Source organism: Herbiconiux daphne (assembly GCF_024979295.1).
Taxonomy (GTDB): domain Bacteria; phylum Actinomycetota; class Actinomycetes; order Actinomycetales; family Microbacteriaceae; genus Herbiconiux; species Herbiconiux daphnes.
Genome location: NZ_JANLCJ010000005.1, coordinates 340407 through 394573 on the forward strand (window position 1 = coordinate 340407; position 54167 = coordinate 394573).

At 70.5% G+C, this 54167-nt stretch carries 61 protein-coding genes (2 of these 61 cut by a window edge); 28 read left to right on the top strand and 33 right to left on the bottom strand.

Translation table 11 applies throughout. From position 1 onward, the window contains the following. Positions 1-661, top strand: the end of a protein-coding gene (locus N1032_RS15260) for an HNH endonuclease signature motif containing protein (RefSeq protein ID WP_259540011.1). 731 nt of this gene lie to the left of the window's left edge; the window shows 661 of its 1392 coding nt (coding positions 732-1392); its start codon lies off the left edge, out of view; its stop codon occupies positions 659-661. Between the two features lie 210 nt (positions 662-871). Here the strand turns inward: N1032_RS15260 and N1032_RS15265 are convergent, their stop codons facing one another. Both N1032_RS15265 and N1032_RS15270 read right to left on the bottom strand, forming a co-directional pair. After that, complete coding sequence (locus N1032_RS15265; protein ID WP_259540012.1) at positions 872-1555, bottom strand: DUF998 domain-containing protein; 684 nt, start codon at positions 1553-1555, stop codon at positions 872-874. A gap of 86 nt (positions 1556-1641) precedes the next feature. Beyond that, positions 1642-2289 (bottom strand): GntR family transcriptional regulator, encoded by a 648-nt coding sequence (locus tag N1032_RS15270; RefSeq protein ID WP_259540013.1) that lies wholly within the window; start codon positions 2287-2289, stop codon positions 1642-1644. A gap of 164 nt (positions 2290-2453) precedes the next feature. Between N1032_RS15270 and N1032_RS15275 the strand changes: the two genes are divergently transcribed. The 3 genes from N1032_RS15275 (at position 2454) to N1032_RS15285 (ending at position 4230) form a co-directional block, all read left to right on the top strand. After that, on the top strand, positions 2454-3224 hold the full coding sequence (locus tag N1032_RS15275; RefSeq protein WP_259540014.1) for an alpha/beta fold hydrolase: 771 nt from the start codon (positions 2454-2456) through the stop codon (positions 3222-3224). Positions 3225-3277: 53 nt separating this feature from the next. Beyond that, complete coding sequence (locus N1032_RS15280) at positions 3278-3961, top strand: trimeric intracellular cation channel family protein (RefSeq protein WP_259540015.1); 684 nt, start codon at positions 3278-3280, stop codon at positions 3959-3961. Between the two features lie 107 nt (positions 3962-4068). After that, positions 4069-4230 (top strand): hypothetical protein, encoded by a 162-nt coding sequence (locus N1032_RS15285; protein WP_259540016.1) that lies wholly within the window; start codon positions 4069-4071, stop codon positions 4228-4230. On the opposite strand, the gene N1032_RS15290 is transcribed toward N1032_RS15285, so the two are convergent. Together N1032_RS15290 and N1032_RS15295 are read right to left on the bottom strand one after the other, a co-directional pair. After that, positions 4182-4646 (bottom strand): hypothetical protein, encoded by a 465-nt coding sequence (locus tag N1032_RS15290; protein WP_259540017.1) that lies wholly within the window; start codon positions 4644-4646, stop codon positions 4182-4184. The genes N1032_RS15285 and N1032_RS15290 overlap by 49 nt on opposite strands. A gap of 149 nt (positions 4647-4795) precedes the next feature. Then, on the bottom strand, positions 4796-5305 hold the full coding sequence (locus N1032_RS15295) for a MarR family winged helix-turn-helix transcriptional regulator (protein ID WP_259540018.1): 510 nt from the start codon (positions 5303-5305) through the stop codon (positions 4796-4798). Between the two features lie 74 nt (positions 5306-5379). Between N1032_RS15295 and N1032_RS15300 the strand changes: the two genes are divergently transcribed. Next, a complete protein-coding gene (locus N1032_RS15300) occupies positions 5380-5748 on the top strand; it encodes a VOC family protein (protein ID WP_259540019.1) in 369 nt (122 codons plus the stop codon). Between the two features lie 82 nt (positions 5749-5830). Here N1032_RS15300 and N1032_RS15305 read toward each other — a convergent pair whose 3' ends face one another. From N1032_RS15305 to N1032_RS15315, 3 genes are all read right to left on the bottom strand, one after another. After that, the gene (locus N1032_RS15305; protein WP_259540020.1) at positions 5831-6847 is read right to left on the bottom strand and encodes an aldo/keto reductase; all 1017 of its coding nucleotides are present in this window, start codon (positions 6845-6847) and stop codon (positions 5831-5833) included. A 5-nt stretch (positions 6848-6852) separates the two neighbouring features. Further along, positions 6853-7737 (bottom strand): aldo/keto reductase, encoded by an 885-nt coding sequence (locus N1032_RS15310; RefSeq protein WP_259540021.1) that lies wholly within the window; start codon positions 7735-7737, stop codon positions 6853-6855. Positions 7738-7819: 82 nt separating this feature from the next. After that, positions 7820-8428: a TetR family transcriptional regulator gene (locus N1032_RS15315; protein WP_259540022.1), complete on the bottom strand. Its 609-nt coding sequence runs from the start codon at positions 8426-8428 to the stop codon at positions 7820-7822. Positions 8429-8524: 96 nt separating this feature from the next. Here N1032_RS15315 and N1032_RS15320 point away from each other — a divergent pair, with 96 nt between their 5' ends. Together N1032_RS15320 and N1032_RS15325 are read left to right on the top strand one after the other, a co-directional pair. Then, complete coding sequence (locus tag N1032_RS15320; RefSeq protein WP_259540023.1) at positions 8525-9487, top strand: aldo/keto reductase; 963 nt, start codon at positions 8525-8527, stop codon at positions 9485-9487. A 50-nt stretch (positions 9488-9537) separates the two neighbouring features. Further along, entirely contained in the window at positions 9538-9900 is a 363-nt protein-coding gene (locus N1032_RS15325; protein ID WP_259540024.1) for a DUF2255 family protein, read from the top strand. Here the strand turns inward: N1032_RS15325 and N1032_RS15330 are convergent. Then, the gene (locus N1032_RS15330; RefSeq protein WP_259540025.1) at positions 9897-10778 is read right to left on the bottom strand and encodes a helix-turn-helix transcriptional regulator; all 882 of its coding nucleotides are present in this window, start codon (positions 10776-10778) and stop codon (positions 9897-9899) included. The two genes, N1032_RS15325 and N1032_RS15330, sit on opposite strands and share 4 nt — an antisense overlap. A 158-nt stretch (positions 10779-10936) precedes the next feature. On the opposite strand from N1032_RS15330, the gene N1032_RS15335 reads away from it, so the two are divergent. The 4 genes from N1032_RS15335 (at position 10937) to N1032_RS15350 (ending at position 13504) form a co-directional block, all read left to right on the top strand. Further along, positions 10937-11686 carry an SDR family NAD(P)-dependent oxidoreductase gene (locus tag N1032_RS15335; protein WP_259540026.1) on the top strand — a complete coding sequence of 250 codons (750 nt, stop codon included), beginning with the start codon at positions 10937-10939 and terminating at the stop codon, positions 11684-11686. Between the two features lie 74 nt (positions 11687-11760). Continuing rightward, positions 11761-12675: a quinone oxidoreductase family protein gene (locus tag N1032_RS15340; protein ID WP_259540027.1), complete on the top strand. Its 915-nt coding sequence runs from the start codon at positions 11761-11763 to the stop codon at positions 12673-12675. 25 nt (positions 12676-12700) lie between these two features. Then, entirely contained in the window at positions 12701-13327 is a 627-nt protein-coding gene (locus N1032_RS15345; RefSeq protein WP_259540028.1) for a TetR/AcrR family transcriptional regulator, read from the top strand. A 9-nt stretch (positions 13328-13336) separates the two neighbouring features. Then, positions 13337-13504 (top strand): hypothetical protein, encoded by a 168-nt coding sequence (locus N1032_RS15350; RefSeq protein WP_259540029.1) that lies wholly within the window; start codon positions 13337-13339, stop codon positions 13502-13504. A gap of 53 nt (positions 13505-13557) precedes the next feature. Here the strand turns inward: N1032_RS15350 and N1032_RS15355 are convergent, their stop codons facing one another. The 3 genes from N1032_RS15355 to N1032_RS15365 all read right to left on the bottom strand — a co-directional run bounded on the left by N1032_RS15355 (position 13558) and on the right by N1032_RS15365 (position 16038). Then, positions 13558-14364 (bottom strand): alpha/beta hydrolase, encoded by an 807-nt coding sequence (locus N1032_RS15355; protein ID WP_259540030.1) that lies wholly within the window; start codon positions 14362-14364, stop codon positions 13558-13560. Between the two features lie 52 nt (positions 14365-14416). Continuing rightward, positions 14417-14911, bottom strand: a complete 495-nt coding sequence (locus N1032_RS15360; RefSeq protein WP_259540031.1) for a winged helix-turn-helix transcriptional regulator — start codon at positions 14909-14911, stop codon at positions 14417-14419. 65 nt (positions 14912-14976) lie between these two features. Then, the gene (locus tag N1032_RS15365; protein WP_259540032.1) at positions 14977-16038 is read right to left on the bottom strand and encodes an aldo/keto reductase; all 1062 of its coding nucleotides are present in this window, start codon (positions 16036-16038) and stop codon (positions 14977-14979) included. A gap of 92 nt (positions 16039-16130) precedes the next feature. Between N1032_RS15365 and N1032_RS15370 the strand changes: the two genes are divergently transcribed. Genes N1032_RS15370 through N1032_RS15380 form a run of 3 tightly spaced genes read left to right on the top strand, consistent with a single transcriptional unit; the run spans position 16131 to position 19494 of the window. Continuing rightward, positions 16131-16994 (top strand): enoyl-CoA hydratase/isomerase family protein, encoded by an 864-nt coding sequence (locus N1032_RS15370; RefSeq protein ID WP_259540033.1) that lies wholly within the window; start codon positions 16131-16133, stop codon positions 16992-16994. Beyond that, positions 16991-18280, top strand: a complete 1290-nt coding sequence (locus N1032_RS15375) for an MFS transporter (RefSeq protein WP_259540034.1) — start codon at positions 16991-16993, stop codon at positions 18278-18280. Before N1032_RS15370 ends, N1032_RS15375 begins: the two co-directional genes overlap by 4 nt. Further along, a complete protein-coding gene (locus N1032_RS15380; RefSeq protein WP_259540035.1) occupies positions 18277-19494 on the top strand; it encodes a low temperature requirement protein A in 1218 nt (405 codons plus the stop codon). The genes N1032_RS15375 and N1032_RS15380 overlap by 4 nt, the downstream gene beginning before the upstream one ends. A 59-nt stretch (positions 19495-19553) precedes the next feature. On the opposite strand, the gene N1032_RS15385 is transcribed toward N1032_RS15380, so the two are convergent. From N1032_RS15385 to N1032_RS15420, 8 genes are all read right to left on the bottom strand, one after another. Continuing rightward, positions 19554-20042 carry a winged helix-turn-helix transcriptional regulator gene (locus N1032_RS15385; protein WP_259540036.1) on the bottom strand — a complete coding sequence of 163 codons (489 nt, stop codon included), beginning with the start codon at positions 20040-20042 and terminating at the stop codon, positions 19554-19556. 34 nt (positions 20043-20076) lie between these two features. Further along, entirely contained in the window at positions 20077-20421 is a 345-nt protein-coding gene (locus N1032_RS15390) for a winged helix-turn-helix transcriptional regulator (RefSeq protein ID WP_259540037.1), read from the bottom strand. A gap of 2 nt (positions 20422-20423) precedes the next feature. Next, complete coding sequence (locus N1032_RS15395; RefSeq protein WP_259540038.1) at positions 20424-21278, bottom strand: enoyl-CoA hydratase/isomerase family protein; 855 nt, start codon at positions 21276-21278, stop codon at positions 20424-20426. A 76-nt stretch (positions 21279-21354) separates the two neighbouring features. Beyond that, positions 21355-21582, bottom strand: coding sequence for a hypothetical protein (locus N1032_RS15400; protein WP_259540039.1), 228 nt, complete (start codon positions 21580-21582; stop codon positions 21355-21357). After that, positions 21579-21908 (bottom strand): DUF7882 family protein, encoded by a 330-nt coding sequence (locus N1032_RS15405; RefSeq protein ID WP_259540040.1) that lies wholly within the window; start codon positions 21906-21908, stop codon positions 21579-21581. Before N1032_RS15405 ends, N1032_RS15400 begins: the two co-directional genes overlap by 4 nt. Positions 21909-21921: 13 nt before the next feature. Continuing rightward, the gene (locus tag N1032_RS15410) at positions 21922-22257 is read right to left on the bottom strand and encodes a hypothetical protein (RefSeq protein ID WP_259540041.1); all 336 of its coding nucleotides are present in this window, start codon (positions 22255-22257) and stop codon (positions 21922-21924) included. Between the two features lie 3 nt (positions 22258-22260). Beyond that, entirely contained in the window at positions 22261-23322 is a 1062-nt protein-coding gene (locus N1032_RS15415; RefSeq protein WP_259540042.1) for a diacylglycerol/lipid kinase family protein, read from the bottom strand. A 155-nt stretch (positions 23323-23477) separates the two neighbouring features. Next, a complete protein-coding gene (locus tag N1032_RS15420) occupies positions 23478-24434 on the bottom strand; it encodes a patatin-like phospholipase family protein (protein ID WP_259540043.1) in 957 nt (318 codons plus the stop codon). A 180-nt stretch (positions 24435-24614) separates the two neighbouring features. Between N1032_RS15420 and N1032_RS15425 the strand changes: the two genes are divergently transcribed. Next, positions 24615-25136, top strand: coding sequence for a glycine zipper domain-containing protein (locus N1032_RS15425; RefSeq protein ID WP_259540044.1), 522 nt, complete (start codon positions 24615-24617; stop codon positions 25134-25136). A 21-nt stretch (positions 25137-25157) separates the two neighbouring features. Here N1032_RS15425 and N1032_RS15430 read toward each other — a convergent pair whose 3' ends face one another. Next, entirely contained in the window at positions 25158-26177 is a 1020-nt protein-coding gene (locus tag N1032_RS15430) for a hypothetical protein (protein WP_259540045.1), read from the bottom strand. A gap of 107 nt (positions 26178-26284) precedes the next feature. On the opposite strand from N1032_RS15430, the gene N1032_RS15435 reads away from it, so the two are divergent. Continuing rightward, on the top strand, positions 26285-26971 hold the full coding sequence (locus tag N1032_RS15435; RefSeq protein WP_259540046.1) for a DUF998 domain-containing protein: 687 nt from the start codon (positions 26285-26287) through the stop codon (positions 26969-26971). 27 nt (positions 26972-26998) lie between these two features. Here the strand turns inward: N1032_RS15435 and N1032_RS15440 are convergent, their stop codons facing one another. From N1032_RS15440 to N1032_RS15460, 5 genes are read right to left on the bottom strand one after another with little or no spacing between them, the layout of a single operon-like run. Beyond that, entirely contained in the window at positions 26999-27820 is an 822-nt protein-coding gene (locus N1032_RS15440) for an alpha/beta fold hydrolase (RefSeq protein WP_259540047.1), read from the bottom strand. 7 nt (positions 27821-27827) lie between these two features. Then, a complete protein-coding gene (locus N1032_RS15445) occupies positions 27828-28841 on the bottom strand; it encodes an ABC transporter substrate-binding protein (protein WP_259540048.1) in 1014 nt (337 codons plus the stop codon). Between the two features lie 20 nt (positions 28842-28861). Then, positions 28862-29776 carry an ABC transporter ATP-binding protein gene (locus N1032_RS15450; RefSeq protein WP_259540049.1) on the bottom strand — a complete coding sequence of 305 codons (915 nt, stop codon included), beginning with the start codon at positions 29774-29776 and terminating at the stop codon, positions 28862-28864. Then, positions 29773-30849 (bottom strand): FecCD family ABC transporter permease, encoded by a 1077-nt coding sequence (locus N1032_RS15455; protein WP_259540050.1) that lies wholly within the window; start codon positions 30847-30849, stop codon positions 29773-29775. Before N1032_RS15455 ends, N1032_RS15450 begins: the two co-directional genes overlap by 4 nt. Continuing rightward, on the bottom strand, positions 30846-31856 hold the full coding sequence (locus N1032_RS15460) for a FecCD family ABC transporter permease (protein WP_259540051.1): 1011 nt from the start codon (positions 31854-31856) through the stop codon (positions 30846-30848). Before N1032_RS15460 ends, N1032_RS15455 begins: the two co-directional genes overlap by 4 nt. 36 nt (positions 31857-31892) lie before the next feature. Here N1032_RS15460 and N1032_RS15465 point away from each other — a divergent pair, with 36 nt between their 5' ends. The 4 genes from N1032_RS15465 to N1032_RS15480 all read left to right on the top strand — a co-directional run bounded on the left by N1032_RS15465 (position 31893) and on the right by N1032_RS15480 (position 35860). Next, on the top strand, positions 31893-32717 hold the full coding sequence (locus N1032_RS15465) for a siderophore-interacting protein (protein WP_259540052.1): 825 nt from the start codon (positions 31893-31895) through the stop codon (positions 32715-32717). 64 nt (positions 32718-32781) lie between these two features. Continuing rightward, a complete protein-coding gene (locus N1032_RS15470; protein ID WP_259540053.1) occupies positions 32782-33411 on the top strand; it encodes a 13E12 repeat family protein in 630 nt (209 codons plus the stop codon). Then, entirely contained in the window at positions 33299-34156 is an 858-nt protein-coding gene (locus N1032_RS15475; RefSeq protein WP_310795953.1) for an HNH endonuclease signature motif containing protein, read from the top strand. Before N1032_RS15470 ends, N1032_RS15475 begins: the two co-directional genes overlap by 113 nt. Before the next feature lie 174 nt (positions 34157-34330). Continuing rightward, the gene (locus N1032_RS15480; RefSeq protein ID WP_310795954.1) at positions 34331-35860 is read left to right on the top strand and encodes an MFS transporter; all 1530 of its coding nucleotides are present in this window, start codon (positions 34331-34333) and stop codon (positions 35858-35860) included. Here N1032_RS15480 and N1032_RS15485 read toward each other — a convergent pair. Next, the gene (locus tag N1032_RS15485) at positions 35844-37055 is read right to left on the bottom strand and encodes a cupin domain-containing protein (RefSeq protein ID WP_259540055.1); all 1212 of its coding nucleotides are present in this window, start codon (positions 37053-37055) and stop codon (positions 35844-35846) included. The genes N1032_RS15480 and N1032_RS15485 overlap by 17 nt on opposite strands. A gap of 98 nt (positions 37056-37153) precedes the next feature. Between N1032_RS15485 and N1032_RS15490 the strand changes: the two genes are divergently transcribed. Continuing rightward, the gene (locus N1032_RS15490) at positions 37154-38365 is read left to right on the top strand and encodes an MFS transporter (RefSeq protein ID WP_259540056.1); all 1212 of its coding nucleotides are present in this window, start codon (positions 37154-37156) and stop codon (positions 38363-38365) included. 75 nt (positions 38366-38440) lie between these two features. Here the strand turns inward: N1032_RS15490 and N1032_RS15495 are convergent, their stop codons facing one another. Genes N1032_RS15495 through N1032_RS15510 form a run of 4 tightly spaced genes read right to left on the bottom strand, consistent with a single transcriptional unit; the run spans position 38441 to position 41219 of the window. Next, complete coding sequence (locus tag N1032_RS15495) at positions 38441-39175, bottom strand: GntR family transcriptional regulator (RefSeq protein WP_259540057.1); 735 nt, start codon at positions 39173-39175, stop codon at positions 38441-38443. A 54-nt stretch (positions 39176-39229) separates the two neighbouring features. Further along, the gene (locus N1032_RS15500; RefSeq protein ID WP_259540058.1) at positions 39230-40345 is read right to left on the bottom strand and encodes a ketopantoate reductase family protein; all 1116 of its coding nucleotides are present in this window, start codon (positions 40343-40345) and stop codon (positions 39230-39232) included. Beyond that, complete coding sequence (locus N1032_RS15505) at positions 40273-40680, bottom strand: nuclear transport factor 2 family protein (protein WP_259540059.1); 408 nt, start codon at positions 40678-40680, stop codon at positions 40273-40275. Before N1032_RS15505 ends, N1032_RS15500 begins: the two co-directional genes overlap by 73 nt. Positions 40681-40688: 8 nt before the next feature. Continuing rightward, positions 40689-41219, bottom strand: a complete 531-nt coding sequence (locus N1032_RS15510; RefSeq protein ID WP_259540060.1) for a VOC family protein — start codon at positions 41217-41219, stop codon at positions 40689-40691. A gap of 170 nt (positions 41220-41389) precedes the next feature. Here N1032_RS15510 and N1032_RS15515 point away from each other — a divergent pair, with 170 nt between their 5' ends. From N1032_RS15515 to N1032_RS15525, 3 genes are read left to right on the top strand one after another with little or no spacing between them, the layout of a single operon-like run. Beyond that, complete coding sequence (locus N1032_RS15515; protein WP_259540061.1) at positions 41390-43582, top strand: alpha-ketoacid dehydrogenase subunit alpha/beta; 2193 nt, start codon at positions 41390-41392, stop codon at positions 43580-43582. A 2-nt stretch (positions 43583-43584) separates the two neighbouring features. Then, positions 43585-45243, top strand: coding sequence for a 2-oxo acid dehydrogenase subunit E2 (locus N1032_RS15520; protein ID WP_259540062.1), 1659 nt, complete (start codon positions 43585-43587; stop codon positions 45241-45243). A gap of 28 nt (positions 45244-45271) precedes the next feature. Continuing rightward, positions 45272-46756, top strand: a complete 1485-nt coding sequence (locus N1032_RS15525; RefSeq protein ID WP_259540063.1) for an NAD-dependent succinate-semialdehyde dehydrogenase — start codon at positions 45272-45274, stop codon at positions 46754-46756. Between the two features lie 34 nt (positions 46757-46790). On the opposite strand, the gene N1032_RS15530 is transcribed toward N1032_RS15525, so the two are convergent. Then, positions 46791-47666: a helix-turn-helix domain-containing protein gene (locus tag N1032_RS15530; protein WP_456319119.1), complete on the bottom strand. Its 876-nt coding sequence runs from the start codon at positions 47664-47666 to the stop codon at positions 46791-46793. A gap of 161 nt (positions 47667-47827) precedes the next feature. Between N1032_RS15530 and N1032_RS15535 the strand changes: the two genes are divergently transcribed. From N1032_RS15535 to N1032_RS15550, 4 genes are all read left to right on the top strand, one after another. Beyond that, on the top strand, positions 47828-49213 hold the full coding sequence (locus N1032_RS15535; protein WP_259540065.1) for a M24 family metallopeptidase: 1386 nt from the start codon (positions 47828-47830) through the stop codon (positions 49211-49213). Position 49214: 1 nt separating this feature from the next. Further along, a complete protein-coding gene (locus N1032_RS15540) occupies positions 49215-50099 on the top strand; it encodes an NAD(P)-dependent oxidoreductase (RefSeq protein ID WP_259540066.1) in 885 nt (294 codons plus the stop codon). 48 nt (positions 50100-50147) lie between these two features. Beyond that, on the top strand, positions 50148-51128 hold the full coding sequence (locus N1032_RS15545) for a zinc-dependent alcohol dehydrogenase (protein ID WP_259540067.1): 981 nt from the start codon (positions 50148-50150) through the stop codon (positions 51126-51128). A 95-nt stretch (positions 51129-51223) separates the two neighbouring features. Further along, positions 51224-52321 (top strand): zinc-dependent alcohol dehydrogenase, encoded by a 1098-nt coding sequence (locus tag N1032_RS15550; RefSeq protein ID WP_259540068.1) that lies wholly within the window; start codon positions 51224-51226, stop codon positions 52319-52321. Between the two features lie 212 nt (positions 52322-52533). On the opposite strand, the gene N1032_RS15555 is transcribed toward N1032_RS15550, so the two are convergent. Both N1032_RS15555 and N1032_RS15560 read right to left on the bottom strand, forming a co-directional pair. Beyond that, positions 52534-54117: an AMP-binding protein gene (locus N1032_RS15555; protein WP_259540069.1), complete on the bottom strand. Its 1584-nt coding sequence runs from the start codon at positions 54115-54117 to the stop codon at positions 52534-52536. Next, positions 54110-54167 carry the 3' portion of a TetR/AcrR family transcriptional regulator gene (locus tag N1032_RS15560; protein ID WP_259540070.1) on the bottom strand. Its footprint extends 653 nt past the window's final position, so 58 of the gene's 711 nt are visible here — the last part of the coding sequence; the start codon falls outside the window, past its right edge; it ends in the stop codon at positions 54110-54112. The genes N1032_RS15555 and N1032_RS15560 overlap by 8 nt, the downstream gene beginning before the upstream one ends.

Below are 54167 nucleotides of genomic sequence, written 5' to 3' on the forward strand. Positions count from 1 at the left end.
CGACGGACTCGTCGACCTGATGCTCGATCGCGAGGGCGGCAGCTCGGTGCGCGCCCGCGGCATCACCGCGAACGTGGCCGTCACCGTGCCTGTCATGACCCTGCTCGGCCACTCGGATGAACCGGGGGAGCTTCTCGGCTACGGTCCCATCGATCTCGACACCACGCGCCGTCTCGCGGCGGCGGCGCCGTCGTTCCTGCGCATCCTGACCGATCCGATCACGGGTGCGAGGCTCAGCGTGGGTCGTGACCGCTACAAGGTTCCCGCCGACCTCCGGGCCGCCGTCATCCTCGACGACGAGACCTGCCGATTCCCCGGCTGCACCCGCCGCGCCGATCGCTGCGACCTCGACCACACCACCGACTGGGCCCACGCGGGCGAGACCAGTCTGGCGAACCTCGCGGCGCTGTGCCGGCGGCACCACACCGTGAAGCACCACACGGAGTGGACGGTTCGCTCGGGCGAGGGCCGGGCTCTGCACTGGACGTCGCCGAGCGGCGCCGAATACACCACGCGGCCTCCCGATCATGCTCCCCGAAGCCTCGGTCTCGATCCGCGACCACCCAGTTCACAGGCGGCGAATCCTCAGCGACCGGAGCGACCGGTGCGACCGGTGCGACCGCGATCGACGGGGTCGCTGCCCGACGATCCGCCGTTCTGAGTTCCTGGCAGAGGCGCGCCTCGGCGGTGAAGCGTGGCGCGCGAGTAGGGTGCCTGGCTCGAACGGCGCGTGCCGGCATCCGGGGTTCGTCACTCGGTGAAGATCACCCTGTAAACCTTCGCGATCAGACCGTCGCAAACGAAGCGCTGTCGGCGCCCGGCACGACCGGCGGCTGCCGCTCGCCCGCGTCGCGTCACTCGACGATCGTGCTCAGCGGAGAGGCGTTCCAAGGCGTCGACCTGCGCGATGTGCCTCGATCTGGTCGACGCGGGACGATGTCTGTTGGCGCAAGGTCTGGGCAGCAATCGCGGCGACGAACCCGAGTTCGATCGCGGAACTGAAGACCAGTCTGATGGCCATCGTCTCGGGCGATCCCACGACAGCGACGACCAGCGCACCCACGACGGCGAGGATGCTGGCGATCAGCCATCCGCGTTGCCGCGCGCGGCCGAAACGAACGGCCAGCACGATCGTCAAGGCGACGAACGAGAGTTGCGTCAGCACGAACCCGAGCTCATGCACAGCACCGTGCCAGCTCATGACCGGAGCGCCCGCTGGAGCGCCGGCCGGGAAGCCCGCCCCGGCATCGGTGACGAAGATGCCGGCGATGACGAGTCCGCTGCCCATGAGTCCGACCAGCACCGCCGTCGACCTCGAACCGGCACCAGCACCGCCAGCGCGACGAAGCCCGATCGCGGCACCGACGAGCAGCAGCCCGGTGAGGATGAAGTTCGTGATCTGTACCCACCCCGCTTCGCCGAGGCTCAGAAGGCTGAGGGGGTGATACGTGGGCCGGAACCCGTCTCGGGTCACCGCCTGCAGCGCCCACAGGGTGATGAAGAGCGGTGCGGCGACGACTCCGCCGACCAAGGCATATCGAGTGAAGTGGGCCATGGTGACCTCCATTACTGAACCATTTTGTTCACTATATGACAGTGAACCATATGGTTCAACAGAGGATTTACTGCACGTCAGGCGCGTCAGTCGCTCGCCACGGGAAGGCTGTGCCAGGTCTCGAAAGCCACCGCGGCCGCGGCCTCGGCATCGCCGGCGGCGCACAAGTCGATCAACCGTTCGTGCGCCTCAACGGATGACCGGCCGCCCGACATGAACCGCAGGCGTTCGGCACGCCGCACGACCGGGCCGAACTGGTTCAGCACCGAGATCAGTGCCGTGTTGCCGAGCACCGTGACGGGCACATCGTGCAGCTCCTCGTCGGCATCCAGGGCCGTATCCACGTTCCCGGCATCGATGGCGGCCGCGAAGGCCCGATTCGCAGCGCGCATGCGGTCGAGATCGCCGTCGCTCAGAATGCCGACCGACTCACGCACCGCCAGCTGATGCATCGCAGCGAGAACATCGCGGGCGTCGCGCACCGCGCTCTCATCGATGGTGCTGACGGTTGTCGACCGGCCGGGCTGGGTCACGACCAGACCGCTCGCCGCGAGACGCAGCAGCGCCTCGCGCACCGGAGTTCGGCTCACCCCCAGCCACGCTGCGAGATCCCCGTCTCTCAGTTGCTCCCCGGGCGCGAACGTGCCGTCGACCACGGCGTCTCGCAGGCGGCGATAGACGTCGTTGCGGAGCAGGGTGCGGCTGAGAGGAGGACTGTCGGCGGGAATCGGCATGCAACATATTGCACACAATCGGGTCGGCATCCGCAATTCGGCGGCGCGAGATCCGGCACCCGACGGGAAGAAAAGGGCGGAACGGGAATACGTCACCCCTCTTGACGTTGAAATTCCACATGCAATATATTGCGTATCACAAAATACAACCCACTGGAGGAATCATGTCCGCATCTGTCTTCGCCCCTCCGCCGGAGTCGCCCACCGTGGTGCTCGTGCACGGAGCCTTCGCCGAGTCGTCGAGCTGGAACGGTGTCGTCAGCCGTCTTCGGGCGCGAGGGCTGCCCGTTCTCGCCATTGCCAACCCATTGCGCGGTCTGGCTCCGGATGCCGCCTACCTGCGGAGCATCATCGATCAGGTCGACGGCCCGGTCGTCGTCGCCGGCCATTCCTACGGCGGCTCGGTGATGAGCGAGGCCACCGAAGGTGCGACCAACGTGCGGGCGCTCGTGTTCGTCGCAAGCTTCGCCTTGGAGGCCGGTGAGAGCACCGGCGAACTCGCCAACAAGTTCCCCGGGGGCGAACTCGGTGCCGCGCTCGTGGCCAAGCCGTTCGTTGCGGGCTCGCAGAGCGGTGACGACCTCTACATCGACCAAGACGCGTTCCCGGCGGTGTTCGCCGCCGACGTTGCCGATGAGACCGCTGCGCTGATGGCCGCTACCCAGCGGCCGATCGCCGCTGCGGGGCTCGAAGACAAGGCGACGAAGGCCGGCTGGCACAGCATCCCCTCGTGGACGATGGTCACCCTGCGCGACCTCGCGATTCCGGCCGAGTCGATGCGGTTCATGGCCGCTCGAGCGAATTCCCGCACGGTGGAGATCGAGGCATCTCACGCCGTGACGGTCTCGCAGCCGGACGCCGTTGCCGACCTCATCCTCGACGCCGTGGTGGCCACCTCGCCGGTGCTCGAGGCGGCGAGCGACGGCGGCCGCTGACCGCCGACCCCGCTCGCCGACCCCCGCGCCGACCGCGAGGCACCGCCGACACCATGACCGCCGACACGATGACCGACGTCATGACCTTCACCTCCTTCGGCATCCCGCTCTGGGCCGAGCTGGTCGCCGCCGGCCTCGGCGGTCTGCAGGGCGCGATGTTCGCGGCGGGGCTCAAGGAGCGCCGAGTCGACGTGCTGGGCGTGGTGGTGATCGGCATCGGCGTCGCGCTCGGCGGCAGCCTGCTGCGGGACGTGCTGCTCGACGAGCGGCCGGTCGTCGTGTGGAGCAGCTGGTATTTGGTGGTCGCTGCGGCATCCGCTCTGCTCGGCATGGCGGTGCAGCCCCTGCTGCGGCGGGTGGACTGGGTGGTGATCGTGCTCGACGCGGTGGTGATCGGCACGTTCGGCGCGATCGCCACCTCCAAGGCGCTGGCGTTAGGGGTCGGTGCGGCCGGTGCCGTGCTGATCGGCGTCATCGGGGGAGTCGGTGGGTCGATCATCCGTGACCTGCTGCTCGGGCTGCCGGTGGCCTTCCTGCACGTGGGGTCGCTCTATGCCGTCGCCGCTGCGGCAGGGGCCGCGAGCTTCGTGCTGCTCGAAGCGCTCGGGGTGGGGGTCGTCGTGGACGGGATCGTCTGCGTCGTGGTCGCTGCAGGCGTGCGACTGGCCGCCGTTCGGTTCACCTGGACATTCCCCGAGCAGCGGGCGATCGGGCGGCTCCGATCGCACGGCTCCTGACCTGCTGTGGCCAGTGGCCGCGGGAGGCCGCGTGGGCTGGGGGCGGGTTGCGCATACTGGGATCCGCCGCCACGTTCGCGCGCATACCCGACCGCAAGGTGCCAGAGATGACCGCAGATCAGTCCCGCTCCCAGGCCGACACCCATTCGTCCCCGGCCGCCGACGACGGCCTCGAGTCGGCCGAGAGCCCGTCGCCCGGCTGGATGACGACGCTCTACCGTCATTCGCGATATCCGCTGTCGGCCTCCGGAGCCCGGCCGCGCGGCTGAGCAAGCACCGGCCGGTCAGCTGGGCGGTGATGGTCAGCTGGGCTGGGTAGGTCAGCTGGGCCGGGATGGCGGGCTCGGGAACAGGGGCACGTGCGTGCGCCAGACCGCGCGGTAATTGCGCTCGCCGAGCACGGTCGACGCGACGAGCCAGAGCAGGCCCACGACCGCTCCGGCCACGATCGCGCCTGCCGGTGGCCGCCGACCGACATCGTGATCGCGCCCGCGAAGAGTCCCACCAGCGCCGCCTCGACGACCGTGACGAAGATCATGCTGCTCGCGAGCACCTGCGCGAGATCGCTGCGCCGGGGCAGGAAGAAGAAGTAGGCCACCAGGCACACGAAGCCGATGATGCCGAGCGAGAAGCACGAGAACGAGTCGGTGAAGTCGGTGACCTGCCCGATCAGGGCCAGGCTCACCAGGCCCGCCGACACGAGGGTGAAGAAGATCGCGATGCGGGTGAGCCGGTCGCCTGCGATGCCGACGGGGCGCCTGCGGGGTCATGCGAGCGCGAGCCCATGAGTCACTGTGCTCCGGGTGGTCGAGCCAGGGCAACGCCGGTCGTGCGTCAGCCGCCGGCGGTGTCGGTGTCGGTGCCGGCACCGGAGTCGGGGTGGGTGTCGGTGTCGCGCAACGAGTGGATCATGCTGCGCAGGGCCGTGAAGGCGACGGCCTGCTCGTCGGCGGTCATGCCGGCGAGCATGCGGAGCTCGACGGATCTGACGGCGACGGTCGCCTTCGTGAGACTGCGGCGACCGCTCGCCGTCAGGCGGGTGGGCAGCACCTTGCCGGCGACCGGCTGCGACGGCCTGGTCACGAAGCCGTCGCGCTCGAGGCTCTGCAGCAGCACGTTCATCGACTGCCGGGTCACGAACGCCCCGCGCGCGAGTTCGGAGTTCGACAGGCCCGGGCGCTGCGCCAGCAGTTCGAGGCAGGAGTAGTGCGTCACCGTCATGCCGAGCGGCTTCAGCACGGCCTCCATGGCGGCCCGGAGGGCGCTCGACGCTTCTTTCAGCAGGTAGCCCAGGGAGGTCTGCAGGTCGATTCCGTCTGCGGGGCGGTCCGGGGTTTGACTCATGTCAGTATTCTGACATAGATTGATGGATGTCAGATAACTGACACGCAACTGACACACGACGAAGGAGAATCCCCATGCCCGTGACCGGCCCCGATTTCATCTCATTGCAGGTTCGCGACCTCGACGCCTCGCAGGCGTTCTACGAGCACTACCTCGGGCTCGTGCGCTCCCCGGCCGGCCCGCCGCACGCGGTCGTGTTCGAGACCGCGCCGATCGCGTTCGCCCTGCGCGACATCGTGCCCGGCACCGACCTGGCCTCCGTCGCCCAGCCCGGCATCGGGGCCGCGATCTGGCTGCACGCCACCGACGTGCAGTCCATCCACGACACGCTCGCCGCCGATGGCCGCACCATCGTCTCGGGCCCGATCGACGGCCCGTTCGGGCGCACGTTCACCTTCGCCGACCTCGATGGCTACCAGATCACGCTGCACGACCGCGCCTGAGCCGGCCGCTGGGCGAGGCTAGGTGGGGCGGGCGAGGTAGGCGAAGCGAAGCGCGCCACGCGCCGCCCCCGATCACAGCCCGTCAGCGACGCCGCGCCGACACCGCCAGCTCCGCCTGCCCATAGCTGTTGTCGTCGGGGTTGAGGGTGACGCCCGGCGGCACGAGGGCATCGATGCGATCGAGCACGTCGGTGCTCAGCACGAGGTCGGCGGCGGGCAGTTGCGACTCGAGCTGCTCCAGCGTGCGCGGACCGATGATGGCCGAGGTGACGGCGGGGTGCCTGATCACGAAGGCGATCGCGAGCTGCAGCAGCGGGATGCCGGCGGACTCCGCCAGCTGGGCGAGCTGCTCGACGACGTCGAGCTTGCGCTGGTTCGCCGGGTTCGACATGTCGAAACGCGCGGGCGGACGGGCCGACGAGGTGGGCGCGGCATCCGCGTCTCGACGCCAACGGCCCGAGAGCCAGCCGCCCGCGAGGGGGCTGTAGCTCAGGATGCCCATGCCGTGACGGCGGGCCGTCGGCAGCACGTCTTCTTCGATGCCGCGCACGAGGATGGAGTAGGGCGGCTGCTCGGTGACGAAGCGTGAGAGGGTGCGGTCGCGCGCGACCACCTGCGCCTCGACGATCTGGCTCGCGGCATAGGACGACGAGCCGATGTAGCGCACCTTGCCCTGGTGCACGAGGTCGGTCAGCGCCGACAGGGTCTCGTCGACATCGGTATCGGGCGACGGCCGGTGCACCTGGTAGAGGTCGATGTAGTCGGTGCCGAGGCGGCGCAGCGAGTCGTCGACCGAGCGCATGATCCACTTGCGTGAACCGCCGCCCTGGTTGGGGCCGTCGCCCATCGGCATGAAGAACTTCGTGGCCAGCACGACGTCGTCGCGACGGCCCGTGAGGGCGGCGCCCACGATCTGCTCCGATTCACCGGCGGAGTAGACATCCGCGGTGTCGACGAAATTGATGCCCGCGTCGAGGGCCGTGCGGATGACGCGGATCGAGTCGTCGTGATCGGCATTGCCCCACGCGCCGAACATCATGGTGCCGAGGCAGAGCGGGCTGACCTTGACGCCGGTGCGCCCGAGGGTGCGGTACTCCATGCGTCTCAGGCCTCCGGGATGGCGCGGCCGAACGCCTCGAGCGTGACCTGCTCGGGCGCGGGGCCACCGCGCTTGCCGGTGTCGAGGGCGTCGATCTGCGCGACCTCGTCGTCGGTCAGCGAGAAGTCGAACACGTCGAAGTTCTCGGCGATGCGGGCGGGCTTGACCGACTTCGGAATGACCGACCGGCCCTCCTGGATGCCCCAGCGCAGCATCACCTGCGCCGGCGACTTGCCGTGGGCGCGGGCGATCGCGCCGATGGTCGCATCCTCGAGCGCGCTCGTGTGGCCGCTGTCACGGTAGAAGGTGATGCCGCCGATGGGCGACCAGGCCTGGTTCAGGATGCCGTGCTCGGTGTCGTAGGCGAGCAGCGGCCTCTGCTGGAAATAGGGATGCACCTCGATCTGGTTCACGGCCGGCACGACCTTCGCCACGGTCAGCAGCGAGTCGAGGTGCTCGGGCATGAAGTTGCTCACGCCGATGGCGCGAACTTTGCCGTCGGCGTAGAGCTGCTCGAGCGCCCGGTAGGCCTCGAGGGTGCGGGGGAACGCGCCGGGCAGGGCCTGGTGCAGAATCAGCAGGTCGATCTGCTCGAGGCCCAGCTTGCCGGCCGACTTGTCGAATGCGTGCAGCGTCTCGTCGTAGCCGTAGTCGCTGATCCACACCTTGGTCTCGATGAACAGCTCGTCGCGGTCGACGGATGACGCGGCGATCGCCTGCCCCACCTCGCGCTCGTTGCCGTAGGCGGCGGCCGTGTCGATGTGCCGGTAACCGACTCTCAGGGCCTCGGCCACGGCATCCGTGGTCTCGTCGGGTGCGGACTGGAAGACACCGAATCCCAGCGTGGGGATCTCGATGCCGTTGTTCAACGTCAGGTTCGGAATGCTCATGCGGGCGACGCTACGCCGGTCGCGGCCGAGGAGGGAGGGTCTGCTGGTACCTGTGCCGGCGGGCACTCCCGTGGGTGCGCGGTCAGGTGCTTTTGGGGAAGAGGCGTTCCACGGCCGTGACGACGGCGGCGCGCCGCGCAGCGGTCGAGGCATCGGTCGCGAGCTGGGCCGCCGCCTCCGCCAGCTCGGGCTGGGTCATCCAGGTGGTCGCGATCTGGCCCACCAGGGCGAGAACGTCGATCGGATCGAGCGACGGTTCCAGAGTTCCCTCGCGCTGCGCCCGCCGCACCTCGTCGAGCTTCGCGACGATGGCGGCGGATCGGCTCTGCTCGTCGATCCTGGTCGAGGGTGCGAGCTCGAGCCGCCCCCAGCTGACCAGACGGTAGTGGTCGGGATGCGCCTGGTAGTAGTCGAAGAGCCGGCCGGCATACCCGGGCAGATCGTCGGCGTCGAGCGCGGTCGCCTCCAGGATCACTCCGAGCTGCACCGCCGCGGTCTGAGCGTAGAGCGCCTCTTTGCTGCTGAAGTAGGCGTAGACGCGCTCTTTGCTGGTCTTCGCGCCCTTCGCGATGCGGTCGACCCGGGCGCCGGCGATGCCGTAGAGCGAGAACTCCTTCATCGCGGCGTCGACGATGCGATCGCGCACCCCGTCGCCCTTCGCCGAGGCGGGGTCGCTCTGCCCGGAAACCATGTCGCCAGCGTACAACCGAACTGTTCGGTTTGACGCTGTACGCCAGCTGATCTAGGGTGAACCGAACCGTTTGGTTTGATACTTCCAGGAGGCATCATGCAGCAGCGCACACTGGGCCGGCACGGCCTCATCACGTCGGCCCTGGGCTACGGGGCGATGGGCATCTCGCTCGCCTACGGGCCTGGAGACGAAGCGGAGGGAGTCGCGGCCATCCGCCAGGCCCACGACGACGGCGTGACACTCTTCGACACCGCGGAGTCGTATGGGTGGGGCGCCAACGAGCAGATCGTCGGGCGCGCCGTCAAAGGCTTCCGCGACGAGGTGGTGATCGCGACGAAGTTCGGGCTCACCCCGACCGGCGGCGTCGACAGCCGGCCCGAGCACATCCGGCGGGTCGTCGAGCAGAGTCTCCGGCGCCTCGACGTCGACCACATCGACGTGCTCTACCAGCACCGCATCGATCCCGCGGTGCCGATCGACGACGTCGCCGGAGCGATGAAAGGCCTCGTCGACGCCGGCGTCGTGCGCTGGTTCGGTCTCAGCGAGGTCGGCGCCACGACCCTGCGCAGAGCCCACGCCGTGCATCCGGTGTCGGTGCTGCAGACCGAGTACTCCCTTTTCGAACGGGATGTCGAGGCCCTCACGCCGACCCTCGACGAGCTCGGCATCGGCCTCGTGGCCTACTCCCCGTTGGGGCGTGGATTCCTCACCGGGGCGGTGAAACCGGCTACCGAGTACGACGAGAGCGATTATCGACGCACCGACCCGCGCTGGCAGCCGGGCGCCTTCGAGAAGAACGTGCGGGCTGCAAAGGAGCTCGAGCGTCTTGCGGCGTCGCGCGGAGCGACCGTCGCCCAGCTCGCACTCGCCTGGCTGCTCACCCGAGGCGAGCACATCGTGCCCATCCCCGGCACGCGCAGTGTGCGCCGGGTGATCGAGAACGACGCTGCCGCGACCTTGACCCTGACGGAAGACGACCTTCGGCGCATCCAGGAGGTGCTTCCCGACGGAGGCTTCGGCGCCCGATATCCCGAGGGCCACGTGCCCGAATGGGAGTGACGTCGGCATCGATCGAGGGAATGCCCACACCACCCGAAAGGACCTGAACGATGACACCCCAGAACCACCTCGCCGCCTTCGCTGGGGCCGACGAAATCCGCATCAGCTCACGCCGAGGCGACGGCAGCCTGCGCCCATTCGTGCCGATCTGGGGTGTGGTGGTCGGTGACGCGCTGTACGTGCGGTCGCAGGCCGGGCCACAGAACGGCTGGTATCGGCGCGCGCTCGCGAGCGGAAGCGGTCGCATCCGCGCCGGCGGCACCGAACTCGACGTGACCTTCGCCGAGGCTCACGACGCCGACCAGCTGGCGATCGACGCGGCCTACCGCACCAAGTACGGCTACTTCGGCGACATCGGGGGCATTGTCGGCCCCGCGCTCTGGCCCGTGACCTTGAGAGTGTCGCCCGTCTAGAGCGTGGTTCTCGCCTCGACGGATTCGTGCGGCTCGTGGGTGGCCGCCCACGAGGCCAGCACTTGCAGGGCGTCGGCGGTCGGGGAGCCGGCGGGTGCCGTGTAGACGTTCATCACGAGGCCCGGCTCGCTCGGCAGCTCCATCGACTCGAAGTTCAGGTCGAGGTCGCCGACCACCGGATGGCGCAGCCGCTTCACGCCGCTGCGGTGGTGCATCACGTCGCGCGACGCCCAGCGCTCGCGGAAGAGTTCGCTCTGCGTCGACAACTCGCCGACGAGTTTGATCAGTTCGGGATCGTGCGGGTTGCGCCCGGCCTCCATGCGGAGCATCGCCGCCGCATCGTTGGCGATCTGGTCGTAGTCGCGCCAGAAGATGCGCGCGGCGGGGTTCAGGTAGGTGAAGCGGGTGGTGTTCACCGGGCGCCGAGGGTCGTCGAAGACGGGGGAGTAGAGCGCGCGTCCCAGGCGGTTCGCGGCCAGGATGTCGTGGCGGCCGTTGCGCACCCAGGCCGGTGCATCCGACACCGCGTCGAGGATCTGCTGCACCGCGGGCCGGATCGTCGTCGATGCGCGCGCCCGGGGCTTTCGCGCGGGCCCGGCGGCGCGGGCGAGGTCGAACAAGTACTCCTGCTCGGCGGCGTCGAGTTTGAGCGTGCGGGCGAGCGCGTCGAGCACGCTCTCCGAGACGCCGGCGAGATTGCCGCGCTCGAGGCGCACGTAGTAGTCGACCGAGACGCCCGCGAGCATCGCCACCTCCTCGCGGCGCAGCCCCGCCACCCGGCGGTTGCCGCCGTAGACCGGCAGCCCCGCTGCATCCGGCGTGATGCGGGCTCGCCGGGAGCTGAGGAACTCCTTGATCTCTGCACGCGTGTCGGCCATGCCCCCACGGTAGGCCGAACCCGCGGCCGGCGGGAGGCACTGCGACTAACTGCCAACCCGGATGAGTATTTTTTATCGATCGGTACAGAAATTTGACAACGCGCGATGAGGGGTCTACTTTCTGTACCAAGCGATACAGAACAATGGAAGGATGAATCGTGGCTGAACTGACGGGTAAGACGGCGGTCGTGACAGGCGGAACGTCGGGCATCGGGCTGGCGGTGGTGCGCCGGTTCGTGGCCGAGGGCGCGCACGTGGTGGTGACCGGTCGCGACGCGCAGAAACTCGAGGCGGTCGCCGACGAACTCGGGGCGGCCGTGACCCCGGTGCGCGCCGACGTGGCGGTGCTCGACGAGCTGGATGCGGTGTTCGCCGTGGTCGCGGAGCGCGGCGCCGGTATCGACGTGCTGTTCGCCAACGCGGGCGGCGGCGAGTTCGCGGCTCTGGAGGACATCACCTGGAAGCACTTCACCGACACCTTCGAAGCGAACGTCGGCGGCACGGTGTTCACGGTGCAGAAGGCTCTGCCGCTCCTCAACGAAGGTGCGTCGATCGTGCTCACGAGCTCGAACATCGACGTCAAGGGCAACCCGTCGTTCAGCGTCTACGGCGCGTCGAAGGCTGCGATCCGCAGCTTCGCGCGCAGCTGGGCGGCCGAACTCGTGGGCCGCGGCATCCGGGTGAACTCGGTCGCACCGGGCCCGGTCGCCACTCCCGGGCTCAGCGGACTCGCCCCGGCGCCCGAGCAGGCCGAGGCGCTGCTCGGTGCCCTCGCGGCCGGCGTGCCGATGAAGCGGCTGGGCGCGCCCGGTGAGATCGCCGAGGCGGTGCTCTTTCTCGCGAGCCCGAGAAGTTCCTATGTGACCGGCGCGGAGCTTTACGTCGACGGCGGAGCAAGCCAGATTTAGTCAGAGCGACGCACGAGCGACGACGAGCGACGCACGAGCGACGCACGAGCGACGCACGAGAGAGAAGAGAACCGATGTCTTACGCCATGGTGCTGACCGCTTTCGGTGAGCCCGAAGTTCTGCAATGGCAAGAGGTGACGCCGCCCGTCGCCGGGCCGGGCGAGGTGCTCGTGCGCGTGAAGGCGGCGGGGGTCGGCCCGACCGACCTGAACATCCGCGCCGGTCACCTGGCGCACGTCTTCCCGCAGGGGCCCGGATCGGTGCTCGGCTTCGAGGCCGCAGGCGTGGTGGAGCGGCTCGGCGACGGCGTCGACGGGGTGGCTATCGGCGACGAGGTCGCGGTCTACCTGCCGAAGCAGGGCGGCTACGGCGAGCTCGTCGCCACCGACGTGTGGTTCGCCAAACCGCCGGAGGTCTCCTGGGCGGTCGCCGCGGCGCTCCCGGCGTCGGCCAAGGCCGCGCTCGGCACCCTGCGCGAGGTGGCGGCTACCGCCGGCGAGACCGTCGTCGTGCTGGGCGCGGGCGGCTCGGTCGGAGTGATCGCGGTGCAATTGGCACGGTCGTTCGGCCTGCGCGTGATCGCAGCCGCGTCGGAGCGCGACGAGCAGTTCGTGCGTGACATCGGCGGCGAGTTCGTCGTCTACGGCGACGGTGTGTTCGACCGGGTCGCGGCGCTCACCGATCGGGTCGACGCGGTCGTCGACGCGGCCGGCCACGGGGGCCTCACCGAGGCGGTGGCGGCGACCGGCGACGGATCGCGCGTGGTGACGCTCGCCGACCCGGCCGGTGCCGCGGCCGCGGGAGCGCGCATGTCCGACCCGGGGCCCGGCCGCGCGCCCGACGCCCTGGCGGTGACCCTGCCGATGCTCGCCGACGGGTCGCTGCGGCTGAAGACGCACCAGGAGCTGCCACTGACGGATGCCGCCGAGGCGCACCGGCAGCTGGCATCCGGAGCCTCGCACGACAAGTTCGTGCTGACGGTCGACTGACCCGGCGTACGCAGAGAGGATCCGCATGACGGTGACGAGGGGGCGACCCCGGGGTTTCGACCCGGAGCAGGCGCTGGACCAGGCGATCGACGTGTTCTGGCGGCAGGGCTACGAGGGCACGAGCCTCAGCGACCTGACGACGGCGATGGGCATCAATCGGCCGAGTCTCTACGCGGCTTTCGGCAACAAGGAGCAGACCTTCAAGCTCGCCGTCGACCGCTACGCCCGCATCGACATGGCCTACGCGGCCCGCGCACTCGCCGCGCCAACTGCGTTCGAGGTGGCACGCCGCTACCTCACCGACAACGTCGACGCGGTCACCGCGCCGGGCCGGCCGCCGGGGTGCCTGTCGATCCAGGGCGGGCTCTCGTCGGCCCCCGACGACGATCCCATCGTGCGCTACCTGGCCGCCCGGCGGGCCGAGGCGGAGAGGGAGTTCGCGCGCCGCTTCCAGCGCGCGATCGACGAGGGCGATCTGCCCGCGAACGAGGATGCCGCCGAGCTGGCGCGCTTTCTCAGCACCGTCTCGGCGGGCATCGCCGTTCAGGCCGCGGCCGGCGCCCGCCGCGACGACCTGCAGCGTGTCGTCGACCGCGCGCTCGCCGCGTTCCCGGCCGGCGCAGGCGATGGCGAGGGCGCCCGGCGCGTGTAGGTTGAGACCATGCTGATCCTCGTCATCGTCCTGCTCGCGCTGTGGGTCATCCTCGCCATCGTCGGGTTCGCCATTAAGGGTCTGGTGTGGCTGGCGATCATCGCGATCGTGCTCTTCGTCGCCACCGCGATCATCGCGTTCGTGCGCCGGTCGATCGTCAACAAGCGCAAGGTCTGACGAACCCGGCCAGACTGACTGGCGCTATGGCTCCGGGCCTGGCGCGGGGCCGCTCAGGCGTTCACGCGATGCGCCGCCACCCAGCTGAGGGTGTAGTCGGCGATCTGCTTCCAGTTCGAGTCGAACACGAGCGAGTGCCCGCGATCGGCGAAGACCTTGTAGTCGGTGATCGCCGGGGTGTCGTAGAGCTCGAACTCCTGACGCGTGACGACCTCGGGAACCGTGTGGTCCTTGCCGCCTCCGATGATGAGCAGTGGGCCGCGATCGGCGAGCCGGGTGTCGATCTGGGCCGGCGACTTGTCGGTCTTCTTGGCCTCGGTGGCTTCGAACAGCGGGCGGCCGGGGCCGGGGATGGCCCAGCGCGAGAACAGCGCATCCGATTCGCTCTTCGGGAGGGCGTTGCCGAAGCCGAAGCGGAACTGCTTGCGGGTGAGGGCGACAGTCGTCGACCGGTTCTTCTTGCTCTTCACGACCGGCAGCGCCGACCGGATCTGGGCGAACGGCAGTTTGGTGACGCCCTTGATGGGCCCGGGGTCGACCGCCACGGCCCTCGACGCGAGACCGCGGGCGAGCAGCTTCTGAGCCACGACACCGCCGAACGAGTGCCCGATCACCACCGGCACGGCCGGCAGCTGCAGGATGAGCCGGGCGTAGTGCTCGGTGATCGCCTCGAGGCCCACGCCGTCGAGGGGTGCCGGGTTGCGCCGGGTCTCGGCGGGCGTGGCGGCTTGGCCGGGCCAGCCCTCGACGATGGCCGTGTAGCCGGCCTTCTCGTAGAGCGCGGCCCAGGGCGCCCAGGAATCGCTGTGGATCCAGAGGCCGGGGATGAACAGGACGGTGTCTGCGTCTGCAGCTGACATGGGGGTTCCTTAATCGAATCGGGGAAGGAGGGGCTGACTAGCAAAATGCAAGCTAAACCCGATCGGGCCCGGATGTCCAGGCGGGGGCCGGTTCGATCACGATCCGGTCGGCGTCGAGCGGTCGGTCGTCGCCGCCCCGTGGCTCGACGACGACCCGCGCGCCGCTCGCCGAGTCGTTCGCCCGCACCGGGCCGCCATCCGGTGCCTGGTCCGACCCCCACTGCATGAGCGCGAGCACCAGGGGGAGCAGCGCCTCGCCCCGCGCGGTGAGCAGATATTCGCGGTGCGCGCGCTTTCCGGCGTCGCGATAGGGGCGCCGCTCGAGCACGTGGTGCTCGACGAGTGTCTTCAGGCGCGACGACACCACCGCGGTGGTGAGGCGCGTGTGCGTGACGAAGTCGTCGAAGCGCGTGGTGCCGTAGAACGCCTCGCGGATCACCAGAAGCGTGGCCCGGGAGCCGATGATGCTCGCGGCCGTGTCGACCGGGCACTCCCGGCCGCGCCACTCGCCCTCGTCGCCGAGTGCGCTGCTGAGATGCATCGCCATGCATCGACACTACCTCCTGGCTTGCGTGTAAATAGTCAGGCGGTCCGAAGTCGGCAAGCACAGAATCAGGGCGCGACGAGGTGCTCGTCGGGGCGCACGAACGAGTCGGCCGTTCCGCCGAGCACGCGGTTCCGCGACGCGGTCGCGGAGTCGTGCGGGATTCCGAGCACCGGAGCACTAGCCGCGTCGAGCCGGTCGTACTGCTCGGCCGAGAGCTCCACGTCGAGCGCGGCGAGATACGACCCGAGCTGGTCGAGCGTGCGCGGGCCGATGATGGTGACCAGCGCGGTGCGCGAGCGGGCGTTGCGCGCTCGCAGCCACGCGATCGCCACGACCGCCGCCGGCATCGAGGTCTCGGCGCTGATCGCCAGCACCGCGTCGACGACCGCCGTCTTCTGGGCCGTGTCCTCGCGCTGGATGATCGAGTTCAGCGTGGTCAGCCGGCCCTCGGCGCTGGTGCGGTACTTGCCCGTCAGCAGGCCGCCACCGAGCGGCGAGTAGAGCAGCCCGCCGATGCTGAGCGACTCCGCCATCGGAATGAGGTCGCGCTCGCCGTCGCGAGCGGCCAGGCTGTACTCGAACTGGGTCGCGATCACCGGATTGCGGCCGCCGGCGCGAGCGGATGCCACGGCCTGCGCCACCTGCCAGGCCGCGAAGTTCGACAGGCCGCCGTGCAGGATCTTGCCCCCGCGCACGAGGTCGTCGAGGGTGTCGGTGATCTCGGCGAGCGGGGTGACGCCATCCGGGCTGTGCGCCCAGTAGAGGTCGAGGTAATCGGTGCCGAGGCGCGTCAGGGTCGCCTCGAGCGAGCGCACGATCGTCTTGCGGCTGTTGCCGGTCTTGCTGATGCCCGTCTGACCGGCCGTGCCGAAGGTGAACTTGCTCGCTACGACGAAGTGGTCGCGATCGACGGCCAAGAAGTCGGCCAGGTAGTGCTCCGAGTCGCCCTGCTGGTAGGTGTCGGCGGTGTCGACGAACGTGCCGCCCGCCTCGGCGAAGCTGTCGAAGATCTGCTTCGAGGCGGCCTGGTCGGCCCCCGTGGCCCATTTCGTGCCGAAGTTCGATGTGCCGAGAGCGAACTCCGACACCCGCAATCCGGTCTCGGTGCCCAGTGTCGTGTAGCGCATGGTGTGTCCTCTGTTCCTGTCGAGCGTTCGTGTCGTGAAGAAGTCGGTGGATCTAACTTGCATAACTATAGTCAGAGGTCTAGCCTGCCACCATGACCTTCCTCGACGAATTCCAGCCCACCCAGTTCACGCTCACCGCCGAATCCGACACGTTCTGGCGAGTGACTTTCTCCAACCCGCCGGTCAACGTGATCGGCCCCGCCATGATCCGCGAGCTCAAGCTGCTGCTCACCGAACTCGAGACCGATCCGGGGGTGAACGTGGTGGTCTTCGACAGCGCGAACCCCGACTTCTTCCTCGCGCACTACGACCTGCTGGCCGATCCGGCCGAGGCCGAGTCGCTGCCGAGCCCGACCGGGTTCGCCGCGTGGCCCGATGTGCTGGTGCGGCTCAGCAAGCTGCCGGCCGTCACCATCAGCGCCATCCGCGGCATCGCCCGGGGAGCGGGCAGCGAGTTCGCGCTCGCCACCGACATCCGCTTCGCCAGCCGGCAGAAGGCCGTGGTCGGGCAGATGGAGGTGGGCTTCACCGCTCTTCCCGGCGGCGGCGCAGAGGCCAGGCTCAGCCCGCTGGTCGGTCGCGCCCGCAGCTTCGAGATCCTGCTCAGCGGCTCCGACTTCGACGGCGACCTCGCCGAGCGTTACGGCTACGTGAACCGTGCCATCGACGACGCCGAGTTCGAGACGTTCGTCTCGGCGTGGGCCACCCGGGTCTCGCAGTGGGATGCCCGCATCATCCGCGAGATCAAGGCCGCCGTGAACGCCGACACCCTGCCAGCCGACGCGAAGTTCCCGCCGCAGTCCGACGCCTTCTGGGCGGCCGCCGCGCTGGCGCCGTTCCAGGCCGTCAAGAACGCGCTGGTGGAGCACGGCCTGCAGCAGGACACGGATGTCGAGCACCGGCTCGGCGAGCAGATCGCACCGATCGCGCGCACAGCCACCGCCGCTCTCGCGTGAGCCGTGGCGACGAGGGCGCTGCCGGGAACGCCGCCGTGCGCACGTCGGGGAGGGCCGGCGAGCGGGGCGCCGGGCGTCCGGCCGGCATCCCCGGGGGTCGCCGCCGTGTGGCGTTCTTCGGCCTGGCGTGGGTGTCGGTGGCGTTCATCGCGGCATCCGCGGCCCCGTCGCCGATCTACGTGCTGTTTCAGGCGGCCTGGCACGTCGACTCCTGGCTGCTCGGGTTGGCCTTCTCGATCTATGCCTTCACCCTGCTGCTCGCGCTGCTGACGGTCGGCTCGCTCTCGGACCACCTCGGACGGCGGCCGGTGCTGATCGGCGCCGTGCTGGCCGAGCTCGCCGCGCTCGCCCTGCTGCTCGTCGCGACCGACATCACGCACGTGCTGATCGCCCGCGCCCTGCAGGGGTTCGCCACCGGCGTGGCCACGGCCACGGTGTCGGCCGCCCTGGCCGACCTCTCGCCGGCCCGCAACCGCCAGCTCGGCGCGACCGTCGGCAGCGTCACGCCGCTCGCCGGCCTGGCCGTCGGCTCGCTCGCCTCGGGGCTGATCATCCAGACCGTCGACACGCCCATCCCGGTGGTGTTCACGGCGCTGCTCGGTGTGCTGGCGGTGGCGCTCGTCTTCGTGCTCGCCGCCCCCGAGACCATCGCGCGCCGCCCCGTGGCGGCGCGGTCGCTCGCGCCCCGGCTGCACGTGCCCGCGGGCTCGCGTCCGGCCTTCCTGGCCAGCTCGTTCCTCAACGTCGGCGTGTGGCTCACGACGTCGCTCGTGCTCGGGCTGCTGCCGCAGATCGACCGCGACGTGTTCGGCATCCGCAGCGGCATCGCCAACGGCGGCATCATCGCCCTGCTGACGGGCGTCGGGGCCGTGTCGGTGGTGCTGAGCCGGCGGTTCTCGGCTCGGCAGAGCGCCCTCGTGTCGGCGATCGCCCTCGTGGCCGGCGCCGCCGTCGAGGCCGCCGCGATCGTCACGCTCGACGTCGGGTTGTTCTCCACCGGCGCCGCGATCGCGGGAGTGGGAGCGGGCGTCGGCTTCTCCGGCTACATCCGTCTCGTCATCCAGACCGCCCAGCCCGACGACCGGGCCGGCGTGTTCTCGGCCATGTACGTCGTGAGCTACCTAACGTTCGGCCTGCCGGTGATCGTGGCCGGCATCGTCATGCCGGTGTTCGGCACCGCGCCCGTGGCCGTCGCCTTCTGCGCGCTCACCATCGCGGCGTCGGCCATCGGCTTCGTGGTGATCGACCGCTACACGCGCTCGCTCGCCGGTGGTGGCCGGTCATGACCGCGAACACCCGATCGCGCGCCCGGGGGTTTCTGCGCGGCGAGGGCGCGGAAGCCGAACGCGTCACCTACGTCGAGCTGTTCTTCGACCTCGTGTTCGCCTTCGCCATCACGCAGATCTCGGGCGTGCTCGGCGACGAACCCACCCTGCTGAGCGTGCTCGAGGGCGTGATCGTCACCTTCGCCGTCTGGTGGATCTGGGTCTACACGGCCTGGGCGACCAACTGGCTCGATCCGGGCCGGCGCCGCGTGCTCTGGCTGCTGTTCGCCCTCACCGCCGTCGGCCTCGTCATCAGCGAGGCCATCCCGGCCGCGTTCACGACGCGCGCCGCCGTGTTCGCCGTGGCCTATCTCGGCTACGGCGTCATCCGAACGCTCGGGGTGATCGCGGGCACCCGCCGCGACGCTCCCGAGATCGCGGGCGGCCAGGCGCGCATCCTGGTGTGGACGGCCGTTGCCGGCGTGTTCTGGATCGGCGGTGTCGTCGCCGAGAGCCCCTGGGTGCGCCTCGGTGCCTGGGCGGTGGCGATCGCGATCGAATACGCCGGGCCGTGGGCGCTGTTCTGGATTCCGGGCCGTGGGCGCTCGAGCTGGTCGGCCTGGCGCATCCGGGCCGGGCATTTCTCAGAGCGCGCGGCGCTGTTCATCATCATAGTGCTCGGCGAGTCGATTCTCGTGGTCGGCCGCGGACTCACCACGCACGAGCTCAGCGCCCCGGTCGTGGCCGCGGCAGTCGCGGCCTTCGTCGACGCGGTGGCGATGTGGTTCCTCTACTTCGCGCACGGCCAGGACCGCGGCCGGCACTACTTCGCCGGCCGGTCGTCGCCGGGCGCGGTCGCCCGGGTCTCGTACACATACCTGCACGTCGTGCTGGTGCTCGGCCTCGTGCTCTCGACCCACGGATCGGAACTGGCGCTCGAGCATCCGGATGCCGCGGCCGACCTGGTGGCGCAGGCGCTCGTGTTCGGAGGCACCGCGCTCTATCTCGCGGGCCTCGTGACCTTCAAGATGTCGATCGGGGTGCGCCCGAGCTGGATTCCCGCCCACGTCGCAGGCGTCGGAGCACTCGCCGCGCTGTTCGCCCTCGGCGCCGCCCGGGCGGTCGAGCCCTCGCGGCTGGAGTCGGCGCTCCTGGCGACTGGGGTGCTCGTGCTGGTCGTCGTGCTCGACGAGGTGCTGTGGCGGCGCCGGGCGCGCGCGGACGCGGCCGGCTGACCGGCTGCGCTGTCGTGCCTTCGGCCGACCCAGCGCTCGGCCGACTCAGCTCCGGCGGCTCAGCTCTCGGCGTAGCGGGGGTGTGACGGCGTGCGCACGAACTCGATGTCGTCGACGTCTTTCAGCACGGCCGGGTCTTCGACGAAGCCCACCCGCAGCCGCTTGCGGCCGCTCGCCGTCTCGCGGGTTTGGGTGACGCCTGCCGCCGGTGGGATGTAGTCGTCGCCCCACTGCCCGAGCGCGCCCAGCACCACCAGCAACTGACGGCCGGCCTCGGTGGGGTGGTAGCTCATTCGCGGGCGCGAACCCTCTTCGCGATATTCGCGTTTCTTGAAGACCCCGGCCTCGACCAGGGTCTTCAGGCGTGCGGTCAAGATGTTGGGGGCGATTCCCAGCACCTCGATGAAATCGGCGAACCGGGTGGCGCCGTTGGTGAGCGCCTCGCGCAGGATCAGGAACGTCCAGCGCTCGCCCACGATGCCGAGCGTGCGTTCGATGGAACAGAACGCGTCGTTCGCCGGCGTCGTGACAACTGCATTCGTACTCATGCAATCGAGTCTAGGCTGAATTGCTGTATGAAAGCTACACGGGTCGATCGGATGCCGTCGCCCCGAACTCCTCGGCCCAGTCGCCCAGCGCTCGCAGAATGATGACGAGCTGCATCCCGGCCTCGGTGAGCCGGTAGCCCGTCGCTCCGCCGGGCGTGATGACCTCGGCCAGCACGCCGCCGCGCACCATCGACGAGACCCTCTCGTCGACGGCCGCGGGGGTCAGCTCGGGAATGCGGAGGAAGGCGTCGTAGGTCGTCGGGTCGCCCGCGAGGGCGGTGCGCAGAATGAGGAACGATCCGCGCTCGCGCACCAGCCCCATCGTGCGCTGGTAGGGGCAGAGGTCGCCGGCGGGGACCTCGAGCAGCTCGTCGGCCACCCTCAGGCCGCCTCGCGAGGCGGCTGCTCGGGAACCTCGAGCTCGCCGAGGGCGGCACCGAGGCGCAACTCGGTGTCGGAGGCCTGCTGCAGGCCGCGGGCGAACAGCTGGCCGGCGCGGTTCTGCGTCTCCGGGCGGCTCGCCGACACCCAGAACGCCGCCATCTGCGGCGGGAATTCGTCGTCGGCCGGAAGCGATGCCGCGTCGACGAATGCCTTGACCTCCTGCAGCGCGCGCAGGTCGAATCGCGCGACGCGCTCGGCGAACTCGGTCACGAAGGCGTCGAGCTCGTCGTCGGGCAGGGCGCGGTTGACGTAGCCGTAGCGCTCGGCGAGCTCGCCGTCGTAGTCGCCCGCGCTCACCAGCACCTCGAGGGCTCGACCGCGCCCAATCAGGCGCGGCAGCCGCGACGGTGTGCCGCCGCCGGGCACCGCGCCCGTGCCGATCTCGAACTGACCGAGCACGGCCTTCTCGCGGCTGGCGAACCGGATGTCGGTGGCGAGCACGAACTCGCTGCCGGCGCCGCGCGCACGGCCTCGGATCGAGCTGATGGTGATCGCCGGTAGCTTGCTGAGCCGGATCAGGATGTCGAGCCACGGGTGGAAGCCCGTGGGGCCGTCGGGCAGGTCGTCGACCAGTGCGGGGTCGGCCGCGATGTCCCAGTGGGCGAGGAAGTAGTCCTCGACCGCCGACTCGAACACCACGACGGAGACCAAGGGGTCGGTCTCGAGTTCGTCGAGCAGCTGGCGCAGCTCGACGACCAGTTGGGGGCCGATCAGGTTGATGGGGGGAGCGTCGAACGCGACGCGCCACAGGGCGGGGGATGTCCGCGCGACGCGGAGCTGCGGAATGGTCATGCGGCGAGACTAACGATCTAGCTTGCGAAACGCAAGCTAGCGTGAGATTTCTGCGTCGACGACCGCAGCGTGCGCGTCAGTCGTCGTCGTCGTCGTCGTCCTCTTCGATGCCGATCAGCGCGATGTCGACGCCGGGAGTGATCAGCAGCCGCGTGCGCTGGGCGAGTCCCTCGCCGTAGTTGACGGTCAGCCAGACGCGGCCACCGGCATCCAGCCCCGCGTCGATCTCGTTCTGCACGTCGTCGACCGAGCGGTGGCCGATCGAATACGGCAGGCCGCCGTAGAAGATGTTGACGCGTTTCATTCGTGCGCCTCCTGCGGTTGTTCGACGCGTTCCTCGGGCTCGGAGACGAGCTGCAGGCCCTGCGGCGAGTTGGCGGTGAGCATCAGCTGGTCGACCCAGACCCGGTTGATGGTGGGTTGGCGGCTGCCGTAGAACTTGAACGAGATGGGGATGACGGGGTGGATCCAGATGGTCGTGCGCCCGTCGCCGCTCGCCGGGTCGTCTTTCCAGCCGAAGAAGAACGCTTCACCGCGCCGCAGCTTGGCGCCGATCACGAGCTGCAGATGGGCGAGCGTGCGATCGTCGAAGTCGACCGAGAGGGTCGAGTCGTAGGTCAGTTTTCCCATGGCAGGTCACCTCTCACAGCTCGTCCACCTGGTTGAGGTGCTCGTCGGGCTCGCCGTCGTCGGACACCGGGCGGGCGGGACGGAGCTTGTCGGATTGCCTGGTGAGCCACTCGACCAGCTCGGGGTCGACCACCTCGTCGAACGGGCTCGACTCGGACTCGGCGACGAGCTGACTCGCCGGGCCGATCAAGAAGTTCGCGCGCCCGATCGAGCCGTCGGCGTGCCGCACGGGGATGTAGACGGTCGCGGACTGCTCGTTCTTGGCCAGGGCGTTGGCGTATTCCAGAAGAGCGCGAGCGATCTCGGTGCCGGTCAGCAGCGAGTCGCCGGCGTAGTGGATTCTCTCCATGACTCAATTCACCCGCGATTCTGCGTCTTCGGCAACCGCAGGGGCGGAGGTGTCAGCAGCACTCACGCTGTCGGTGCCGCCGTCGGCGCTCCGCGGCACCCGCACCGTGAGGGCGCCCGGTTCGATCCAGGTGTTGAACGCCGTCGCCTCGCCGAAGGCGTCGCCGTCGAGCTCGATCTCCTCGGGCCGTGACAGCCGGGCGACGAACCGCGTGCCGGTCTCGTAGTGCAGGTCGCCGTCGTTGCGGCGCTCGCCGGCGAGGGCCTTGCCGGCCTTCGTGCGGCGCACGACCCCGTTCGTCCACGCGACCTTGAACCACACCCGCACCCAGCCGAGCGCGCTGCCGGGCCGCATGAGCAGCAGATCGAAGCGCCCGTCGTCGACGACCGCGTCGGGCATCAGCAGGATGTTGGCCGGCAACGACCCGCAGTTGCCCACGATGAGGGTGTGCACGGTGGCGCGTTTGCGCGGGCCGCCGTCGAGCTGGAAGCGCAGGTGCAGTTCGTTCGGGTCGCGTAGCGACTTCACGATCGCGTCGACGTAGGCGGCCCACCCCGCTTTGGCCTTGAGGTCGTCGTCGGTGTTCTTGATCATCTTGGCGTCGATGCCCATGCCGGCCATCACCACGAAGACGTGGCGGTCGCGCGACCGGTCTTCACGCTCGATGTCGACGACCCCGAGGTCGATGGCGCGGTCGTCGCCGGTGAAGGCGACGTTCAGCGAGTGGGCCATGTCGTCGAGCGTGAGCTTCAGGTTGCGCGCGAGCAGGTTGCCTGTGCCCGAGGGCAGCAAGGCGAGGGTGGCGTCGCTGCCGCGCAGAGCCTCGGCCACCGCACGCACGGTGCCGTCGCCGCCGGCCGCGATGACGAGGTCGGCGCCGGCCTCGAGCGCCTGGCGGGTCACCTCCTGGCCGACGTCGTCGACGGATGTCTCGAACCACAGCGTCTCACCCCAGCCGGCGGCGCGCTGCTCGGCGCCGACGGCGCTCCGCAGGGCGTCGATGTCGACCTTGATCGGATTGTAGACGACGGCGGCGGTCTTGGTGGCGAGGAGTTGCTCGGTCAATCGGTTCTCGATCCGTGAAGAAATGGGCGCGGGGGAGTGTGTGGCTCTCTTGTGAGTGTGGAGGCGAATTCTCGTGATGGCGACGGGTTGCAATTCGGCGAAACATCCGGATGCGGTCGTCGACCCACGCTGCAGGGCCCGTGCGAGCCGCGGCGTCAGCCCCAGAACGCGCGCACGGCGTCGGCGACGGCGTCGGCCTGACGGCGCCCCGCCTCGGCCGCCGGCGTGCGGGTGCCGACCAGCAGCGGGTTGGTGCCGAAGGCCCGCGCGCTCGCGTCGTCGGGCTGCACCACGAAGATCTCGCTCTGCCCGCGCAGGGTCTCGATCGTGGCCGGCAGGGTCGGGCCGGTGCCGCTCACGGTGGGCTCGGGCCCGCACGCGATCACCAGGATGCGCGCGCAGTCGGCCGCGACATCGGCGTTGGTGGCCGAGCGCATGCCGCCGTCCATGTAGGGCGAGCCCTCGATCGTGACCGGAGAGAACACCCCCGGCACGGCGCAGCTCGCGGCGACGGCGCTCGCGAGATCGGCGCCGGAGTCGCGGTCGAACACCGTGAAATGGCCGGTCTTCGCGTCGACCGCCGTGATGCGCAGCTCGCCCTCGGGCCAGTCGGGGCCGGGTAGCAGGGGGCGGATGCGCGCGAGACTGGCCTTGTCGTCGGAGCGCTGGTAGTCCTCGAGCGCGAGTTCGCCGATGGTGCGCCGGGCGGCGGCTTCACCCTCGGTGCTCGCGACCCCGGCCGTGATGACCGCCGTGGTACGCGCGAGGTCGCGGCCTCCGCTCGGCTCGGGCGCGCCGGCCTCACCCGAGGGCTCGTCGGCCACGTAGGCCGCGTAGCTTCGCTCGAGCGAACCGGCGCGGAGCCCGGTGGCCACCACCGAGCCGGCCGAGGTGCCCACCACGACGTCGGCGTCGGCGAGACGGATGCCGCGGTCGAGCAGTTCGGCGACGAGCCCGGTCTCCCACGCGATGCCCGCGACCCCGCCCCCACCGAGCACGAGGGCGCGACGGATGGCGGCGCTGGGTGAAGCGGGAGCCGTCGCGTCGTCGGGAGCCGTCGAATCGTCGGGAGCCGTCGAGTCGTCGGGAATCGTCTGGTCGTCGTGGGGCATCGGGTCTCCTCGGGTCGGGCCGCGGCCGGTGCGAGTCGCGTGCGAGTGCGCTCCGTGGCCGGGCCGTTCCCATCCTGTCCCTGCTCGGGTGCCGGCGGGCGAAATGCCCGATGCGCCCGCGTTTCGCGAGTGGTTTACTGGGAGCCATCATTCACACGAAGCGGCTCGACGAGGAGGCGCATGATGGAGATCCCAGCCTATGCAGGCACCGACATCGCAGGTCTGATGCACGCAGCACGAGCGGAATCGCGGCGCGTCATGGCAGCGAACAAGGGCGATCTCGTCGCCGATCACCAGGTGATTCTCGACCGGCTGCAGAAGGCCGGCCTCATCACCGGTGACGAGGCGAAGACGCTCATCGAGCTCTACACGCTCGGTTACCAGGCCGGCGAGCCGAAGGGCGACCCGCAACGGGCGTTCTTCGAGTCGCGTGACCTCTACGACAGGCTCGCGGCGAGTGACGCGCCGAGCCCGGTCGCCCTGGTCGTGGCCTCGGCCGCGGTCGGCTCGTTCGAGGTGTCGCAAGACCCCGGGGGCACGACGACCGTCACCATCGCCCGCCAGAGCTACGGCTCGAGCCTCGCCGGAATCGGCGCGGGCATCGGGTCGCTCATCGGTGGCCCGGCCGGTGCCGTGCTGGGCAGCGCCATCGGCGGTCTGCTCGGCGGCATCGTCGACGACAAGAAGGACAAGAAGAAATAAGGCTGCGCGCAGCTCGACGGGTCACTCGTTGAGGGCGCGCAGCTCGTCGACGCCGATCTGGCGCAGGTCGCCGGTCGGCCCCCAGGCCGCGCCCTGGCTGGCGCCGTCGACGTCGACATTGATGCCGGCATACTCGCCCGACGGGGTGAGGGTGAGCGGCAGTGTCACCCCGCGCTCGGTGAAGACGTCGCGCTCGACACAGTTCACACTCACCGTGCCGGCCACCTGGTCGCCGAAATGACCCACCAGGCACACGCCCTCGCGCGGATCGTCGGGGTTGTGGAAGGTGTCCTGCACCAGGGTGGCGAAGAAGGTCGCCTCGCCGATCGAGCCCACGTAGCGGATCGGCCCGGCCCCCAGGTCGGCGCCCCCGACGATGTCGATCACCTGCGTGACCGCCGGGCCGTCGGGCAGATCTCCGGGCTTGGTGAACACCTCGAGCGACGGCCGCGGTGTCAGGGCCTGAACGACGATGACGGATGCCGCCGCCACCGCGACGGCCGACACCAACCCGAGCGCCACCCCGTAGAGCACCCGCCGCCGCCGCGGCGAGGTCGGCGTTGCGGGGCGCGGGCGCTCGCCGGCGGGGAGGTCGGCGGGGCCGACATCGGGGGCGCCGAGCTCGTCGAGGTCGGGGTGGTGGGAACCGTCGGCACCCGCGGCGAGGGCGGAGCGCTCCAGCACGCCCGCCCGCCGAACCGCTGCGTCGAGGCCACGGCCGCGGTCGTGCAGGGTGGCGAGCAGCTGGTGCAGGCGCTCGCCGGCATCCGGATCGCCGCCCGGTCCGTAGACGACGCGTTCCAGCTCGCCGAGCAGGCGGCGCTCGTCGGCGCTGCCCAGCTCGCCGTCGCGCCGCTGTTCCAGCAGGGTGCGCGGGTTCGTGCCCGCGGGCAGGGTCACGGCGAGGAGGGCCTCGAGGCCGGGATCGGCGTCGAGGGTGCGCAGACACTCGCGCGCCCCCGCGGGGGAGAGCGCGCCGTCGACCCAGAACGGCGAGTCGCCGACCGGCCCGGGGTGCGTCGTTGCAGATGTGCGTGCCACCACCTCAGCCTTGCACGGCCGAACGCGGAGCGGTGCCCGATCGGCGATAGGGTCGAACCATCGACGGCGGCCCCGGAGGGGGGAGCACCGATCGACGGGGGACATCGATGCCGAACACGTTTGCCTTGACCGCGCTGCCTGCGACCGCGCTGGCTGTGACCGCGCTGCCTGCGACCGCGCTGCCGGTCGATGCCGGGCTCGACGTCACCATGCTGCACACCGGCGGCCTCATCGCCCTGGTGGCGATCGCGGTCACGCTGATCAGCCTGATCGTGCTGCACCTTCTGCCCACGAAACTCTCGCCGTTGCGTGATCCGGTGAGTCAGTACGGCATCACCCGCTACCGGCTGGGCTACGCGGTGGCGGCGTGGAGCGCGGCCGTCGCCGGACTCGGTGCGATCGTGGCGCTGATGACCGTGCCCGGCAGCACCGTGACGATCGTGCTGCTCGCGGTGTTCGCCGTCGCGCGGGCCGTCATCCCGGCCGTGCCCATGGATTCGCCCGGCGCACCGACGACGCGCAGGGGCCGGATGCACAACATCCTCGCGTTCGCCGCCTTCGGCACCGTCACGGCAGCCGCCTTCGTGGCCGCCGGATGCCTGCACGACGCGGGCTTCGCCGCCGCCTCGCTCTGGTCGACCGTCATGGGCGTCGTCATGGCGGTCGGCGCGGTCGGCCTGCTGGTGGCACGGTTCGTGCCTGCGCTCTCCGGCCTGTTCGGTGCCTTCGAGCGACTCATCTACGTCGGGTTCATCGCCTGGTTCGTGGCTCTGGGCGTCGCCTTCGTCAGCTGACGCGCCGCAGCAGCGGGGCGACGCGGGTCAGCCGGCGTCAGCGTCGGCGCCCGCGTCGGCCCCTGCGTCGGCGCCCGCGCCCGTCGCGGCGGCCAGGAACCGCCGCACCACGACCTCCAGAAACGCGGGCTGCTCGGCGACCAGGTCGTGGGTCGCGTCGGGCACGATGCAGAGCTGCCCGCGCGGTAGCGACGTGGCGATGAGCTGACTGTGGTCGACCCGGATGGTGTCGCGATCACCCGACACGACGAGCACGGGCGCGGTGACGCCACCGAGTGTGCGCGGGTCGATCTGCGGCTGGGTGGTCCACAACCGTCGCAGCTTGCCCAGCACCACGTCGGCGTGCTCGGGCCCGTCGGGCGAGAGTGCGTCGTAGAGATCGCGCTCCCGGTCGGGCTGCGCCGCGCCGGACTCGACCCGGCCACTCACCGAGGCCGCGCTGACTCCGGCCCAAGGCAGGTCGCCCGAGTCGCCGGTGAACCCCGACGGATCGAGGTTGCCGCTGATCGCGACGAGCGATCGCACACGCTCCGGATGCCGCAGCGCGAGCATCAGGCCGATCGTGGCGCCGTCGCTGTAGCCCACGACGTGCGCCGAATCGAGGGCGAGCGAGTCGAGGAAGGCCGCGGCATCCGTCACGCCCTGCTCGAAGTCGTAGGGCCCCGGAGTGTCGGCCGAACGGCCGTGCCCCGGCCGCTCGTAGGCGGCCACCCGAAAGTCGCCCGCGAGCGACCCGGCGAGCGGGCGCAGCGGCTCGAGCGAGCAGAAGCCGCCGTGCAGCACGACGAGCGGTTCGCCGGCTCCGGTCACCTCGTAGTAGAGGTCGGCCCCGCCGATCCGCACCCGCATGCCCGGCTCAGAGCTTCTTCGACTCGCGCAGGATGTCGGCGAGCTCTTTCATGTGGGCGGCCTGCGACGCGTAGTCGAGCGCCGCGCCGTCCCAGGCGTAGGCCTGTCCGGCCTGCAGGGCGGGGTGCGAGGCGAACGTGGGCTGTGCGAGCAGGTCGGCCTCGCCGTAGCCCTGCACGTTGATCAGCAGCACGTCGCCGGTCATCATCTGGGCCGCGTTCTCCCAGCTGTAGATGTCCCAGTAGTAGTAGCCGTCGGGGTTGAGATCGGTGAAGTCGACGCCGAGGCTGCGGTAGAGCTCGGTCTCGGGCTCGTCGGCCGGCTTCACCACGTAGACGCCGTCGGCGTCGGCGTAGAGCTGGGTGACCTCGAGGCCGCTCTCGCCGGCGGCCGCGGTGAGATCGGCGGCCGCTGCGTCGAAGTCGGTCTTCGCGGCGGCGATGGTGTCGTCGCTCACCCCGAGCGACGAGGCCAGGCGGTTCATGCTGTCGATGACATCCGACCCCGCTCCGCCGACCTCGATCGCCACGACCGGGGCGATCTTCTCGAGCTGCGCCTGCTGCTCGACGTCGGCGACGCCGTAGTAGGCGCCCTCGGTGTCGAGAGTGCCCTCGCGGTCGGTGGGGTAGATGCCGGTGACGATGAGGTCGGGGGCCGTCTCGGCCAGCGCCTCGAGATCGATCTCGCCGTAGCTGTTGCCCACGATCGCGGTGTCGCTGAGGTCGTAATCGGCGAAGCGCGCATCGGTGGCCACGTCGGCGCGGCCGAACACGGCGACCGGGTCGATGCCGTAGCTCATCAGCCCGATGGCGTAGTCACTGTAGCTCGCGACCCGTTCGGGCTCGTGGTCGAGGGTGACCGTGGTGCCGGCGTCGTCGGTGTAGCTCCACGCCCCGGCCGAGTCGGCTCCGCCGTCGCTCGTGCCGGCGTCGGCGGTGGAGGAGCACCCTGCCAGACCCATCAGGGCGATCAGCGGGGCGAGAACGAGGGCGGTACGGCGGACGACGGCGAGATTCTTCACGAAAGTTAGGTTAGCCGAACCTAACCTTGCATGCCAGTCCTGGCGCTAGTGCCAGTGCCATTGCCGGTGGCAGTGCCGGCATCCGGTGCCGGGTCGACGGGCACGATCAGCGGCGAGCCGGTCGACGGGTCGGCGATCACGATGGCGTCGAGGTCGAACGCCTCGCGCAGGATGCCGGGCGTCAGCACCTCCCACGGCGCCCCGTCGGCGATCACCCGGCCGCCGCCCACCACCACGAGCCGGTCGGAGTAGCGCCCGGCGAGGGTGAGGTCGTGCAGCACCATCACGACCGTGGCGCCGCGCTCGCGGTTGATCGACCTCACCAGGCGCAGCACGTCGAGCTGATGGGTGAGATCGAGGAAGGTGGTGGGCTCGTCGAGCAAGATGATCGGTGCCTGCTGGGCGAGCACGAGGGCTATCCAGGCGCGCTGCAGCTGGCCTCCCGAAAGCGACGCGGCGTCGCGGTCGGCGAGCTCGGTGAGCCCCGTGTCGCGAAGCGCGGCGTCGACGATGCGCGAGTCGTCGGGCGTCCAGGGCCGGAACAGGCTCTGATGCGGGTGCCGCCCTCGTGACACGAGGTCGCGCACGCTCGTGGCCTGCGGCGTGAGCGGCTTCTGCGGCAGGATGGCCAGCTGCCGTGCGACCTCGCGCGTCGCCATCGAACGGATGCCGCGACCGCCGAGCTCCACGGCCCCCGCCGTCGGGGCCAGCAACCGCCCGAAAGCCTTGAGCAGCGTCGATTTTCCGCTGCCGTTCGCGCCGATGAGGGTCGTGATCTCGCCCGTCTCGATGCGCAGGTCGAGACCCTCGAAGACGACCGAGCGCTCGTAGGCGAGCGTCACCCCGCGCGCCTCGAGGGCGCCGGCCGGGTGGGTCGCCGGGGGCATCGCCGGAACGGCCGGCATCGGGGCGGCAGGCCTCGGGCTCGTGCTCATGACAGACTCTCCCGTTCTTTGCGGCGCGTGAGCAACCAGATCAGATACGGCGCGCCGATCACGGCCGTGACGATGCCGACCGGCACCTCGCCGGGCAGCACCCCGCGGGCGAAGGCGTCGCCTCCCGTGACGATGACGGCCCCCATCAGCGCCGACGACACGAGTGGCGGCCGGCCGGTGCGCGCCAGGCGGCGCACGATCTGGGGCGCCACGAAGGCGACGAACTCGATCGGTCCGCTCGCCGACACCGCGGCGGCGGTCAGCACGACGGCGCAGACGATCACGATCAGCCGATGCCGCTGCACCGCGACTCCGAGGCCCACCGAGATGTCGTCGCCGAGCTGGCTGATGCCGAGGTTCGCCGACTGCGCCAGCGCGATCGGAACGATCACCACGAGGGCCAGCAGCACCGGCCACACACTGGCCCACGAGATGCCCGAGAGGCTGCCCACGAGCCATTGCGACGCGGCCGCGGCCTCGGTGATCTGGGCGCGGGCGATGAGGTAGCTGGTGAGGCCGCCGAGGGTGGCGGTGGCGCCGATGCCGATGAGGATGAGCCGGTAGCTGTCGACCCCGCCGCGCCAGGCGAAGCCGTAGACCACGGCCGCCGTGCCCAGCGCGCCGAGGGTGGCGACCGCCGGCAGCCCCAGGGTGAGCAGGCCGGCGCCGACGGTGTAGCTGCCACCGGCGAGCACGATCGCCGACACCGCGCCGAGAGCGGCGCCCGAGGTGACGCCGAGGATGTCGGGTGTCGCGAGCGGGTTGCGGGCGAACGTCTGGGTGAGCGCGCCCGCGAGCCCGAGCGCCGCGCCCACGAGCAGGCCGCCGACCACCCGCGGCAGCCGCAACTCGAACACCACCAGCTCGTGGGCGGGGGAGCCGCCGCCGAACAGGGTTCGCACGACATCCGGCACCGTCAGCGACGACGAACCCACCGCGATGCCGACGAGCGCCAGCGCGACGGCGGCGAGAAGGCAGGCCACCGTCACGGCCACCACGCGCGCGGGCACGCCACGGCCGGCGCGGTTTCCCGCGCTCACTCCGGCAGTGCGGTTCGTGTCGAGGCCGGTCACAGGGCCGCGATCCTTCCGCGACGCACGATGGCGATGAACACGATGCCGCCGAGCACGGTGAGCACGACGCCGACCGACACCTCGGCGTTGCCGCCGATCAGGCGCCCGATCACGTCGCAGGCGAGCAGCAGGCTCGCGCCGATGAGCCCGGATGCCGGCAACAGCCAGTAGTGGTCGCCGCCCACAAGCGACCGGCCGATGTGCGGCGCCGTCAGGCCGATGAAGCCGATCGGACCGGTGATGGCCACGGCGCTCGCGGTGAGCAGCGTGATGGCGGCGAGCCCCACGAGCCGTGCCCGCAGCAGGTTCTCGCCGAGTCCGTGGGCGAGTTCGGTGCCGAGCGCCAGGTTGTTGAGCGACCGGATGTTCGCCGCGGCGAACACGAGGCCCGCCACCGCGAAGAGCAGGGCGGCATCCACCCCGTCGAGCGTGCGGCCCGAGAGCGAGCCCACCACCCAGATGCGGTAGGCGGCGAGGGTGGTCTCGTCGGAGAGCACCAGATACGACGTGAGCGCGATGAGCAAGGCCGACACCGCAGTGCCCGCGATGGCGAGGGGCACGGGGCTCGAGAGGCCCCGGCCGAGCGCAGCCACCCCGAACACCACCACGCTCGCCACGGCTGCGCCGGCGAGGGCGAGCCACAGGGTCGTGGTGATCGAGCTCGTGCCGAGCACGTAGACGCCGATCACGACGGCGAGACTCGCGCCCGCCGACACCCCGAAGATGCCGGGGTCGGCGAGCGGGTTGCGGGTCTGGCCCTGCATCACGGCGCCGGCGATGCCGAGGCAGAAGCCCACGAAGAGTCCGAGCACCGTGCGCGGTACCCGCGACCCCCACACCACCGAGCCGACATCCTGCGACGGATCGAACAGGCCGGTCAGCACCGTTCCGACCCCGAGCAGATTGCTGCCGAGCATGAGGCTCACGACGGTCATCACGAGCACGCCGAGGCCGAGCACCACGAGCACGAGAGCGCGCCGGGACGACGTGGCAACGGAGCGGGGCATGGAGTAAGCGTAGCCTTACCTAATAGAGTCGTCGATATGACCCGTTACCCGCGCCTGATGCCCACGCATCCTCGATTGTTCACCGCCCTCGTGACCTCGTCGGTGAGGATGTCGCCGTCGTTCCAGCGCGTGACCATCGCCGGCGACGAACTCGCCTCCTTCGAGTGGAACGGGTTCGACCACTGGTTCCGCATCTTCCTGCCGCCCGCGGTCGGAGCGCCGCTGCGGCTGCCGGTGGTGTCGGGGCGGTCGTGGTGGAAGCCCTACCTCGCGATTCCCGAGCGCGAGCGCCCGCACTGCAGCAACTACACGGTCGCCGACATCCGCGCCGGCTCGGGGGTCGCCGAGATGGACGTCGACGTCGTGCTGCACTGGGATGCCTCGGGCGACATCGCAGCGGGCGTCGCCGGGTGGGCGGTGTCGGCGGAGCCCGGCTCACCGGTCGGCCTGCTCGACCAGGGCCCGCTCTTCGACCCGCCCGACGACATGCGCGGCGTGCACCTGGTGGCCGACGAGAGCGGCCTGCCGGCGGTGCGCGGCATCCTGCGCGACCTCGGCGAACACGTCACGGGCACGGCCATCATCGAGGTGCCGCACGCCGACGACATCGAGCCGCTGGCCGCTCCGGCCGGAGTCGACGTCGTGTGGATCGCGCGGGGCGCGGGCGACGGCAGCGTGCCGGGCACCTCGGCGCTCGCGGCCCTGCGGTCGCGCGTCACGCCGCATCCGCACGACTACGCCTTCGTCGTGGGGGAGTCGACCCTCGCCACCGAGGGGCGCCGCGCCCTGCATCGGGCCGGGTTGCCGAAGTCGCGCATCACGTTCTCGGGCTTCTGGAAGCACACGCCGCACTGCGCGTGAGGGGCGCCGGGGGCGGCTCGGCTGCTCCTCACTTCGTCCCCCGGATGCCCACGCGCCTGCTCTCGTGCCCGTGTTTGACGGTGGGCTGGGGGCTGGGTGGGTGGCGGGGTTGGGGGTGCGGGAGTCGTTGTTGGTGGGGATCGGGTCTGATGTGGATTCGGTGGCGCTGATTCAGCGGCAGCAGGCGGTGTGGGAGGCGCGGTCGGTGGTGTGGTTGGCGGCGGCTGCGGCGAAGGCTGACCGGTTGGCGGGGTTGCCGGGTGGGTCGATGGTGCACGCGAGGCGGTCGTTGGTGGCGGAGGTCGCGACGACTCTGGTGGTGTCGGAGGGGGTGGCGGCGCGGCGGGTCGATGACGCCCAGTTCCTGGTCGAGTTCCTGCCGGCGACGTTGGCTGCTCTCGCGGGGGGCGAGATCGGGTATCGGTGTGCGGAGGTGATGGTGCGGCAGGCGGTGTCGCTGCCCGAAAACGCGCGTGCGGGGTTCGAGGTGGTGGCGCTGGCGGGGGTGGCGGGGTTGACGCCGTCGCAGTTCGTCGTGGGCGCGGCGGTTGCGGGAGCGGTTGCATCCGGAGTCGATCGATGTGCGTCATCGGGCGGCGGTGGCGGAGCGGGCGGTCTGGGTGGAGCCGGAGCGGGATGGCATGGCGACGTTGGTGTGTCACCTGCCGGCGGTGAGTGTGTTCGCGATCGATGACACTCTCGACCAGCACGCCCGTTCCCTCGCCGGTGCGGAGGAGCCTCGCACTCACGCCCAGCTCCGCGCCGACACCCTCACCGACCTCCTCCTCGACCCGCACAGCCGTGACGCTCGGGTGAAGGGTGTCCGGGCGAATGTCACGATCACCGTTCCCGCTCTCACCCTCCTCGGGCACAGCGATGAGCCGGCGGAGCTGATCGGCTACGGGCCGATCGATGTCGACACCGCGCGACGACTGACCGCGACCGCCCCCTCGGTGACCCGGCTGTTGACCGACCTGGTCACGGGGGCGCGGCTGACGGTGGGACGGAATCGTTACACGGTGCCGGCCGACCTCCGCGCCGCCGTGCAGCTCGATGACGAGACCTGCCGGTTCCCGGGCTGCGTGCGCCGCGCCGACCGGTGCGATCTCGACCACACCATCGACTGGGCGAACAACGGCCACACCAGCCTCGACAACCTCGCCGCCCTCTGCCGCTGCCACCACACCGTCAAACACCACACCGACTGGACCGTCACCCAAGGCCCCAACCGCACCCTCCACTGGACCTCACCCTCCGGCGCCCGCCACACCACCACACCCGCCAAGCACAGCCCACCCACATCAGCCCCGCCGATAGGGGCACGAGGGCCAGCGCTGTCAGATGCTCCTCATCCACAACCGCCAGGTGACGTGGCGCACTCGTCCCTCACTTCGCGACCGCCGCGGACACGACCCTTGCCTGACGACCCACCCTTCTGACGGCTGCGTCGCTTTAGCGGCTGCCCCACCCGACGCTCGGAGTGTCCCTCCGCCCGCTTGCGCCCGCCCCGCGCCGCCCGTAGCCTGGGGTGACAAGAAGGAAAACCGCAGATTTCGTCTGCGCACGCACGCCGCTCCACGAGCCGCCACTTCTCCCATGACGAGGAGTGCGCCTTGAGCGACCTGAACCCCCTTCCCCTCTCGACCGACGAGCCCCTGCCGCCGCCCGGTCGACAGCGTCCGCAGAGCCTTCGCGCCGCGGCCGTGGCCCTGGCCGGCCTCTCTGCCGTGTTCCTGTTCGAGATGCTCGACAACTCGGTGCTCAACGTGGCGCTGCCGACGATCGGGCGCGAGCTCGCGGCATCCACGACCGCTCTGCAGTGGGTCACCAGCAGCTACGCCGTCGTGTTCGGCGGACTCATGATCGCCCTGAGCGCCGTGGCCGACCGCGTCGGACGCCGCCGGATCATGGTCGTGGGACTCGTGCTGCTGGCGCTCGCGAGCCTGGCCACCCTGTTCGTCACCACGGTCGAGCAGCTCATCGCCGTGCGCGCCCTGATGGGGCTCGCCGCCGCGATGACCACTCCCGGTTCGCTCGCCCTCGCCTTCCGGCTGTTCGACATCGAGGGGCTGCGGGTGCGCGCGCTCACCCTCATCTCGACGGTCGGCCTCGTGGGCCTCGCGCTCGGCCCCACCGCCGGCGGGCTCGTGCTGAGCGTCGCCCCGTGGCAGGTGCTGCTGCTCGCGAACGCGCCGATCGCCCTCGTGGCGCTCGTCTGCATCCGCCTCGGAGTGCCCGCCGACCGGGCCGACGAGCTCACCCGAGAGCCCGTCGACGTGCTCGGCGCGATCACCGGCACGCTCACCATCGTCGGCGCCCTCGTCGTGCCGACCCTCATCGTCGAGCAGGGCACGGGGTCATGGATGCCGTTGGCCGCGCTGGTGGCGACCGCGGGGTTCGCGGCGCTGTTCGTTCTGCGGCAACGCGCGGCGCGGCATCCGCTGCTCGACTTCGCCCTCATCGCACGGCCCCTCGTGTCGAGCGGCCTCGCCTTCAAGGGGGCCTCGGGCCTGGCGGTCGCCGGCCTGAGCTACCTCGTCACCCTGCAACTGCAGCTGGACTGGGGATGGACGCCCGCTCAAGCCGCGCTCGGCATGCTGCCCCATGTGATCGTGCTGATCGCCGGCGGCGCGGTGATCTCACCACTCGTCTCGCGTATCGGGCTCGCGAACGCCGCCTGGCTCAGCGCGGTCGTGGTGGTGCTGGGGCTCGGCGTCTACGCGGCCTTCGGGCACCTCGGTTACGGCTTCGTCGCGGCCTCGCTCGTGCTCGTCGCCGCCGGCATGCGCATCGTCGGCGTCGTCGCGGGCAACAACGTGATGGGCGGTCTGCCCGCCGACCGCACCACGATCGGGGCGGCACTGATCGACACCGCGAGCGAGCTGACGACCGCCATCGGCATCGCCCTCGCCGGCACCGTGATCGCCGCGCTCTTCACCGGCAGCATCACGGCCGGCGACTGGAGCGAGGTTCAGACCCAGGAGTTCCGCGCGGCGACCACCATCGCGGCGACCGCCCTCACGGTGATCGCCGCGCTGCTGGTGGGCGCCGGAGTGCTCTGGGCCCGCCGCGGCCGGAGCGCGCCGCCCGAAGGCAGCGACCCCGACACCGGCCCCGGCCCGGCCATTACCGCAACGGCGTGATGCCCTGCGTGCTGCGCGGGAACGTCGCGAGCACCTGCTCGGGAATGTTGAGGTGCGCCGACACCAGCGACGGCGGCAGGTGCCCGAGCCAGTTCGCCAGCGACACCTCCTCGTAGTGGTCGCTCTTGAAGGTCTCGATGAACACCGCGGTCTCGGTGCCGGTGTTCTCGATGTAGTGGCCGAAGTTGCGGCCGACGACCCCCACGTCGCCCGCCTTGAAGTCGGTGGTGTTGGCGTGCGGGCCGGTGTTGAACACCGTCATGCGCCCCGACCCCTTCAACCAGTACTGCCACTCGTCGGCGTTCGGGTGCCAGTGCAGCTCGCGCATCGAGCCGGGCTCGATGGTCACGAGGGCCGCGGCGACCGTCTTCGACGCGGGGTAGTTCGTGCTGTCGGCGATCTGGATGCGCCCGCCGCTGTTCTGCCGCACCGGCTCCGACCGCGAGAGCCGGAAGATCACCGCCTCGGTGCCGGGCTGCACGCCCGCCGACGCGCGATCGGCCTCGATGTCGCCGGGCACGTCGCCCGGGAAGATCCAGAGGTTGTGCAACGGGATGTCCTTGAACACCTCCTGCGCGACGCCGAAGTTCTTCGCCAGCACCTCGGGCGGGGTGTGCGCGAACCAGTCGGTGAGCAGCAGTGTGTTGCTCTCGGACTGGTCGCCGTTGTCGAACGCCAGCACGAACTCCGCGCCATCCGGCCCCAGCCCCTGCAGCGAGTGGGGGAGCCCCGGCGGGAAGTACCAGAGGTCGCCCTCCTGCACGTCGTCGACGCTCGGTAGGCCATTGCGGCTCAGTGTGGTGATGCGGCAGTTGCCGCGCGTCATGATGGCCCACTCCGCGGTCTGATGCCAATGCAGCTCGCGGATGCCGCCCGCCTCGAGATACATGTTGACGCCCGCGATCTCGTCGGAGATGGCGAAATCCTGGCTGGTGAGCTCGCGTGCCCAGCCGCCGCGCTGCACCCGCCGGGGCGAGATGTTGAACGACGACCAGAAGAACGGCTGCGTGCTGATGTCGGTGGGCGGTGCATCCGTCTGGTTCGGGAACTGGCTCTCGATCACCGGGTTCTGCGGCCCGGTCATGACGGTGCTCCCGGCGTCGCCGCGGGTGTTGACGATGCCCTCCTGGGGCAGATCGGGATCGCCGAAAACAGCGGTCTCGTGATGGGGCGTGGGGTCGGTGCTCGAATCCATGAGCTCTCTCCTTTTCCGTTCGCGGTGACTCGATCCAACCGCGCCGCCGGTCGGGAGGGGAAGCGACATCTGACGTGAATTGCTGTGAGGATGGACTCGTGGATGACGCAACCGGCGAGCGAGCGTGGACCCGCCGTCTCGCCGTGCTCGCGGTCGTGGCCGCGATCGCGGTCAGCACCATCTACCTGCCGCAGGCGCTGCTAACCGACCTCGCCGAGAACCTCGGTGTCGCGCCCGGCGCCGCCGGGGTCGTGGCCACCACGGTGCAGGCCGGCTACGCCCTCGGCATCCTGCTGCTCGTGCCGCTCGGCGACCGCGTGCAGGTGCGCACGCAGGTGACCGTGCAGTCGCTCGTGCTGGCCGCCGCCCTCGCGGCCTCGGCGGCGCTGCCCGATCTCGTCGGCGTCGCCCTCGGATTCCTCGTGGTGGGCCTGGTGGCCAACATCGCGCAGATCATCATCCCCGCCGCGAACCGGCTGGCGCCGCCGCACCGCCGCGGCGCCGCGACCGGAACGCTGGTCGGCGCCCTGGTGATCGGCATCTTCGGCGGGCGCATCGTGGCGAGCCTTCTGGTCGATGCGATCGGCTGGCGCTGGGTGGTGCTCGTGTTCGCCGGCCTCGTGCTCGTGGCGCTGCCGTTCGTGCGCCGGGCGCTCGGCGGCGAACTGCCGGTCGAGGGCCTGCCGCAGAGCTACGGCCGCCTGCTGCTGTCGACCTTCGTGCTCGCCCGCCGCAGCCCCGCCCTCGTGCAGTCGGCCGTCATCCAGTTCTTCGTCTTCGCCACCTTCAACTCGATCTGGACCGTGATGGTGCTGCACCTGACCGCCCCGCCGTTCGACTGGAGCGTGCTCGGCGCCGGCCTGTTCGGCCTGGTCGGTCTCGCGGCCGGCATCGTGGCGCCGTTCGGCGGCCGCTGGATCGACCGGTTCGGGCCGATGCCGGTCGTGGGGGTGGCGCTCGCCGTGCTGCTCGTCGCCACGGCCACCATCGTGGTCGACGCGACCGCGATCGTGCTCTTCGGCGTCACGATGTTCGTGGCCACCTGGGCCAACCAGGCCATCCAGTCGGCCAACCAGAGTCGCGCGCTCACCGCCAACCCCGGTCGCACCGCGCCGGCGAACACCTTCTTCATGTTCATGGTGTTCCTCGGCGGATCGACCGGCGCGGCCCTCGGCCCGCTGGCCTTCGCCGACGGCGGCATGCCCCGGGTGGGCGAACTCGGCGTCGTGCTCGTGCTGCTCGCGGGGGTCACCTGGGTGCTCGCGGCTCTGCACGGCCGGCGAGCGGATGCCGCGGCATCCGTGTCGTAGCGAGGCGTGTCGTAGCGAGGCGTGTCGTAGCGGCAGAGCCTCAGCGAGCCGTGTCGTCGCGGCGCAGGCCCGGCGTCAGGAGCGCACGGGCACGAAGATCTCGGGATGCCGCGCGAGCTCGAGCCGCGTGCGCCGGATGTGGCTCAGCAGGATGCGCTCGGCGTCGTCGCCGTCGCGCCGCCGCAGCGCGTCGACGAGCAGGTGGTGCTCCATGTGCGTCACGGCGGAACCCCCGATGCCCACGAGGCGGCTGAACGCGCGCCGGTAGTGCTGGGTGGTGTTCCAGAGCTTGTCGATCATGCCCGACACGAGCGTGGAGTCGGCCGTGCTGTAGGTGAGCAGGTGGAACTGCCGGTCGAGGTCGATGAACGTCTCGACGTCGTTGTTGAGCTCCATCGAGGTGGCCAGCACGTCGAGCTCCGCGACGATCTCGTCGGTCATGCCGGGCAGGCTCATGCGCAGCAGCAGCGGCTCGAGCCGCTCGCGCACCTGGTAGACCTCCGAGCACTCCTGCTGCGTGAGGCTCGCGACCCAGGCGCCCGAGTTCGCCACCAGGGTCACCAGACCGTCGGCCTGCAGCACCCGCAGCGCCTCGCGCACCGGGATGCGGCTGGTGCCGTATTCCTCTGCGAGGATCTCCTGCCGGATGCGCTGCCCCGGCGCGAGGTCGCCGTGCAGGATCGAGGCGCGCAGCGTCGTGGCGATGCGATGGCTCGCCACGGCGTCTTTCGGAACCGCGTCTTTCGGCACGGCGCCTTTCGGCGTGGTGCCGGTCGCCACGGTGTCAAAAGGTGCGGCGTCGGTCGGCATGGTCCTCCCCGGGGTGTCTGCGTCGGTCGACGGCGAGCTGGTCGCGGCGGCGTCTCAGCCGACGGTACTCGCATCCGGTGCCGCGGCCGGCACCAGCAGGTCGATGTTGGCCGGGCCGGCGTCGAGCTCACCCCGCTCGATGCGGTGGGCGAGCCCGGTCACGAGCTCGTTGAACGGAGCGCGGCCGCCGAGGCCCGCCTGGGCGCGCGCCACGAGTCCGTTGAGCTCGTCGACCTCCGACCGCCGCCCCTTGCGCCAGTCCTGCAGCACCGTGGTCATCGTGTCGGGCAGGGTGTAGCGGTCGAGCACGATCTCGAGCAGGTCTTCGGCGAAACGGTCGGGCGAGACATCCGCCGTCGCCTCCATGCCGAAGATCGGGATGGTGCGGTTGCCGAGGGCGACCGCCGTGCGCACGGCCTCTTTTCCGGTCTCGACCATGAACTCACGCATGCCGGGCACCCGCTCCGCGTCGGCGAGCGGCAGATCGAGGATGGCGGAGGGCACGAGTTCGGCCGCGTTGACGACGAGTTTCATCCACTTCGACGAACGGATGTCGGCCGAGATCTCGACGACCCCGGCGTGGCCGAGCACGTCGGCCACCTCGCGCTCGCGCCCCGCCGTCGACGGGTGGAAGCTGCCGAGTGCGAACCACGCCGCGGCCTGCTGGTTCACGACGCCGGGCTCGAACATGTTCGCGGCCACCTCGATGACGGCGGCCAGCGTTCGCTCGGCGCCCATCACGTCGGCCATGTCGTCGAGGGTCATGCCGTTCTGCAGACCCACCACGAGACCGTCGGGCTTGACGAGGGGTTTGATGAGTTCGCACGCCCACCGGGTGTCGTAGGCCTTGACCACGACGAACACGATGTCGAACGGCTCGCGCAGCTCGGCCACCTCGCAGAGGTGGATGACGGTGACGGGCGTGACCGTGGTGCCCGAGGGGGTGTGCACGGTGACGCCGTTGCGGCGCATCGCCTCGACGTGCGCCGGCCACTGCTCGATGAACGTCACGTCGAGACCGGCGCGGGTGAGGTCGGCGCCGATGGCCGCCCCGTTGGCGCCGGTGCCGAGCACCGCGATGCGGGGGGTGGCGGCGCTCACGAGGCGGCCGCCGGGATCGGCGTCGGCTGGAACGCCAGCAGCTGCCAGCCGGCACCCTGCCGCACCCACACCGAGATGGTGCTGCCGTTCAGCTCCACGGGGTTGCCGCCGATGAGCACGCTCGCGTTCATCGTGCCCACCACCACGGCGGTGTCGCCGCTCAGCAGGATGTCGCTGATCGGGTGATCGATGCGCGAGTAGTCGAGCACGCCGGCGCGGATCTTCTCGAGCAGACTGGCCTTCGTCTCGCGGTTGGCGTTGGAGTGGCCGTAGCCGAGCCGGTCGTGCAGCAACGGCTCGAGGGCGTCGGCGTCGCCGGCGAGCATGGCCGCGAACCGCCGGTCTTCGAGTGCGGTGAGAGCAGCGGCATCCGCCTGCTGGTCGACCTCGGGGGTGTCGGTCATGGGGTCTCCTATTCTGCGGGGCGGGCCGGGTGCCACAGGATCACGTCGGCGTCTTTCTCGTAGGCCTTGCCGTTCGGGTAGCTGACGAGCTCGAACTGCATGCCCCAGGGGCTCAGGAAGTAGACCCAGCGCTGCCCGGCCGAGGCCCGGCTGCTCGCGGTGGGCTCGCCGAGGATGCGGATGCCGTGGCCCTCGAGATGGGCGATGGCGGCATCGAGGTCGTCGACGTAGAAGGCGATGTGGTGGCCGCCGATGTCGCTGTTGCGGGGCTGGTCGCGCTGCCCCGGCTGGGGGAGGTATTCGAACACCTCGAAGTTCGCCCCGTTCGCGCAGCGGTAGAACCGCAGCTCGCGCACGACGCTCGTGGGATCGACGTTGAGGTGCTCGGCCATCCAGTCGTCGTCGTGCGCCATGGGGCCGAGGGAGTAGACGTAGTCGCACCCGATCACGTCGACGAAGAACTCGTGCGCCTGTTCGAGGTCGGGCACCGTGAAGCCGATGTGATCACTGCCCCGCAACCCCGGGATTCCGCTGCTCATGCCGCTCCCATCTTCATTGATGTATCCAATATGCCCGCAACCTCGCCTGGTGTCTAGTCAAATCCGTCGAAATCGGTTGCAATGGATCCATTCGACGGTTACTCTGATGGCAGCCGGTTGCGCGTCGTTCTCGATGCCCCGGAGCCCAGACACTGTCGAAGGAGAAGTGGATGCCGCGCGAGAAGCGATTGCAGCCGGGATCGAGTTGGGTCGAGCTGACCACCACGGCTGCCGACTGGAAGGCCGCCGATCCGGCCCTGCTGGCCACGATGCTCGGGCAGCTGCACCTCATCCGGGCCTTCGAGGAGACCGTGCTCGAACTGGCCGGCGAAGGCCTCGTGCACGGCCCGGCCCACTCCAGCATCGGCCAAGAGGGCGGCGCGGTCGGCTCCATCGTGGGCCTGCGCTCGAGCGACGGCGTGAACGGGTCGCACCGCGGCCACCACCAGTTCCTCGCCAAGGCGCTCAACCACGTGGCCCCCGACGGGCTCGACCTCGCCTCGCTCGTGACCGGCGACATCCAGGGCGTTCTGCAGCGCACGCTCGCCGAGATCCTGGGTCTGGCCCAGGGCTACTGCCGCGGTCGCGGCGGCTCGATGCACCTGCAGTGGTTCGAGGCGGGAGCGCTCGGCACCAACGCCATCGTCGGCGGCGGCGTTCCGCTCGGCGCGGGCAACGCCTGGGCCCAGAAGCACGCCGGCACGAGCGACCTCACCGTGAGCTACTTCGGCGACGGCGCCACGAACATCGGCTCGGTGCTCGAGTCGCTCAACCTGGCGGCCGCGTGGAAGCTGCCGTTCTGCTTCTTCATCGAGAACAACCTCTATGCGGTGTCGACCCGGGTCGAGGAGGTCACGGCCGAGCCGCGGCTGTCGGCGCGGGCGCTCGGCTTCAACATCCCGGCCTGGCGTGTCGACGGCATGGACCCGCTCGCCGTGCACCTCGCCATGCAGAAGGCCGAGGAGCGCATGCGCGCGGGGGAGGGGCCGGCCGTCATCGAGGCCGAGGTCTACCGCTACTTCCACCAGAACGGCGCCTACCCGGGCAGTGCGTTCGGCTACCGCACCAAAGACGAAGAGGCCGCGTGGCGCGACCGCGACCCGGTGGCCCGGGTCGGCCGCGAGATGGGCACCCTGAAGCTCATCGACGACGACGGCATCGCGGCCGTGCGCCGGCAGGCCCAGGAAGCGATGGCGGCGGCCGTCGCCGAGCTGCTCGAGCCCGATCCCGACGGAAAACCGGGCACCCGACGCATCCGCCCCGACCTCTGGCCCGACCCCGGGTTCAGCGACATCGGTGTGCGCGGCGACCTCAGCGAGATCGCGGGGGCGCGCACGGCCGAGGAGGCCGAGTTCACCGGTGGCCTCTCGAAGAAGAAGTTCATCGACGCGGTCGCCGCCGTGATGGACCGGCGCATGACCGAAGACGACCGCGTGATCGTGCTCGGCGAAGACGTGCACCGCCTGAAGGGCGGCACGAACGGCGCCACCAAGGGGCTCAGCGAGAAGTTCCCCGACCGCGTGCTCGGCACCCCCATCAGCGAGAACGCGTTCGCGGGCCTCGGCGGCGGCGTGGCGCTCGACGGCCGGTTCCGCCCCGTGGTCGAGTTCATGTACCCCGACTTCCTCTGGGTGGCCGCCGACCAGGTGTTCAACCAGATCGGCAAGGCCCGCCACATGTTCGGCGGCGAGAACCCGGTGCCGCTCGTGCTGCGCACGAAGGTGGCCATGGGCTCGGGCTATGGCTCGCAGCACCTGATGGACCCGGCCGGCATCTTCTCGACGTCACCCGGATGGCGCATCGTCGCCGCGTCGACGCCGTTCGACTACATCGGCCTCATGAACGCCGCCCTCGCCATCGACGACCCGGTGCTCGTGATCGAGCACGTCGACCTCTACGCCTCGAGCGGCCTGATGCCCGACGACGATCTCGACTACCAGATCCCGTTCGGCAAGGCGGCCGTGCGGCGCAGCGGCGACGACGTGACGGTGCTGACCTACCTCTCGATGGTCGCGCACGCGGCCGAGGCGATCGAGCAGACCGGCGTCGACGCCGAGCTGATCGACCTGCGGTTCCTCGACCGCGCCTCGATCGACTGGGAGACCATCGGCGTGAGCATCAGGAAGACCAACGCGGTGCTCATCGTGGAGCAGGGGGCGCTCGGCACGTCGTACGGCGGCTGGCTGTCGGACGAGATCCAGCGCCGGTTCTTCGACTACCTCGACCAGCCCGTGCAACGGGTGACCGGCGGCGAGGCGTCGCCGAGCATCTCGAAGGTGCTCGAGCGAGCCGCGATCGCCAAGACCGAAGAAGTGGTGACCGGCCTCGAGACCCTGCGGGCCGCGTTCGGCGGAGGGAACTGATCATGGCGACCATCATTCGCATGCCCGGCGTTCTGGCCGGCGCAGAAGAGGCCGTGCTGGCCGGCTGGCTGGTGGCCGTGGGCGACCAGGTGGCCGTCGGCGACCCGATCGCCGAGATCGAGACCGAGAAGGCCACCGTGGAATACGCCGCCGAGACGGCGGGCGTCTTCGGGCGCGCACTGGTCGGGCCGGGTGACTCCACCGAGGTCGGCGCGGCCATCGCCGTGCTGCAGGCCGAGGGCGAGGGCGACGCCGAGATCGACGCCGTTCTCGCCGGCACGTCGGCGGCGCCTGCCGGCGGCGGGTCGCAGGCCGACGCGGGCGATGGAGGCGGCGGAGCAGACGGAGCCGACGCGTCGGTCGTCGCCCGCGACCCCGAGTCGGCCACCCCGGTCGTCGAAGCGTCGAGCGTCGGCGAGGCCGCCGCAGCGGGAGCGGATGACGCTCCGGCGCCCTCAGGGGCGGCGCCATCGGGGTCAGCACCCTCAGGATCGGCGCCTTCAGGATCGGCACCGTCGGCGGCGCCGCGTGAGGCCGACCCCTCGGTCGTCGCTCGCGACCCCGAGTCGGCGAGCCCGGTCGTCGAGGCCTCGAGCGTCGGCGACGCCGCGGCGGCCGCCGAAGACTCTCCGGCCGCGACCTCGGCGTCGGCGCCCCCCGCGGGTTCGGGCGCAGCATCCGGCTCCGAGTCGGGCGGGAAGCGGCTGTTCGCCAGCCCCATCGCCCGGCGCCTCGCCCGCGACCGCAACCTCGACATCGCCGCCATCGCCGGCACCGGCCCCGGCGGCCGCATCAGCCGGCGCGACGTGGAGCGCGCCGAGGCGAGCCCGGTCGCCGCCCCGGCCGAGCCCGTGTCGACTGCTGACGCCACGCCCGCTGCAGCCGCTGCCGCCGCTCCGCCCGCAGCCGCAGCAGCTCCCGCCGCCGCTGCACCCGCGGCTGCTCCGCGCGTCGCCGAGCCCGCGGCATCCGGCGCCGGCGACTGGGACGAGGTGCCGCACACCGGCATGCGCAAGGCGATCGCCCGACGGCTCACCGAGAGCAAGTCGACGGTGCCGCACTTCTATCTCACCACCGAGTGCCGGGTCGACGACCTGCTCGCTCTGCGCGCCCAGATCAACGAGACTTCTCCCGTGCGCATCTCGGTCAACGACCTCGTGGTCAAGGCCGTGGCCGCCGCGTTCGCCGACGTGCCCGACGCCAACGTCACCTGGACCGACACCGTCATGCGGCGCCACCACACGGTCGACATCGCCGTCGCGGTCGCGACCGAGGGCGGCCTGCTGACGCCCGTGCTCCGCGACGCCGGTTCGAAGAGCCTCACGGCCGTGAGCACCGGCATCGCGGCGCTCGTGGCCAAGGCGCGCGACCGCAAGCTGCGGCAGGAGGAGCTCGAGGGCGGCAGCTTCTCGGTGACCAACCTCGGCATGTACGGCACGCTCGAGTTCTCGGCCATCCTCAACCCGCCGCAGTCCGGCATCCTCGCCGTCGGTGCGGCGACCAAGCAGGCGGTCGTCGACGTCGACGGCGAACTCGCCGTGGCCACCGTGATGCGCTGCACCCTCTCGGTCGACCACCGTGCGGTCGACGGCGCCCTCGCAGCCCAGTGGCTGGCGGCGTTCACGCGCCGCATCGAGAACCCGCTCAGCGTGCTCATCTAACCCGCTTTTCGACCCAGGAGCCCTTCGCATGACAACCATCACCCCGGCCTCGGCCGCCAGCTCGTTCGAGGCCCTCTCGCTGACCGTGCCGACCGGCTTGTGGATCGACGGCGCCTCGCGCCCCGCCTCTGACGGCAGCAGCTTCGGCGTGCTCGACCCGGCCTCCGGCGACGTGCTCGCCGAGGTGGCCTCGGCCTCGGTCGACGACGCGCTCGCCGCCGTGGATGCCGCCGCCGCGGCCGCGGTGGGCTGGGCGGCCGTGGCGCCCCGGCAGAAGGCCGAGATCCTACGCCGCGCGTTCGAGCTGATGATCGAGCGGCAAGACGACCTGGCCCGCCTGATCACGCTCGAGAACGGCAAGGCCCTCACCGACGCGCGCTCCGAGGTGGTCTACGCGGCCGAGTTCTTCCGCTGGTACTCCGAAGAGGCCGTGCGCATCCAGGGCACGGTCGAGACCGCCCCCTCGGGCGCCAACCGCATCGTCGTCGTGCACCAGCCGGTGGGCGTCGCGCTGCTCATCACGCCGTGGAACTTCCCGGCCGCGATGGCCACCCGCAAGATCGGCCCGGCACTGGCCGCCGGCTGCACGATGGTGCTGAAGCCGGCATCCGAGACCCCGCTCACCGCGCTCGCGCTCGTCGCCATCCTCGAAGAGGCCGGCGTGCCGGCCGGGGTGGTGAACGTCATTCCGTCGAAGCGCTCGGGAGCCATCTCGAGCACGCTGCTGGCCGACGGCCGGGTGCGCAAGATCTCGTTCACCGGCTCGACCGAGGTGGGCCGGGTGCTGCTGGAGCTGTCGGCGAAGACCGTGGTGAACGCCTCGATGGAGCTCGGCGGCAATGCCCCGTTCCTCGTGCTCGAGAGTGCGAACCTCGACGACGCCGTGGCCGGCGCCATGGTGGCGAAGCTGCGCAACGGCGGCGAGGCCTGCACCGCGGCGAACCGCTTCTTCGTGCACCGCTCGGTCGCCCAGGAGTTCTCCGAGCGCCTCGCGGCGGCCATGCGCTCGCTCGTCGTGGGCCCGGGCCTGGATGCCGCCACCAACATCGGCCCCCTGGTGAACGAGGAGACGCGGTCCAAAGTGGCCTCCCTCGTCGAGGGCGCGGTCGGCGAGGGCGCCCAGGTGCTGGTCGGCGGCCGTTCGGTGGCCGGCGCCGGCTACTTCTACGAGCCGACCGTACTCGTCGGGGTGGCGGCGGGCTCGGCCATCCTGGGCGAGGAGATCTTCGGGCCGGTGGCGCCGATCGTGGTGTTCGACGACGTCGCCGAGGCGATCCGGCTGGCGAACTCGACCGAATACGGCCTGGTCTCCTATGTTTACGCCGCCGATCTGGCGGAGGGGCTGCGGGTCTCCGAGGCGCTCGAGTCGGGCATGGTGGGACTCAACCGCGCCGTGGTCTCCGACCCGGCCGCGCCGTTCGGCGGGGTCAAGCAGTCGGGGCTCGGCCGCGAAGGCGGCCACGAGGGCGTGCTCGACTACATGGAGAGCAAGTACATCGCCGTGTCGTGGTGATCCGGCCCGAGTGAGGCGGCTGCCGGCGGTCGGGCTACGAGAGCCGGTCCATCGCCTGCAGGATGTCGACCGCGGAGTTGAGCTGGTCGGCCGCGCCGAGCGAGGGCACGCCCGAGGTCGGAAGTTCGTCGCCGACATCGCGGCGGCCCACCACGAACCACAGCCCCTTGGCGGGCACCGTGCCGTGGTTGACATACATGTGCGGCCGCACCGAGTCGAAGTTCAGCGAGTCGCCGGGGTGGATGACGAAGGTGTCGAAGTCGACCCGCACCGTCAGCTCGCCCGAGAGCAGGTAGGCGTATTCGGTGCCGCTGTGCCGCATCATCTTGCCTTCGACCGAACTCGACGCCCCAGGCTCGTAGGTCACCAGCAGCGGGTCGACCGGGCCGCCCACTCCCGTGGCCAGGCGTTCCCAGCGAACGCCGTTCTCCATCTCGAGCACGGGGTTGTCGGAGCCCTGCTGCACGATGGTGCCGGTGCGTCGCGCCTCGTCGTCGAACGCCGGCGCCGCGGCCGCCCGGCGGCGAGGGGCCGCCGCGGCAGTGCCGGGTTCGCCAACGAGCTCGTCGAACGAGATGCCGAGAAAGTTCACCAGGGCATAGAGCGTGCTGACCGAGGGCCGGGTCTTGCCGGTCTCCACCTGCGAGATCAGGCTGGCCGAGACCCCGACCGCCGCCGCGACGGTTCGAAGGCTGAGCGACTTCGCCATGCGTGCCGCTCGCAACCTTGGTCCGATGTCGTCTTCGATGGCTCGACTCCCTGTCCGGTAGTGCTGCACAACCGAGAATGTGCAGTTGAGGTTCACGACGGATCCGAGTGATCGACCGTGGCGAATAGTGTACGCCACAGAGCGCCTGAGATCCGCTTGATCAAGGCATTTCTCCGTGCCCGGGCGACCCCGACGAGGCATTGGATATGGTGTCTCAATGAACAGCTTGACAAGTGTGACTGCACATGTTGAGATGATCACGCCTTCACAGATGGAAATCAGACCTCCATTTTGTAAGCGTCGGTGAACGAGTGCCGGCGAGGCACGCAACCTGAACGGTGATGTTCAGTGAAAGGGCTCCCATGAGTACAGCAACCCGAGGAACCATGTCGGTCGACTGGGAGCAGAGGGTCGACTTCGATCGGCTCCGCAGCGAACGCCTGGCGCGACTGAAATCGCAGCTCGAGACGAGCGAGCTCGGGGCCGTGCTGGCCTTCGACTTCGCCAACATCCGCTACATGACCTCCACCCACATCGGCACCTGGGCGATGGACAAGCTGATCCGATTCAGCCTGCTCACCCGCCACACCGACCCGATCATGTGGGACTTCGGCTCGGCGGCCAAGCACCACAGCCTCTTCAACCCGTGGCTCGACACCACGACGGCCGAGGCCGACGCCGACCCGCACGCTCCGCATCACGGCGCCGTGCGGCCCCGCCTCGAGCCCGGCTCCCGCGCCGGCATCTCGCTGCTGCGCGGAGCGTTCAGCCCCGACGCCGGCATCGCCGACATGGTGGCCGCCAAGATCAAGCGCGAGCTCGAGAAGTTCGGTGTGGCCGACGAGCCTCTCGGCGTCGACGTGATTGAGCTGCCGATCCTGTTCGCACTGCAGCGTGCCGGCATCACGGTGGTCGACGGCCAGCAGGTGTTCCTCGAGGCCCGCCGCATCAAGACCGGCGACGAGATCACCCTGCTCACGACCGCGGCGTCGATGGTGGATGCCGCCTACGAAGACCTCTACGAATTCCTGAAGCCTGGCGTGCGCGAGAACGAGTGCGTCGGCCTGGTGTCGAAGAAGCTCTACGACCTCGGCTCGGAGTACGTCGAGGGCGTCAACGCCATCTCGGGCGAGCGCTGCTCGCCGCACCCGCACGTGTTCTCCGACCGGCTCATCCGGCCGGGCGACCCCGCGTTCTTCGACATCCTGCACAGCTTCAACGGCTACCGCACCTGCTACTACCGCACCTTCGCGGTGGGCTCGGCGAGCCGGGCGCAGAACGACGCCTACATCCGGGCCCGCGAATACATGGACCGCGCGATCGCGCTCGTGCGCCCCGGCGCCACGACGGCCGACATCGTGCAGGTCTGGCCCACCGCCCAGGAGTTCGGATTCCCCGACGAAGAGGCCGCCTTCGCCCTGCAGTACGGCCACGGCGTCGGCCTCTCGATCTGGGAGAAGCCGATCTTCTCGCGCCTGGTGTCGCTCGAGAACCCCGAGGTGATCGAGGAGGGCATGGTGTTCGCGCTCGAGACCTACTGGCCGTCGGCCGACGGCATCGGCGCCGCCCGCATCGAGGAGGAGGTCGTCGTGACGGCCACCGGATGCCAGGTGATCACGAAGTTCCCGGCCGAAGACCTCATGGTGGCCGGCCAGCGCTACTTCACGGTCGGCGGCCCGCTGTCGACGCTGCGCGACTCCCAGTCGAACCTCAACACCGCCGCGGGTCGCGGAGAGCCGGGCGCCTGAGATGGCGGCGGATCGCGAGACGATCGGGTTCGTCGGGCTCGGCACGATGGGCGAGGCGATGGCGGGCGTGCTCGTCGAGGCCGGCCATGACGTGGTGGTGTGGAACCGGTCACCGGATGCCGCGGCGCGCCTGGTCGAGAAGGGCGCCACCGCGGCATCCGGAGTCGACGACGCGCTCGCCACCACGCTGGTGTTCTCGATGCTCTCGGCCGAGCGGGCCGTGCTCGACGTGTTCTCGCCCGAGGCGCTGGCCGCCGCGCCCGAGGGAGCGGTGCACGTGAACATGGCCACGGTGAGTGCGGCGGGCGCCGACGAGCTGGCGCGCCTGCACCACGAGGCCGGAGTCGGCTACGTCGCCGCCCCCGTGCTCGGCCGGTCGACGGTGGCGGCGGCGGGGTCGCTGTCGATCCTCGTGGCCGGCGACGAGTCGGCGGTCGAACGCGCCACGCCCTACTTCGAGCTGATGGGGCGCCGGGTGTGGAACTTCGGCTCGACGCCGAGCGACGCGAACGTCGTGAAGATCGGCATGAACTACATGATCATCCACGCCCTGCAGTCGATGTCGGAGTCGGTCGCCATTCTCGAAGCCCGGGGGGTCGACACCGGCCGCTTCATCGAGCTGGCGTCGGACAGCCTGTTCCCCGGCCCGGTCTATTCGGGCTACGGCGCCGAGATCTCGCAGAGCAGCTACCTGCCGGCGGGATTCACGACCGAGCTCGGGTTCAAAGACCTGCGCCTCGCGATCGACGCCGCCGACGCGAGCGGGGTGGTGCTGCCCACCGCCGGCGTGTTGCGCGACATCTTCGACGAGGCCATCGCCGACGGCCAGGCGGAGTGGGACTGGGCGTCGATCGCCGAGGTCACCCGCAAGCGCTCGGCGCACTGATCCATCCCTGCGTTACCCCTGCACACGACGACGAGGAAGTTGACCGCCATGAAGGCTCTGCAGTTCACCAGCCAAGACGAGCCCGAGGTGCTCGACCTGCCGATTCCCGAGATCGCCGACGACGAGGTGCTCGTCGCCGCACGCCGGGTGGGGGTCTGCCACAGCGACATCGATCTGCTCGAGGGGCGCTACATCATTCCGTTCAGCTACCCCATCATCCCGGGCCACGAATGGTCGGGTCAGGTGGCGGCCGTGGGCTCCAAGACCCAGGGGTTCACCGTCGGTGACACCGTGGTGGGGGAGTGCGTGATCGGCGACGACCACTTCGGCTTCTCGATCTCGGGTGCCGGCGCCGACTACTTCGTGGCCAAGCCGGCCTGGCTGCACAAGGTGCCCGAGGGATTGTCGTTCGCCGACGCAGCCCTCGTCGAGCCGTTCAGCGTGGCCTACTCGGCGCTGATGAAGGTGGGCAACGTGAATGCGAGCGACACGCTCGTGGTGCTCGGCGCCGGGCCGATCGGCCTCGCGGTCACCGCGGGCGCCGCCGCCCTCGGTGCGGTGACCGTGGTGGTGGAGCCCTCTGAAGACCGCCGTTCTGCGGCCACCCAGCTCGGCGCGGCGCACACCGTGCACCCGGATGACGCGATCGACTTCATCGCCCAGGTCACCGACGGTCGTGGCGCGAACGTGGTGATCGAGTGCAGTGGCCGGCCCGAGGTGATGGCGCTCGCCCTGGAGTACGTGGGCCACCGCGGCCGCGTCTGCTACGTCGGCATCGACGTCGGGCGCTCGGCACCGGCGAAGCTCGGCCTCATCCAGTCGAAGGAGCTCTCGATCACCGGTGTGATCGGGTCGGAGGGGCTGTGGCCCGCGACGCTGCGGTTCCTCGCCAACACCAAGATCGACCTGAGCCCGCTCATCACCAACGTCTACCCGGCCTCCGACGCCCTCGACGCGCTCGACTCGGCGCACCACCCGCAGACCACCATCAAGGCGCACATCGAGTTCGACGCGCCGCTGATCGGCTGAGGGCGGCGCCGCCGCGCCTGCGCCATCGCCGCCGAACCCGCTGCCCGACCGACCGCACCGACCGACCGCACCGCTCCATCGACGAGAGACCTGCCATGACTGCCCACGACTCGATCACCGCCACCACCGAGCTGCCCTCCACCATGTCGGCCGCCGTCTTCCACGCGGCGAAAGACATCCGGGTCGAGACGGTGCCCGTGCCCGAGCCCAAGCCGGGCGAGGCCGTCGTGCGCGTGCTGCGTTCGGGCATGTGCGGCACGGATGCCACGGAGTGGGTGGCCGGGCCGAAGATCTTTCCCATCACGAAGCCCCACCGCGTCACGGGGCACGTCGGCCCGATGATCCCCGGGCACGAATTCGTGGGCGAGATCGTGTCCGCGCCCGAGGGTTCGGGATTCGAGGCCGGTGACGTCGTGGCATCCGGAGCCGGCGTCTGGTGCGGCGAGTGTGATCGCTGTCTCGAGGGGCGCACGAACATGTGCGACGTCTACTACACGCTCGGCCTGAGCCTCGACGGGGGCATGGCCGAATACGCCTCCACCCCGGTGAAGAATCTCGCGAAGGTGCCCGAGGGGCTCTCGATCGATGCGGCGGGGCTCGCTCAGCCGCTCGCGGTCGGCATCCATGCCGCTCGTCGGTCGGGCGCCGTCGACGGCGACAAGGTGCTCGTGATCGGCGGCGGCGCGATCGCGTCGTTCGTGCTGGCGGGCCTCAAGCACCTGTTCGACGTGCAGGTGACCGTGGTCGAGTTCCCCGGCCCGAAGCAGGAACGCGCGCTGCGGCTCGGCGCCTCGAGCGTGGTGAGCCCCGGCGACGACCTGGGCGACCAGGTGCGGGAGTCGTTCGGCGGTTCGCGGCCCGACGTCGTGATCGAGGCCAGTGGCGCCCCCGGGCAGCTGGCCAACGCGATCGCGTTCGTGCGCGACGGCGGCCGGGTGCTCGCCGTGGGGCTGCCCAAGGTGCAGCCCACGATCGACGTGCACTCGCTCGTCTTTCGCGAGATCACGCTCGACTCGAGCCTCGCGCACGTGTGCGACAGCGATCTGGGCGCCGCGCTCGACATCCTCGCCGAGGGAGTTCTGGGCGAGGAGCTGATCGAGCAGGTCGTGGGCCTCGGCGACCTCGGCGCGCAGCTCGACCGCCTCGTGGCCGGGCAGGTCGACGGAAAGATCCTCGTCGACCCCTCGCGCTGACCCGCCGCTGCCGCTCGTGCCCCCTCGGGCCCGAGGGGTCGCGCAAAATGTCGTTCCGCGCCCCCAGTGGGTGCTTTTGCGCGACCGCGGGCGCGGAGGTGTCGGGGGAGCGGAGCGGGCGGTCGCGCAAAGGGCGCTTCCGGGGCGGTTCGAGGTGCTTTTGCGCGACCGCGGGAGGAGAGCGGGGAGCGGGGGGCGCGGGCGGGAGGGGGTTAGCGGCGCTCGAGGGCGCCGGCCGCGGAGGCGGCGGCGGCTTGCTGGCGCAGCACGAACTTCTGCACCTTGCCCGACACCGTTCGGGGGAAGGCGTCGACCTTCCAGAGCAGCTCGGGGTACTTCTGCCGGGCGATCGAGCGGCGGTCGAGGTGTGCGGTGAGGTCGGCCAGTCGCAGCTCGGCGCCGGGCCGCAGCACCACCACGGCGCAGGCGCGCTCGCCCATGAGCGGATCGGGCACGCCGATCATCGCCACGTCGAGGATGGCCTCGTGCGTGAGCAGCAGGTCTTCGACCTCTTTGGCGCTGATGTTCTCGCCGCCGCGCACGATGAGGTCTTTGCGGCGCCCCGTGATGGTGATGAGGCCGTCGGGCGTGATGCTCGCGAGGTCGCCGGTGCGGAACCATCCGTCGTTCGTGAACGCAGGCTCGTCGTCGCGCGGATCGAGGTAGCCGACGAACAGCTCCGGGCCGCGCACCTCGAGCTCGCCGTCGTCGGCGAGCCGGGCGTCGGCCTCGCCGATGAGGTGGCCTTCCGAGGTCAGGCGGTCGGGGCCGGCGTCGTCGGGGCGCACGATGCAGAGGGTCGGCATCTCGGTCGACCCGTAGGTGCGTGACACTCGCAGGCCCATGGTCTGCTCGGCCTCGGCCACCAGTGTGGGCGGGATGTCGGCGCCGCCGCAGACGAACGCGCGCAGCGACGACGGCGTGCCGCGCCGCGCGTAGCTGTCGGAGAGGCCGCGCAGGAACGGGGTGGCGGCCACGGTGAACGCGCAGCCGTCGTGTTCGATCAGGTCGGCCGCGACGTCGGCGTCCCACCGGTCGAGCAGCGACACGCTGCCGTGGGTGAGCAACGGCATCAGCACGCCGTAGAGCAGACCCGTGACGTGGGCCAGCGGCGACGGCATGAACACGGCCTCCCCGTCGAGGCCGAACACCTCGCCGATCGACGCCGCTTCGTAGAGCAGCGTCTGGTGCGAGTGCAGAACCCCTTTGGGGGTGCCGGTGGTGCCCGAGGTGAACATGAGCAGGGCGACATCCGTGGGGCTCACCGGGGAGACGGCCAGCGGATGCGCAGGCTCCGCGAGAGGGCCGGCTGCCGCGGGCGGGGCGGGCAGGATCTCGTCGATGTCGAGCACGACCGCGGAGATGCCGGCCGCCGCCACCGCGTCGCGCGCCTGGGCGACGAAGTCGACCCCGCGGGCGGTGGAGGCCACGAGCACGGCGGCGGGCGCGGCACTGCCGAAGATGGCCCCGAGCTCGCTGCCGCGGTAGATGGTGGTGATGGGGTTCACCACGGCGCCCATCGCCCACGCTCCGTGCATGGCGGCGATCGTGCACCAGGTGTTCGAGAGCTGCATGCTCACCACGTCGCCCGCCCGCACGCCCGCGGCGAGCAGGGCGTCGCGCACGGTCGCCGCGGCCCGGGCCATGGTGGCGCGATCGGCGCGCACCCCGCCGTCGACGACGTAGACCGCCTCGGGTTGCCGGGCGGCCGACTCGGCGAAGATCTCGCCGATCGAGCGCTGCCACGGTTCGAGCGACGCGTAGGCGACGGGTGCCGTGCGGGTGTGCTCACGCATCGGCGGACCGTTCGGTGAAGCCCCGCGAACCCACGCCCGACATGAAGATG

Bases quoted from the DNA above. Each gene is read 5' to 3' on its own strand.
- N1032_RS15340 (WP_259540027.1), top strand. From the start codon at position 11,761: ATGTCTTACGCCATGGTGCTGACCGCTTTCGGTGAGCCCGAAGTTCTG.
- N1032_RS15520 (WP_259540062.1), top strand. From the start codon at position 43,585: ATGGCGACCATCATTCGCATGCCCGGCGTTCTGGCCGGCGCAGAAGAG.
- N1032_RS15440 (WP_259540047.1), bottom strand. From the start codon at position 27,820: ATGCGGGTGCGGATCGGCGGGGCCGACCTCTACTACGAGGTGACCGGA.
- N1032_RS15485 (WP_259540055.1), bottom strand. From the start codon at position 37,055: ATGGATTCGAGCACCGACCCCACGCCCCATCACGAGACCGCTGTTTTC.
- N1032_RS15420 (WP_259540043.1), bottom strand. From the start codon at position 24,434: ATGCCCCACGACGACCAGACGATTCCCGACGACTCGACGGCTCCCGAC.
- N1032_RS15360 (WP_259540031.1), bottom strand. From the start codon at position 14,911: ATGGCGATGCATCTCAGCAGCGCACTCGGCGACGAGGGCGAGTGGCGC.
- N1032_RS15370 (WP_259540033.1), top strand. From the start codon at position 16,131: ATGACCTTCCTCGACGAATTCCAGCCCACCCAGTTCACGCTCACCGCC.
- N1032_RS15320 (WP_259540023.1), top strand. From the start codon at position 8,525: ATGCAGCAGCGCACACTGGGCCGGCACGGCCTCATCACGTCGGCCCTG.
- N1032_RS15540 (WP_259540066.1), top strand. From the start codon at position 49,215: ATGGCGGCGGATCGCGAGACGATCGGGTTCGTCGGGCTCGGCACGATG.
- N1032_RS15315 (WP_259540022.1), bottom strand. From the start codon at position 8,428: ATGGTTTCCGGGCAGAGCGACCCCGCCTCGGCGAAGGGCGACGGGGTG.
- N1032_RS15280 (WP_259540015.1), top strand. From the start codon at position 3,278: ATGACCGCCGACACGATGACCGACGTCATGACCTTCACCTCCTTCGGC.
- N1032_RS15365 (WP_259540032.1), bottom strand. From the start codon at position 16,038: ATGCGCTACACGACACTGGGCACCGAGACCGGATTGCGGGTGTCGGAG.
- N1032_RS15450 (WP_259540049.1), bottom strand. From the start codon at position 29,776: ATGAGCACGAGCCCGAGGCCTGCCGCCCCGATGCCGGCCGTTCCGGCG.
- N1032_RS15400 (WP_259540039.1), bottom strand. From the start codon at position 21,582: ATGAAACGCGTCAACATCTTCTACGGCGGCCTGCCGTATTCGATCGGC.
- N1032_RS15530 (WP_456319119.1), bottom strand. From the start codon at position 47,666: ATGCCTCGTCGGGGTCGCCCGGGCACGGAGAAATGCCTTGATCAAGCG.
- N1032_RS15535 (WP_259540065.1), top strand. From the start codon at position 47,828: ATGAGTACAGCAACCCGAGGAACCATGTCGGTCGACTGGGAGCAGAGG.
- N1032_RS15460 (WP_259540051.1), bottom strand. From the start codon at position 31,856: ATGCCCCGCTCCGTTGCCACGTCGTCCCGGCGCGCTCTCGTGCTCGTG.
- N1032_RS15515 (WP_259540061.1), top strand. From the start codon at position 41,390: ATGCCGCGCGAGAAGCGATTGCAGCCGGGATCGAGTTGGGTCGAGCTG.
- N1032_RS15505 (WP_259540059.1), bottom strand. From the start codon at position 40,680: ATGACCGACACCCCCGAGGTCGACCAGCAGGCGGATGCCGCTGCTCTC.
- N1032_RS15385 (WP_259540036.1), bottom strand. From the start codon at position 20,042: ATGAGTACGAATGCAGTTGTCACGACGCCGGCGAACGACGCGTTCTGT.
- N1032_RS15380 (WP_259540035.1), top strand. From the start codon at position 18,277: ATGACCGCGAACACCCGATCGCGCGCCCGGGGGTTTCTGCGCGGCGAG.
- N1032_RS15345 (WP_259540028.1), top strand. From the start codon at position 12,701: ATGACGGTGACGAGGGGGCGACCCCGGGGTTTCGACCCGGAGCAGGCG.
- N1032_RS15545 (WP_259540067.1), top strand. From the start codon at position 50,148: ATGAAGGCTCTGCAGTTCACCAGCCAAGACGAGCCCGAGGTGCTCGAC.
- N1032_RS15555 (WP_259540069.1), bottom strand. From the start codon at position 54,117: ATGCGTGAGCACACCCGCACGGCACCCGTCGCCTACGCGTCGCTCGAA.
- N1032_RS15355 (WP_259540030.1), bottom strand. From the start codon at position 14,364: ATGTCAGCTGCAGACGCAGACACCGTCCTGTTCATCCCCGGCCTCTGG.
- N1032_RS15305 (WP_259540020.1), bottom strand. From the start codon at position 6,847: ATGGAGTACCGCACCCTCGGGCGCACCGGCGTCAAGGTCAGCCCGCTC.
- N1032_RS15275 (WP_259540014.1), top strand. From the start codon at position 2,454: ATGTCCGCATCTGTCTTCGCCCCTCCGCCGGAGTCGCCCACCGTGGTG.
- N1032_RS15495 (WP_259540057.1), bottom strand. From the start codon at position 39,175: ATGCCGACCGACGCCGCACCTTTTGACACCGTGGCGACCGGCACCACG.
- N1032_RS15330 (WP_259540025.1), bottom strand. From the start codon at position 10,778: ATGGCCGACACGCGTGCAGAGATCAAGGAGTTCCTCAGCTCCCGGCGA.
- N1032_RS15350 (WP_259540029.1), top strand. From the start codon at position 13,337: ATGCTGATCCTCGTCATCGTCCTGCTCGCGCTGTGGGTCATCCTCGCC.
- N1032_RS15285 (WP_259540016.1), top strand. From the start codon at position 4,069: ATGACCGCAGATCAGTCCCGCTCCCAGGCCGACACCCATTCGTCCCCG.
- N1032_RS15465 (WP_259540052.1), top strand. From the start codon at position 31,893: ATGACCCGTTACCCGCGCCTGATGCCCACGCATCCTCGATTGTTCACC.
- N1032_RS15295 (WP_259540018.1), bottom strand. From the start codon at position 5,305: ATGAGTCAAACCCCGGACCGCCCCGCAGACGGAATCGACCTGCAGACC.
- N1032_RS15425 (WP_259540044.1), top strand. From the start codon at position 24,615: ATGATGGAGATCCCAGCCTATGCAGGCACCGACATCGCAGGTCTGATG.
- N1032_RS15525 (WP_259540063.1), top strand. From the start codon at position 45,272: ATGACAACCATCACCCCGGCCTCGGCCGCCAGCTCGTTCGAGGCCCTC.
- N1032_RS15410 (WP_259540041.1), bottom strand. From the start codon at position 22,257: ATGGAGAGAATCCACTACGCCGGCGACTCGCTGCTGACCGGCACCGAG.
- N1032_RS15325 (WP_259540024.1), top strand. From the start codon at position 9,538: ATGACACCCCAGAACCACCTCGCCGCCTTCGCTGGGGCCGACGAAATC.
- N1032_RS15265 (WP_259540012.1), bottom strand. From the start codon at position 1,555: ATGGCCCACTTCACTCGATATGCCTTGGTCGGCGGAGTCGTCGCCGCA.
- N1032_RS15435 (WP_259540046.1), top strand. From the start codon at position 26,285: ATGCCGAACACGTTTGCCTTGACCGCGCTGCCTGCGACCGCGCTGGCT.
- N1032_RS15550 (WP_259540068.1), top strand. From the start codon at position 51,224: ATGACTGCCCACGACTCGATCACCGCCACCACCGAGCTGCCCTCCACC.
- N1032_RS15405 (WP_259540040.1), bottom strand. From the start codon at position 21,908: ATGGGAAAACTGACCTACGACTCGACCCTCTCGGTCGACTTCGACGAT.
- N1032_RS15395 (WP_259540038.1), bottom strand. From the start codon at position 21,278: ATGACCATTCCGCAGCTCCGCGTCGCGCGGACATCCCCCGCCCTGTGG.
- N1032_RS15310 (WP_259540021.1), bottom strand. From the start codon at position 7,737: ATGAGCATTCCGAACCTGACGTTGAACAACGGCATCGAGATCCCCACG.
- N1032_RS15510 (WP_259540060.1), bottom strand. From the start codon at position 41,219: ATGAGCAGCGGAATCCCGGGGTTGCGGGGCAGTGATCACATCGGCTTC.
- N1032_RS15270 (WP_259540013.1), bottom strand. From the start codon at position 2,289: ATGCCGATTCCCGCCGACAGTCCTCCTCTCAGCCGCACCCTGCTCCGC.
- N1032_RS15300 (WP_259540019.1), top strand. From the start codon at position 5,380: ATGCCCGTGACCGGCCCCGATTTCATCTCATTGCAGGTTCGCGACCTC.